Source organism: Streptomyces sp. LZ34, from assembly GCF_053890475.1.
In genome coordinates, this window is sequence record NZ_CM132680.1 from 10,661,578 (window position 1) to 10,719,248 (window position 57,671).

The 57,671-nt window shown below is 68.9% G+C and carries 36 protein-coding genes, 1 tRNA gene and 10 pseudogenes (2 of these 47 only partly in view); 20 read left to right on the forward strand and 27 right to left on the reverse strand.

Features of this window, described 5'->3' with window-relative positions; genetic code table 11:
• The 6 genes in view from ACWY4P_RS45715 to fabG are tightly spaced (at most 44 nt apart) and all read left to right on the forward strand, a layout consistent with a single transcriptional unit that may run on beyond the window.
• Window positions 1-4,644 carry the 3' portion of an SDR family NAD(P)-dependent oxidoreductase gene (locus ACWY4P_RS45715; protein WP_456206739.1) on the forward strand. 3,627 nt of this gene lie to the left of the window's left edge, so the window shows 4,644 of its 8,271 coding nt (coding positions 3,628-8,271); the start codon falls outside the window, past its left edge; the stop codon is at window positions 4,642-4,644.
• Window positions 4,641-9,572: a beta-ketoacyl synthase N-terminal-like domain-containing protein gene (locus ACWY4P_RS45720; RefSeq protein WP_456206740.1), complete on the forward strand. Its 4,932-nt coding sequence runs from the start codon at window positions 4,641-4,643 to the stop codon at window positions 9,570-9,572. Before ACWY4P_RS45715 ends, ACWY4P_RS45720 begins: the two co-directional genes overlap by 4 nt.
• Before the next feature lie 41 nt (window positions 9,573-9,613).
• The gene (locus ACWY4P_RS45725) at window positions 9,614-10,879 is read left to right on the forward strand and encodes a hydroxymethylglutaryl-CoA synthase family protein (protein WP_456206741.1); all 1,266 of its coding nucleotides are present in this window, start codon (window positions 9,614-9,616) and stop codon (window positions 10,877-10,879) included.
• Window positions 10,870-11,631, forward strand: coding sequence for a polyketide synthase (locus tag ACWY4P_RS45730; RefSeq protein WP_456206742.1), 762 nt, complete (start codon window positions 10,870-10,872; stop codon window positions 11,629-11,631). Before ACWY4P_RS45725 ends, ACWY4P_RS45730 begins: the two co-directional genes overlap by 10 nt.
• A gap of 44 nt (window positions 11,632-11,675) precedes the next feature.
• Window positions 11,676-11,924: a phosphopantetheine-binding protein gene (locus ACWY4P_RS45735; RefSeq protein WP_456206743.1), complete on the forward strand. Its 249-nt coding sequence runs from the start codon at window positions 11,676-11,678 to the stop codon at window positions 11,922-11,924.
• A complete protein-coding gene (gene fabG, locus ACWY4P_RS45740; protein WP_456206744.1) occupies window positions 11,921-12,664 on the forward strand; it encodes a 3-oxoacyl-[acyl-carrier-protein] reductase in 744 nt (247 codons plus the stop codon). Before ACWY4P_RS45735 ends, fabG begins: the two co-directional genes overlap by 4 nt.
• A 96-nt stretch (window positions 12,665-12,760) precedes the next feature.
• Here the strand turns inward: fabG and ACWY4P_RS45745 are convergent, their stop codons facing one another.
• From ACWY4P_RS45745 to ACWY4P_RS45755, 3 genes are read right to left on the reverse strand one after another with little or no spacing between them, the layout of a single operon-like run.
• Window positions 12,761-13,507, reverse strand: a complete 747-nt coding sequence (locus ACWY4P_RS45745) for an ABC transporter permease (RefSeq protein ID WP_456206745.1) — start codon at window positions 13,505-13,507, stop codon at window positions 12,761-12,763.
• Window positions 13,504-14,430 (reverse strand): ABC transporter ATP-binding protein, encoded by a 927-nt coding sequence (locus tag ACWY4P_RS45750; RefSeq protein ID WP_456206746.1) that lies wholly within the window; start codon window positions 14,428-14,430, stop codon window positions 13,504-13,506. The genes ACWY4P_RS45745 and ACWY4P_RS45750 overlap by 4 nt, the downstream gene beginning before the upstream one ends.
• A 7-nt stretch (window positions 14,431-14,437) precedes the next feature.
• A complete protein-coding gene (locus ACWY4P_RS45755) occupies window positions 14,438-14,752 on the reverse strand; it encodes an AbrB/MazE/SpoVT family DNA-binding domain-containing protein (protein WP_456206747.1) in 315 nt (104 codons plus the stop codon).
• Window positions 14,753-15,413: 661 nt separating this feature from the next.
• On the opposite strand from ACWY4P_RS45755, the pseudogene ACWY4P_RS45760 reads away from it, so the two are divergent.
• Window positions 15,414-15,818: pseudogene (locus ACWY4P_RS45760) on the forward strand (IS110 family transposase); the annotation flags it as partial.
• Between the two features lie 56 nt (window positions 15,819-15,874).
• On the opposite strand, the gene ACWY4P_RS45765 reads toward ACWY4P_RS45760, so the two are convergent.
• Together ACWY4P_RS45765 and ACWY4P_RS45770 are read right to left on the reverse strand one after the other, a co-directional pair.
• Window positions 15,875-16,303, reverse strand: a complete 429-nt coding sequence (locus tag ACWY4P_RS45765; RefSeq protein WP_456206748.1) for a hypothetical protein — start codon at window positions 16,301-16,303, stop codon at window positions 15,875-15,877.
• Between the two features lie 418 nt (window positions 16,304-16,721).
• Window positions 16,722-17,462: a recombinase family protein gene (locus tag ACWY4P_RS45770; protein ID WP_456206749.1), complete on the reverse strand. Its 741-nt coding sequence runs from the start codon at window positions 17,460-17,462 to the stop codon at window positions 16,722-16,724.
• Between the two features lie 772 nt (window positions 17,463-18,234).
• On the opposite strand from ACWY4P_RS45770, the gene ACWY4P_RS45775 reads away from it, so the two are divergent.
• On the forward strand, window positions 18,235-20,262 hold the full coding sequence (locus tag ACWY4P_RS45775) for a HelD family protein (protein ID WP_456206750.1): 2,028 nt from the start codon (window positions 18,235-18,237) through the stop codon (window positions 20,260-20,262).
• A gap of 114 nt (window positions 20,263-20,376) precedes the next feature.
• Here the strand turns inward: ACWY4P_RS45775 and ACWY4P_RS45780 are convergent.
• Window positions 20,377-21,309, reverse strand: a pseudogene (locus ACWY4P_RS45780) (integrase core domain-containing protein).
• 158 nt (window positions 21,310-21,467) lie between these two features.
• Between ACWY4P_RS45780 and ACWY4P_RS45785 the strand changes: the two are divergent.
• Window positions 21,468-23,006 carry an ATP-binding protein gene (locus ACWY4P_RS45785; RefSeq protein ID WP_456206751.1) on the forward strand — a complete coding sequence of 513 codons (1,539 nt, stop codon included), beginning with the start codon at window positions 21,468-21,470 and terminating at the stop codon, window positions 23,004-23,006.
• Window positions 23,007-23,039: 33 nt separating this feature from the next.
• On the opposite strand, the gene ACWY4P_RS45790 is transcribed toward ACWY4P_RS45785, so the two are convergent.
• Together ACWY4P_RS45790 and ACWY4P_RS45795 are read right to left on the reverse strand one after the other, a co-directional pair.
• Complete coding sequence (locus ACWY4P_RS45790; protein WP_456206689.1) at window positions 23,040-24,281, reverse strand: IS110 family RNA-guided transposase; 1,242 nt, start codon at window positions 24,279-24,281, stop codon at window positions 23,040-23,042.
• A gap of 398 nt (window positions 24,282-24,679) precedes the next feature.
• Window positions 24,680-26,122: a tyrosine-type recombinase/integrase gene (locus ACWY4P_RS45795; RefSeq protein ID WP_456206752.1), complete on the reverse strand. Its 1,443-nt coding sequence runs from the start codon at window positions 26,120-26,122 to the stop codon at window positions 24,680-24,682.
• Between the two features lie 569 nt (window positions 26,123-26,691).
• Between ACWY4P_RS45795 and ACWY4P_RS45800 the strand changes: the two genes are divergently transcribed.
• Window positions 26,692-28,035, forward strand: a complete 1,344-nt coding sequence (locus ACWY4P_RS45800) for an endonuclease domain-containing protein (protein ID WP_456206753.1) — start codon at window positions 26,692-26,694, stop codon at window positions 28,033-28,035.
• Window positions 28,036-28,213: 178 nt separating this feature from the next.
• On the opposite strand, the pseudogene ACWY4P_RS45805 reads toward ACWY4P_RS45800, so the two are convergent.
• A pseudogene (locus ACWY4P_RS45805) lies at window positions 28,214-28,460 on the reverse strand (aminoglycoside phosphotransferase family protein); the annotation flags it as partial.
• Window positions 28,461-28,705: 245 nt separating this feature from the next.
• On the opposite strand from ACWY4P_RS45805, the gene ACWY4P_RS45810 reads away from it, so the two are divergent.
• Window positions 28,706-28,776 (forward strand) — tRNA-Cys (locus tag ACWY4P_RS45810).
• A gap of 22 nt (window positions 28,777-28,798) precedes the next feature.
• Here the strand turns inward: ACWY4P_RS45810 and ACWY4P_RS45815 are convergent.
• From ACWY4P_RS45815 to ACWY4P_RS45830, 4 genes and pseudogenes are all read right to left on the reverse strand, one after another.
• On the reverse strand, window positions 28,799-29,629 hold the full coding sequence (locus ACWY4P_RS45815) for an oxidoreductase (protein ID WP_456213277.1): 831 nt from the start codon (window positions 29,627-29,629) through the stop codon (window positions 28,799-28,801).
• A 186-nt stretch (window positions 29,630-29,815) separates the two neighbouring features.
• Window positions 29,816-30,289, reverse strand: a pseudogene (locus tag ACWY4P_RS45820) (FHA domain-containing protein); the annotation flags it as partial.
• Window positions 30,222-30,545 carry a hypothetical protein gene (locus tag ACWY4P_RS45825; protein ID WP_456206754.1) on the reverse strand — a complete coding sequence of 108 codons (324 nt, stop codon included), beginning with the start codon at window positions 30,543-30,545 and terminating at the stop codon, window positions 30,222-30,224. The pseudogene ACWY4P_RS45820 and the gene ACWY4P_RS45825, both read right to left, overlap by 68 nt.
• Before the next feature lie 559 nt (window positions 30,546-31,104).
• Window positions 31,105-31,728: pseudogene (locus ACWY4P_RS45830) on the reverse strand (serine/threonine-protein kinase); the annotation flags it as partial.
• A gap of 133 nt (window positions 31,729-31,861) precedes the next feature.
• On the opposite strand from ACWY4P_RS45830, the gene ACWY4P_RS45835 reads away from it, so the two are divergent.
• Both ACWY4P_RS45835 and ACWY4P_RS45840 read left to right on the forward strand, forming a co-directional pair.
• A complete protein-coding gene (locus ACWY4P_RS45835) occupies window positions 31,862-33,724 on the forward strand; it encodes a DUF4158 domain-containing protein (RefSeq protein WP_456206755.1) in 1,863 nt (620 codons plus the stop codon).
• Between the two features lie 68 nt (window positions 33,725-33,792).
• Window positions 33,793-34,976: pseudogene (locus ACWY4P_RS45840) on the forward strand (transposase).
• Between the two features lie 94 nt (window positions 34,977-35,070).
• Here the strand turns inward: ACWY4P_RS45840 and ACWY4P_RS45845 are convergent.
• The 4 genes from ACWY4P_RS45845 to ACWY4P_RS45860 form a co-directional block, all read right to left on the reverse strand.
• Complete coding sequence (locus ACWY4P_RS45845) at window positions 35,071-35,364, reverse strand: DUF1330 domain-containing protein (protein ID WP_456206756.1); 294 nt, start codon at window positions 35,362-35,364, stop codon at window positions 35,071-35,073.
• 33 nt (window positions 35,365-35,397) lie between these two features.
• Window positions 35,398-36,831, reverse strand: coding sequence for an MFS transporter (locus tag ACWY4P_RS45850; RefSeq protein WP_456206757.1), 1,434 nt, complete (start codon window positions 36,829-36,831; stop codon window positions 35,398-35,400).
• On the reverse strand, window positions 36,828-37,190 hold the full coding sequence (locus tag ACWY4P_RS45855; RefSeq protein WP_014173936.1) for a MarR family winged helix-turn-helix transcriptional regulator: 363 nt from the start codon (window positions 37,188-37,190) through the stop codon (window positions 36,828-36,830). Before ACWY4P_RS45855 ends, ACWY4P_RS45850 begins: the two co-directional genes overlap by 4 nt.
• 127 nt (window positions 37,191-37,317) lie before the next feature.
• Window positions 37,318-37,767 carry a transposase gene (locus ACWY4P_RS45860; RefSeq protein ID WP_456206758.1) on the reverse strand — a complete coding sequence of 150 codons (450 nt, stop codon included), beginning with the start codon at window positions 37,765-37,767 and terminating at the stop codon, window positions 37,318-37,320.
• Between the two features lie 519 nt (window positions 37,768-38,286).
• On the opposite strand from ACWY4P_RS45860, the gene ACWY4P_RS45865 reads away from it, so the two are divergent.
• Window positions 38,287-39,054 carry a dienelactone hydrolase family protein gene (locus ACWY4P_RS45865; protein WP_365954547.1) on the forward strand — a complete coding sequence of 256 codons (768 nt, stop codon included), beginning with the start codon at window positions 38,287-38,289 and terminating at the stop codon, window positions 39,052-39,054.
• 298 nt (window positions 39,055-39,352) lie between these two features.
• Here the strand turns inward: ACWY4P_RS45865 and ACWY4P_RS45870 are convergent, their stop codons facing one another.
• The 5 genes from ACWY4P_RS45870 to ACWY4P_RS45890 all read right to left on the reverse strand — a co-directional run bounded on the left by ACWY4P_RS45870 (window position 39,353) and on the right by ACWY4P_RS45890 (window position 45,759).
• Window positions 39,353-40,933 (reverse strand): protein kinase domain-containing protein, encoded by a 1,581-nt coding sequence (locus ACWY4P_RS45870; protein WP_456213278.1) that lies wholly within the window; start codon window positions 40,931-40,933, stop codon window positions 39,353-39,355.
• Window positions 40,934-41,237: 304 nt separating this feature from the next.
• Window positions 41,238-41,867, reverse strand: a complete 630-nt coding sequence (locus ACWY4P_RS45875) for a recombinase family protein (protein ID WP_456206759.1) — start codon at window positions 41,865-41,867, stop codon at window positions 41,238-41,240.
• Window positions 41,868-42,026: 159 nt separating this feature from the next.
• Window positions 42,027-43,223 carry a TniQ family protein gene (locus tag ACWY4P_RS45880; protein WP_456206760.1) on the reverse strand — a complete coding sequence of 399 codons (1,197 nt, stop codon included), beginning with the start codon at window positions 43,221-43,223 and terminating at the stop codon, window positions 42,027-42,029.
• On the reverse strand, window positions 43,220-44,116 hold the full coding sequence (locus tag ACWY4P_RS45885; RefSeq protein ID WP_456206761.1) for a TniB family NTP-binding protein: 897 nt from the start codon (window positions 44,114-44,116) through the stop codon (window positions 43,220-43,222). Before ACWY4P_RS45885 ends, ACWY4P_RS45880 begins: the two co-directional genes overlap by 4 nt.
• The gene (locus tag ACWY4P_RS45890) at window positions 44,113-45,759 is read right to left on the reverse strand and encodes a Mu transposase C-terminal domain-containing protein (protein ID WP_456206762.1); all 1,647 of its coding nucleotides are present in this window, start codon (window positions 45,757-45,759) and stop codon (window positions 44,113-44,115) included. Before ACWY4P_RS45890 ends, ACWY4P_RS45885 begins: the two co-directional genes overlap by 4 nt.
• 171 nt (window positions 45,760-45,930) lie before the next feature.
• On the opposite strand from ACWY4P_RS45890, the gene ACWY4P_RS45895 reads away from it, so the two are divergent.
• Complete coding sequence (locus ACWY4P_RS45895; protein ID WP_456206763.1) at window positions 45,931-46,983, forward strand: tyrosine-type recombinase/integrase; 1,053 nt, start codon at window positions 45,931-45,933, stop codon at window positions 46,981-46,983.
• 68 nt (window positions 46,984-47,051) lie between these two features.
• Here ACWY4P_RS45895 and ACWY4P_RS45900 read toward each other — a convergent pair.
• Window positions 47,052-47,261, reverse strand: a pseudogene (locus ACWY4P_RS45900) (serine/threonine protein kinase); the annotation flags it as partial.
• A 131-nt stretch (window positions 47,262-47,392) separates the two neighbouring features.
• Window positions 47,393-48,355 carry a hypothetical protein gene (locus ACWY4P_RS45905; protein ID WP_456206764.1) on the reverse strand — a complete coding sequence of 321 codons (963 nt, stop codon included), beginning with the start codon at window positions 48,353-48,355 and terminating at the stop codon, window positions 47,393-47,395.
• Between the two features lie 1,458 nt (window positions 48,356-49,813).
• Between ACWY4P_RS45905 and ACWY4P_RS45910 the strand changes: the two genes are divergently transcribed.
• Together ACWY4P_RS45910 and ACWY4P_RS45915 are read left to right on the forward strand one after the other, a co-directional pair.
• A complete protein-coding gene (locus ACWY4P_RS45910; RefSeq protein ID WP_456206765.1) occupies window positions 49,814-50,494 on the forward strand; it encodes a response regulator transcription factor in 681 nt (226 codons plus the stop codon).
• A pseudogene (locus tag ACWY4P_RS45915) lies at window positions 50,481-51,955 on the forward strand (sensor histidine kinase). The gene ACWY4P_RS45910 and the pseudogene ACWY4P_RS45915 overlap by 14 nt, the downstream one beginning before the upstream one ends.
• A 227-nt stretch (window positions 51,956-52,182) precedes the next feature.
• On the opposite strand, the gene ACWY4P_RS45920 reads toward ACWY4P_RS45915, so the two are convergent.
• Window positions 52,183-53,886 carry an IS1182 family transposase gene (locus tag ACWY4P_RS45920; protein ID WP_456213279.1) on the reverse strand — a complete coding sequence of 568 codons (1,704 nt, stop codon included), beginning with the start codon at window positions 53,884-53,886 and terminating at the stop codon, window positions 52,183-52,185.
• A gap of 146 nt (window positions 53,887-54,032) precedes the next feature.
• Window positions 54,033-54,845, reverse strand: a pseudogene (locus ACWY4P_RS45925) (integrase core domain-containing protein); the annotation flags it as partial.
• A gap of 139 nt (window positions 54,846-54,984) precedes the next feature.
• Here ACWY4P_RS45925 and ACWY4P_RS45930 point away from each other — a divergent pair.
• Together ACWY4P_RS45930 and ACWY4P_RS45935 are read left to right on the forward strand one after the other, a co-directional pair.
• A complete protein-coding gene (locus ACWY4P_RS45930) occupies window positions 54,985-55,677 on the forward strand; it encodes a TetR/AcrR family transcriptional regulator (RefSeq protein ID WP_456206766.1) in 693 nt (230 codons plus the stop codon).
• 97 nt (window positions 55,678-55,774) lie between these two features.
• The gene (locus tag ACWY4P_RS45935; RefSeq protein WP_456206767.1) at window positions 55,775-56,833 is read left to right on the forward strand and encodes a threonine aldolase family protein; all 1,059 of its coding nucleotides are present in this window, start codon (window positions 55,775-55,777) and stop codon (window positions 56,831-56,833) included.
• A gap of 85 nt (window positions 56,834-56,918) precedes the next feature.
• On the opposite strand, the pseudogene ACWY4P_RS45940 reads toward ACWY4P_RS45935, so the two are convergent.
• Window positions 56,919-57,385: pseudogene (locus tag ACWY4P_RS45940) on the reverse strand (formylglycine-generating enzyme family protein); the annotation flags it as partial.
• Window positions 57,386-57,602: 217 nt separating this feature from the next.
• On the opposite strand from ACWY4P_RS45940, the gene ACWY4P_RS45945 reads away from it, so the two are divergent.
• Window positions 57,603-57,671, forward strand: partial view of an ArsR/SmtB family transcription factor gene (locus ACWY4P_RS45945; protein ID WP_456206768.1) — the 5' portion only. It continues 276 nt past the right edge of the window; the window shows 69 of its 345 coding nt (coding positions 1-69); the start codon lies at window positions 57,603-57,605; its stop codon lies off the right edge, out of view.

A 57,671-nucleotide genomic window follows, 5' to 3' on the forward strand; every position in this document is an offset into this window, starting at 1 on the left:
CCCGAGACCACTCCGCGACCCGCCGCCGCGGCACCGGCGCCGCCCCCGGCCGACCTGGCGTTCACCCTCCAGACCGGTCGGGAGGCGATGGCCGAACGCCTGGCCGTCCGCGCCGCCGACCTGGGCGGACTACGGCAGGGGCTGCGCGCCTACCTCGACCGACATGCGGACGCGCCCGGCGTGTGGTACGGCTCGGCCGACGACCACGACCGCAGGCTGCACTCGCTGCTGCGGCACGACCTGACCCATCAGTACACGCGGCAACTGCTCGCCGAAGAGCGGCTGGACGAAGCCGCCGAGATGTGGGTCATGGGCGCCGAGGTGGACTGGTCGGCCGCCTGGGACCACCGCCGGCCCCACCGGCTGCCCCTGCCGACCTACCCCTTCGCCCGCGAGGTCCACTGGATCCTCCCGGTCGGCCCGGACGAGCCCCTGGTCCCCGCCACGGCGCTGCCCGCGACGCCCGCCGGGCCGGCCGCCCCGGCGAAGCCGGCGGTCCGCGCCACGGCGTCTCCGACGCCCCCGGCGGCGCGGCCGGACGGTGACGGAGACCGCTACGCCGCTGTCCTCGACGACCTCAAGCGCTGCTTCTCGGAAGAGCTGAAGATTCCCGTCGGCAGGCTGAAGGCGCATACGCCGTTCGAGGACTACGGCATCGACTCCATCCGCGTCACCCGGCTCAACCGGGCCCTGGAGCGGAGCTACGGCTCGCTTCCCGCCTCCCTGCTCTTCACCTACAAGGACCTGGAGTCGCTGGCACGCCACCTGGCCGCCACCCGCCGCGAGCAGGTGCCGAGCGGCCGGGAGCGGGCCGGGCCCGCCGCCCCGGAACCCGGCGTACCGGTGTCCTCCGCCCAGGCTCCCGTGGACGCCGACGAGGCCACCGTCACCGGCGACATCGCCGTCATCGGCCTCAGCGGCCGCTACCCGCAGGCGCCGACCCTCGCGGAGTTCGCGGCCAACCTGGCCGCCGGGCGGGACTGCGTCACCGAGATCCCCGCCGAACGCTGGGACCACCGCGACTACCCGGACATAGCGTGCCGCCGGGGCGGATTTCTCGACGACGCGCTGGGCTTCGACCCCGCGTTCTTCAATCTCTCCCCCAACGCCGCCGCCTACATGGACCCGCAGGAGCGGCTGTTCGTCCAGGCCGTCTGGCACTGCCTGGAGGACGCGGGGCACACGCCGGAGACCCTCGCGGATCCGGACGCGGGCGACCGGCGCGGGAACGTCGCCGTCTACGCCGGTGTCACCTTCAACGAGTACGGGCTGTACGGCGCGGCGGACCTGGCCGCCGGGAAGGACGTGCCGATCGACTCGCAGCTGTACTCGGTGGCCAACCGCGTCTCCTACCTGCTGAACCTGCGCGGCCCCAGCCTCGTCGTCGACACGGCCTGCTCATCCTCCCTCTACGCCGTCCACCTGGCCTGCGAGGCGCTGCGCCACGGGGAGTGCGAGGTCGCCATCGCGGGAGGGGTGAACCTCAGCCTGCACCCCGCCAAGTACCTGACGCTCGGCATGTTCAACTTCCTCTCCCCGGAAGGCCACTGCAAGAGCTTCGGGGAGGGCGGCAACGGCTATGTGCCGGGCGAGGGCGTGGGCGCGGTGCTCCTCAAGCCGCTGCGGCAGGCCGAAGCGGACGGCGACCACATCTACGGCGTCATCAAAGGCACCGCCGTCAACCACGGCGGCAAGACCAACGGCTACACCGTACCCAACCCGGTCGCCCAGGCGGAGGTGGTCCGGGCCGCCCTGGCGAGGGCCGGTGTCGAACCGGGCGGTGTCAGCTACCTGGAGGCGCACGGCACCGGCACCTCCCTCGGGGACAGCATCGAGATCGAGGCGCTGACCACCGCGTTCGACGGCTTCCCCGACGACGGGCGGCACTGCGCGATCGGCTCGGTGAAGTCCAACATCGGTCATCTGGAGGCCGCAGCCGGCATCTCCCAGGTCACCAAGGTCATCCTCCAGATGCGACAGCGGCGGCTCTTCCCCAGCCGGCTGAACTCCGAACGACTCAATCCGCAGATCGACTTCGCGCGCACCCCCTTCCGGGTCCAGCTGGACAACGAGCCCTGGCAGCCGCCGCAGGGGCAGCCGCGGCGCGCCGGCGTCAGCTCCTTCGGAGTGGGCGGCGTCAACGTCCATGTGGTGCTGGAGGAGTACACCGCGCCGCCGCGCCTCCAGCCGGGCGCCCCGGGGCCGTGGCTGATCCCGTTGTCCGCCCGTAGCCCCGAAGCCCTGGTGCGCCACGCCGCCGGACTGCACGCATTTCTGGAGGGGAACGGCGGGCCCCAGGCGCTGCCGGACCTGTCCGACGTGGCGTTCACGCTTCAGACCGGCCGCCGGGCGCTGCCGTGCCGCGCCGCCTTCGTCGCCTCGGACCACGCCGAACTCGCCGGACAGCTCAAGGCGTTCGTGGCCGACGGGCGGACGGCCACCGCGGAGGACCGACTCGACGAGGTGGGCAGGCGGTGGGTCCGCGGGGAGGACGTGCGCTTCGACGCATGGTGGGAGGAGCACCCGGGCCACCGGGTCTCCCTGCCCGGCTATCCCTTCCAGAAGGACACCCACTGGCTGTATCAGGCCCCGGTCCGGGCCATCGGTCACGAGCGGGCCCCGGCGGCACCGGCCGGCGTGCCGCCCACTGGTGCCGACGCGGACACCGGTGGCGTGGACCGGGAGTTCCTGGGCCGGCTGGCAAAGGCGTTCCCCAACGAACGCCCGGGACTGATGACCGAGTACCTCCAGCACCGGGTCGCCGACCTGCTGGGCTTCGCCGAGGGCCGGCTGCCCGAGACGGACCGGGGCTTCTTCGAGCTGGGTATGGACTCCATCACCTCGACGCAGACGCACAACCTGCTGGAGCGGCTCTTCGGCCAGGACCTGGATCTGCAGCTCTTCTTCAACTATCCGACGATCCGGGAGGTCGCCGAGTACCTCCTGGGCCTGCCGAGCCTGGAGCGCGGCGCGCAGCCGGGGGCGGACGCGGGGGAGACCGGGACCACGGGGGACGACGACGTCGCGCCGGTCTGGCTCTTCACCCGGGACTGGGCCGAGACCGATGCCCCCGCCGCGGCCCCGGCCGGCGGCGCGGTCCTGCTGTTCGACACCGGCGACCGGCTGCGCTCGGCCCTGGCCGGCCTCCCCGCCGACCGGCGGCCGGAACACGTGGTGCTGGTGCGCCCCGGCGACCGCGGACTACGGGTCAGCGGCCAGGACGAGTTCACGCTCGACCCCCTGGACCGGGCCGGCTACGAGACCCTGCTGGAGACATTGGCCGACCGCGGTGTCACCGTGGACCGGATCATCCACTGCTGGTCGGCCACCGGCTCCGAGCCCGCCCCCGACCGGATCGAAGCCGGCCTGCGCCACGGGGTCTACTCCCTGACCGCCCTCACCCAGGCCGTGCTGGCCAGACTGCCCGGGCGGCGGGTCCGGCTGCTGTACGCCTCGGCGACCAGGAGCGGCGTGGCGGCGCCGGAGAACCGGGGCATCGGCGGCTTCATGCGGGCCGCCCGCATGGAGAACCCGCTGCTGGTCTACAAGACGGTCGAGTTCACCCGGTCCAACCTCAGCCGGGCACGGATGGCCGCCGCCCTGATGGCGGAGTTCGGCCGGCCGGACCAGGACGTGGAGCTGCGGCACGACGGCACGCGCCGCTGGACCCGGTGCTTCCGCCCCGTCCCGGCCGAGCGGATCGAGGCCTCCCGGTCCCGGTTCGGCACCGGCGGCGTCTACCTCGTCACCGGCGGCCCCGGGGGCCTGGCCGGCCTGTTCGCCCGCTATCTGTGCCGGGAACACCAGGCCAAGGTGGTCCTGGTCGGCCGGCGGGAGGCAGACCCTGAGCGGCTGGCGGAGCTGGCGTCCTGGAGCCGGGGCGGGGGCGAGGCGGTCTACCTGCGGGCCGACATCGGGGACCGGCAGGCGGTCATGGACCTGGTCGCCCGGGTGCGCTCCCGCTTCGGTCCCGTCACCGGCGTGATCCATTCGGCCGGGGCGGTGCGGGACGGGTCCATCGAGCACAAGCGCCCCGAGGAGATGGCGGAGGTCTTCCGGGCCAAGGTCTTCGGCACCCGGTACCTCGACGAGGCGCTGCGGGACGAGCCGCTGGAGTGCTTCGTGATGTTCTCCTCGCTGGCGGCGGTGCTGGGCAACTTCGGGCAGAGCGACTACTGCTTCGCCAACGGCTACCTGGACGCCTTCGCCGAGTACCGCGAGAAGCTGCGCGAGCGCGGCGAGCGCGCCGGGCACACGCTCTCGCTGAACTGGTCGTTCTGGCGCGGTGGCGGCATGGAGACCAGCGACGCGATCCTCACCTGGATGCGCAACAAGCTGGGCACCGTCGTGTTCGACGGCCCCGAGGGCTGGCTGGCCCTGCGCGCCGCCGCCGGCCTGGCGTATCCGCAGGCCATCACGGTCAAAGGCGACATCGTGAAGATCGCTCGCATGCTGGGCGTCCCCGAGAGCGACATCGGGGCGACCCTGCCCATCGAGCCGCCGGGCGAGCGGCGGGACGAGCGGCCCGCCGAGCCGTCGGCCGACGCGCGGCCCGGCATCGACGGCATGGGCGAGGAGGATCTCGTCGCCCTCCTGCGGAAGGAAATCGAGCTGAGTGAGAACGAGGGGGCTGACGTTTCATGAGTGAGCAGGCGAAGAACAACACCAGCGAGGTGCTGAAACAGTCGGTCCTGACGATCCAGAACCTGCGCCGCCAGCTGGAGGAGGCCCGTGGAGCGGCCCGGGAGCCCATCGCGGTGGTCGGCCTGGCCTGCCGCTTCCCCGGGGGCTGTGACACTCCCGAGCGGTTCTGGGATTTCCTGTGCGAGGGCGGCATCGGGGTCCGGGACATCCCCGAGGACCGCTGGCCGGTCCAGGACCACTACGACCCCACGCCCGGCCGGCCCGGGAAGATGTACGTACGGCAGAGCAACTTCCTGAAGAACGACGTAGCGGCCTTCGACGCACGGTTCTTCAAGATCTCCCCGCTGGAGGCCAACGCCATGGACCCCCAGCAGCGCCAGCTGCTGGAGGTCTGCTGGGAGGCGCTGGAGAACGCCGGCCAGCACCCGGAGGAGCTGCGCGGCAGCTCGACGGGCGTGTTCATCGGGATGTCCGGCAACTCCGAGTACGCACAGCTGGTCCGCGACTCCACCGGGGTGAACGAGTACATCGGCACCGGCACGACCTCCAGCATCGCCTCCGGGCGGGTGTCCTACGCGTTCGGCTGGACCGGTCCCGCCCTGTCCGTGGACACCGCCTGCTCCTCCTCCCTGGTCGCCCCCCAGCTGGCGGTGGACGCGCTGCGGCGCGGCGAGTGCGACATGGCACTGGCCGGCGGCGTGAGCATGATGCTGTCCCCGGGCGTGATGTCCTCGCTGTGCATGATGAACGCCCTCGCCCCGGACGGGCGGTCCAAGCCCTTCGACGCCACCGCGGACGGCTACGGCCGCGGCGAGGGCGTCGGAGTGGTGGTGCTCAAGCGCCTGTCGAACGCCCAGAGGGACGGCGACACCGTCTACGCCCTGATCCGCGGCGGCGCGGTCAACAACGACGGCGAGAGCAGCGGGCTGACGATGCCCAACGGCCGGGCCCAGAAGGCCGTGCTGACCAGGGCCCTGGAGAACGCCGGGGTGGCCCCCGAGGACGTCGACTACCTGGAGACCCACGGCACCGGTACCCTGCTGGGCGATCCGATCGAGATCGACGCCATCCACCAGGTCTACGGCCACGATTCCCGCCGGCTGACACTGGGTGCGCTGAAGGCGAACATCGGCCATCTGGAGGCCGGAGCCGGCATCGCCGGCCTGATCAAGACCGCGTTGTGCCTGCACCACGGCCGGATCCCAGCCATCGCCGGGCTGGGCGATCTCAACCCGCGGATCAAGCCGCTGAGCGGGTCCTTCGACTTCCCGAAGACCACCCGGCCCTGGCCTGCCACCCCCGACCGGCCGCGCCACGCCGCCATCAGCTCCTTCGGCTTCAGCGGCACCAACGCCCATCTGATCCTCTCCGAGGCGCCGCAGGCCGACCTCGGTGCCGGAGGGGGACCGGCCCGCCCGGCGCTCACCTCCTCGCTGCTCACGCTCAGCGCCACCGACGAGGAGAAGCTGGTCCGCCGGATCCGCCACTTCGACGCGTATCTCACGCGCCACCCCGAACTGCCGATCGAGGACGTGTGCTACACGGCCAACGCCTGCGGCGCCGCGTTCACCCACCGCGCGGCCTTTCTCGGCAGTGGCCCGGCGGAGCTGCGGGAGGGCCTCAACGCCGTGCTGGCGGCGTACGAGGAGAAGGGGAGCCTCTACTCCGACACCTCGGTGATCCTGGGCAGCAGCCACGGCCGGGACCGGTGGAACGCCAAGCGCACCCTGTTCACCACCCACGCCGGCGGCCGGGCGTACGCCGCGCACACGGACGAGAAGATCCGGCCCAAGCTCGCCTTCCTCTTCCACGGCGAGACCGGCGGCGACGCGGCGCGGACCTTCGCAACCGCCCGGAGCCTGGCCGGGACCTTTCCGGCCTGCCACGAGGCGCTGGCCGAGTGCCTGACCCGCTTCGAGGAGGTCTGCGGCCCGCAGCTCGAAGCGTTCACCACCGAGGGCGCCACGCCCGGGACCCCGCAGACGGCGCAGGCGTGGCTGTTCGCGGCCGAGTACGCCATGTGCCGGTTGCTGGAGTCCTACGGCGTGGTACCCGAGATCTCCTTCGGCGAGCGCACCGGCTCCCTGGTCGCCGCGGTGGTCTCCGGCGTGCTGAGCCTGGACGCCGCGGTCCGTCACCACCTGGCGCTCGATGCGGCGCGGCGCTCCGGTGAGCCGGTCGCCTTCGTCCGGGTGCTGCTGGAACGGGAGGCGTTCGAGGGGGTGATGCGGGACTGGCGGGGCCACGCACACCTGTCGGCCGTGTACGGACCCGGCGAGCGCGTGATCTCCGGTGCGCCCTCGGACCTGAAGCAGGTCACCGAGGCCCTCACCGCCGTCGGCGCCGAGACCGCCTGGGAGCGGGACACCACCTGGCCCTCGGCCGGCTACCAGGCCGGTGCGGCCTCCTGGCAGGAGGCCGTCCGCAGTGAGGTCTACCAGCAGCCCGGGAGCCGCTACCAGTCGTCCCACACCCTCCAGGCCGGCCACAACCCGGAGGCGCTGCGCGCCGACTTCCACGACCATGCTCTGACCGCGCCGATCCGCTACGACGAGGGACTGCGGGAGCTGTACGAGCAGGGCTACCGCTTCTTCGTCGAGCTGGGCGCCCCCCGCACCGCGGCGGTGCTGGAGCGCGACGACGTCGTGGTGCTGCGCCTGGGCGAGGACGGCCCCGCGCTGGACTCGCTGCTGCGCGCGCTGGCCCGACTGTCGTGCCTGGGCTCGGCGTTGACCTGGAAGAAACACTATGAGGGCCAGGGCCGGCGCAAGCTGATGCTGCCGACCCACCCCTTCGAACCGGCCCGCCACTGGCTGTCCCACGCCACCTCTGATCGGGCTGCCGAGGACCCGGCGGCCCGGACGGCCGGGCGGCTCAGCCGCAACGGGCTGCGGGGCGAGGAGATCGACCTGCCGATCCGGCAGAAGCAGTACCTCTACACCTTCGCCCATCGCAACTTCCCCGAGCTCGTCGACAACTCAGGCGTCGTCCACGTCGGCTACTACCTGGAGATGCTGCGGGCGGTGATGGCCGAGCGCCACGGCGACCGGCCCTGCCGCGTCCGCGACATGCGGTTCACGGCCCCCGTCATGGTCTTCGCCGAGAAGATCAAGGAGGTGCTGCTCGTCCTCGACCCGCGCGATGACGGCGACGGCTCGTTCGACTTCCAGTTCCACAGCAAGGACGCGGGCACGCAGTGGGTCCTGAACGTAAGGGGCACCATCGCCCCGGTGGACGAGGCCGCCGTCGCCGACCGGCTGGACGTGGCCGCCGCCCGGCGGGCCGCCGGGCGGCACGTGGCACGCGAGGAGTTCTACCGGCCGCTGGAGCACGACCGGGGCTTCTTCTTCGGCCCAGCCGTGCGTCTCGTCGACGGCGCCTGGTGGCGCGGGGACACCGAGGTGCTCGTCGGCTTCGCCGCGCCCGAGGGGGAGACCGCGCGGCGCGACCACGCCCTGGGCTTCCACCCCGGCGTCCTTGACGGCTGCGCCCAGACCTGCAACTACGTGGCGCTGGAGCGCACCCCGGACGGCCAGAAGTACATGGTGGCCGAGATGGACGAGGTCGTCGTGGGACCCCGCTCCGGTGCCGAGGGGCTCTTCGCGGCCGTGGCGATGCCCGAGTACGACGAGGAGCGGCGGGAGATCGCCGGCAGCATCCGGCTGGTCGACGGGGCCGGGGCCACCGTGGTCTCGGTCGGGCGCATCCGGCTCAAGGAGTTCGACGAGCAGAAGCTCGGCGAGCTCATGGCCGTGATGGACGCCGCCACCCTGGAGAAGGAGAACGAGGACCGGGACTTCCTCCAGCGCTACGGCTACGCCGGCGCCGAGCGCAAGCGGGAGATGCTGCTGGAGTACCTCGGCCGGCTGCTGGCCCACATCCTGGAGATGGCCCCCGACCAGGTGGACCCGGACCAGCCGATGCACGACTTCGGTCTGGACTCGATCACCGGTCTGCGCTTCTACAACAAGACCGGCACGCTGCTGTCGGTGGACATCTCTTTCGCCGACATGGTCCAGAGCGACACCCTGCGCGATCTGGCCGACCACCTGGCCGACCTGCTCCCCGGCGGCACCGGGCTGCCACGCGAGGCCCAGACCAGGCCGTACGACAACCACCTGACCCCGGGGCACTGGATCCACCGCTACCAGCCGCATCCGGAGGCGAAGGTCCGTCTGTTCTGTTTCCCCAACGGCTACCGCAACGCCGACCTGTTCGACGCCTGGCGGGAGCGGCTCGGCCCGGAGATCGACGTATGCGCGGTCATGCTGCCGGGAATGGACACCAAGCGGCTGGACGAGCGGCCGCCGGCCGACATCGACGCGTTCATGAAGACCATGGAACGGGTCGTGGATCCGGAGCTGCTCGACATCCCCTGCGCCACCTTCGGACACAGCTGGGGGGCGCTGTTCTCCTTCCGGCTGGCGCACCGTCTGGGCCGAAACCCCGACGCCCGGCTCGTCAAGGCGTTCGTCTCGGGCTTCGCCGCGCCCAGCGGCCCCAACCCGAGCATCCAGGACATCCTGGATGAGCTGGTCAAGCATGGCATGACGCGGATCCCCGGCTACGAGGAGATCCGGCAGGACCCGGAGGCCGTCGAGGTCGTCGTCCGGGCCTACCGGAACGCCTGGAGCTACGGCGAGACGGAGACCCGGGCGACACTGCCGCAGTTGCTGGCGGCGTGCCGTCTCATCGACCGGTACGCACACGACCCGGAGGAAACCTTCTCCGCCCCCGTCACGGCCTTCCACGGCGTCGACGACTGGGTGGCCGCGGAGGAGTCCAAACGATGGGAGGGGCTGACCACCGGTCCCTTCGTCCTGCACACCATGGCCGGTGACCACCAGTTCATCGACGCACACCAGTCCCAGGGGCGGCTGCTGACCCTCATCCGTCAGGAACTGCTGGGCGCGGTGGGCCAGGCGTGAAGCGGGAAACCGAGGGGAATGTGAAGACGAGGAGAGACGGTATGGAACGGCGCGTGGCCGGCATCGAAGCGATCAACTTCTACGGCGGCTCGGCCTGTCTCGACGTGCGGTCCCTGGCCCGGTACCGGGGGCTGGACAACGAGCGGTTCGAGAACCTGCTCATGAGCGAGAAGTCCGTGGCCCTGCCCTTCGAGGACCCGGTGTCGTTCGCGGTCAACGCCGCCAAGCCGGTCGTGGACGCGCTGAGCGAGGAGGAGCGGGACCGCATCGAAGTCCTGGTCACCTGTACCGAATCCGGCATCGACTTCGGGAAGTCGCTGAGCACCTATGTGCACGACTATCTGAAGCTGAATCGCAACTGCCGGCTGTTCGAGGTGAAGAACGCCTGCTACTCGGGCACCGCCGGCTTCCAGACCGCGGTGAACTTCGTGCTCTCACAGGTCTCCCCTGGGGCCAGAGGCCTGGTGGTGACCACGGACATGGCTCGCTTCAAGGCGACCGACGCCGGCGAGGCGTTGCAGGAGGACTGGTCCTTCGCCGAGCCCAGCGGGGGCGCGGGGGCGATGGCCATGCTGATCAGCGACACCCCGCACATCTTCAGCGTGGATGTCGGGGCGAACGGCACGTACGGCTACGAGGTGATGGACACCTGCCGACCCGTGCCGGACAGCGAGGCCGGCAACGCCGACCTGTCGCTGATGTCCTACCTGGACTGCTGTGAGGCGGCGTACCGGGCGTACGAGCGGAAGGTCGAGGGGGCCGAGTACGCCACGACGTTCGACTACCTCTCCTTCCACACCCCCTTCGGCGGCATGGTCAAGGGCGCCCACCGCACGATGATGCGCCGGATGTGCAAGGCGAAGCCCCCCGCCATCGAGGCGGACTTCGAGCGGCGAGTGCTGCCCGGGCTGGAGTACTGCAGGCGGGTCGGCAACATCTTCGGCGGCACGGTCTTTCTCAACATCCTCTCCACCATCGCCCACGGCGACTTCTCCACGCCCCGGCGGCTGGGGGTTTTCTCCTACGGTTCCGGATGCTGCTCGGAGTTCTACAGCGGCGTGGCCACCCGGGAAGGCCAGGAACGTGTGCGGGCGCTGGGCATCGACCGGCTTCTCGACGACCGATACGAGCTCAGCGTCGAGCAGTACCTGCGGCTGATGAAGGAGAACGAGGTCATCGAGTTCGGTACCCGGAACGCCGAGTTGCAGCACGACGTCGTCCCCGAGGTACTGGACACCATCAGGGGCACGAACCGCCTGCTCCTCGGGCGCGTCACCGAATTCCACCGGGAGTACGTGTGGGTCTGAGCGACGTCGTCACACTGACGGAACCCCGCCCGGGTGTCGCCCTGGTCGTCATGGCGGACCGGGAGCACAAGAACACCTTCACCGATGACCTGCTCACCGGGCTGGGGAAGGCATTCGAGCAGGTCCGGTCCGACGAGCGGTACCGGGCGCTGATCCTGACCGGCTACGACAACTACTTCTGCTCGGGCGGGACCCGTGAGGCGCTGCTGGACATCCAGGCGGGGGCGTCCACCTTCCAGGCCGAGGGGCGCCCCAACGCGTACTCCCTGCCCCTGGACTGCCCGATTCCGGTCATCTCCGCCATGCAGGGGCATGCCATCGGGGGCGGTCTGTCCATGGGGCTGTTCGCCGACTTCGTGATCCTCTCCCGGGAGAGCATCTACACCGCGAATTTCATGAAGTACGGCTTCACTCCGGGGTTCGGGTCGACACGTGTCTTCCCGGCGAAACTGGGTCTGGCGCTGGCCGAGGAGTTCCTGCTCACCGGCCGTACCTTCCGCGGGGCCGAACTGGCCGAGCGGGGCGTTCCGTATCCGGTGCGCCCCCGCAAGGACGTCCTGCCCGCGGCGCTGGAGCTGGCCGGGAATCTGGCCGAGAAGCCGCGCCGTTCGCTCGTGATGCTCAAGGAGCACCTCGTCGGGGAACTGCGCCGGCAGCTCCCGGAGGTGATCGAGAAGGAACTGGCGATGCACGAGGTCACCTTCCACCAGCCCGAGGTCAGGGAACTTCTCCTGAGCCGCTACGGCGCATAGCCGCGGAAGCGGCACCCGACACGAGAGCAGGAAGAAAGAGGAGCATGACCCAGGAAGAGATTTTCACGACTCTGACATCCGTCCTGGCGGAGATCGTCCCGGGTGTCGACGTGAGCCGGATCGTTCCGGAGGACAGGCTGCGGGATCTGGGGGCCAACTCCATCGACATCGCCGAGATCATCACCGAGACCATGGAGCGGGCCGGCGTCTCGCTGCCCATGGTGAGCTTCGGCGACGCCAAGAACATCGGCGACATCGTCGGCATCGTCGCCGCGGGGGAGAACCGCTCGTGAGCGGCCCCTTGAGCGGCAAAGTGGCTGTCGTCACCGGTGGCTCCCGGGGCCTGGGAAGGGCCATGGTGCTCCGGCTGGCCCAGGAGGGTGCGACGGTTGCCGTCGTCTACCTCGGCGACGAGGCCGCCGCCAAGCAGACCAGGCAGGAGGCCGAGAGACTGGGCGGCTCCGGGCAGATGTACCGCTGCGACGTGTCCGACCCCGACCGGGTCGCCCAGACCGTCAAGGCGGTCACGGCCGAACTGGGCCCGGTCGACATCCTGGTCAACAACGCCGGCATCGTCCGGGACGGCCTGGTGGCGTCCATCAAGAACGAGGACTTCGACACGGTCCTGAACACCAATCTCAAGGGTGCCTTCAACTTCATCAAGAGCTGCTACTTCGGCTTCATCCGCCAGCGCAGCGGCTCGATCATCAACATCTCCTCCGTCGCCGGGGTCTTCGGCAGCGCGGGCCAGGCCAACTATGCCTCGGCCAAGGCCGGGCTGATCGGCCTGACCAAGTCGATCGCCAAGGAACTGGCCGAGCGGAACATCCGCTGCAACGCCGTCGCTCCGGGACTCATCGCCACCGACATGACCCAGCACATGATGGACGACCCCGCCCGACTGGCTCCGGTACCCATGCGCCGCTTCGGCCGCCCGGAGGAGGTCGCCGGCCTCGTCGCCTTCCTGGCAGGCGACGAGAGCTCCTACATCACCGGCCAGGTCATCTGCGTCGACGGCGGCATGGCGATGTGACCGCCTCCATGAGACGGACATGAGTGTGGCCCGCCGCCGTGGAGGCCGCGGGCCACACTCATGTCCGTACGCACGTCTGTCACGAGCGCCGCCGGGTCACTCCCAGCGGAAGAACCGCGCCGCCAGCGCGGTCGCCACGACGAGCAGTCCTCCCAGCACGGCGATCGGCACCCAGTTCTCCGACCAGCTCTCGCCCCGCCACAGGCTCCCCAGGCACTCCGTCAGCTGCGTCAGCGGGGAGATCTGCGCAATGTCCCGCACCCCGTCGGGCAGCGTGTCGAAGGGGACCGCGCCGCCGGAGAGCATGATCAGCGGGTAGGTGAGCGTATTGCCCACTGCCTGGGCGGCGCCGGGGGAGGGGAGGGCGGCGGCCAGGGCGTAGCCCACCGCGAGGAAGGAGAGGATGCCGAGCACGAGCACCACCATCACGCTCGTGATGCTGCCCTGAGCGTCGGAGTCGAAGACCGCGATGCCCAGAACGAGCATGACGGTCAGGCTCAGCAGCAGGACAGCGAACCGCACTACCACGTCGGCCGCGATGTAGGTGGCCGGACGCAGGGGCGTGGCGCGGAAGCGGCGTAGGGCGCCGTTGTCCCGCTGGGTGACGAGGTCGACCGGAATGATCACGAAGCTGGCGATGGCGATCACGATCGACGAGAAGTTGACCAGGTTGGCCTCGATGAAGCCGCGGTCGTCGAATTCAGGCCGCGGATCGTTGCCGAAGATCGCGCCCATGATGAGCACGAACAGCGGGGCGAAGGCAACCATGAAGAACACGCTCGCGGGCTCGCGCAGCGTCCGCTTCGTCTGGACGCTGACGAGGCGCTGGAAGGCAGTGCTCACTTCGCCGCCTCCTCTCGCATGCGACGGCCGGTCAGGGAGAGGAAGACGTCCTCCAGATCGGGCTGTTCGGAACGGAAGTCCTGCACGGACAGATCGGCGGTGGCCAGCACGCCCATGACCTCCTCGGCGAAGCGGCGGCCGCCGCCGCGGACCACCACCCGCCCCCCGGTGTGCTCGACGTGAGAGACCGCTGCAAGCGCCTCCAGCCTTTCGACCGGCGGTTCGCCGTCGACCGTGAACATCAGGCTGCTCTCCTCATCGAGCGAGGCGATGAGCCGGGGCACGGTGTCCAGCGCGATGATCTTGCCGTGGTCCACGATCGCCACGCGGTCGCAGAGGCGCTCGGCCTCCTCCATGAAGTGCGTGGTGAGGAACACGGTGGTGCCGCTGTCGCGGATGTCGCGGATCACGTCCCACACGGCGAGGCGGGCCTGCGGGTCCAGTCCGGTGGTGATCTCGTCGACGAAGACGATCTCCGGGTCGTTGACGAGTGCCAGCGCGATGAAAACCCGCTGCCGCTGACCGCCCGACAACTTCTCGACGTACGAGTCGGCCTTGTCCTCCAGCCCCAGCCGCGACAGCACCTGCTGCCAGTTGCCCGGCTTGCGGTAGAAGGACGAGAAGAGCTCCAGTGCCTCCCGGACCTTGATGCGGGGCGGCAGCGCGGATGTCTGGAGCTGCAGGCCGGTGCGCTCGCGAACCTCATGGGCGTCGCGCTCAGGATCCAGACCGAGGACCTCGACGGAGCCGCTGTCGCGGGTGCGCAGGCCCTCGACGCACTCCATGAGGGTGGTCTTGCCGGCGCCGTTGGGGCCGATCATCCCGAAGATCTCGCCTTGCAGTACCTCAAGGGAGACGCCGTCGATGGCACGTAACTCGCCGTATCGCTTGGTGAGGTCCTGGCAGCGAATGACGGCGTTCATGTCTCGTTCATTCCTTGTCCCCCGAGTCATCTGACGTGGTGTTGTCCCGCTGAAGCTGCTCGATGAGGGGAGTGAAGCCCTGTCGCATCACCAGTTCGAGCTTCATGAGCGCGATGCCGTGTTCGGGGTCGCCGAGCACCAGGAGCTTGTCGCCCGCTTTGATGCCGAGATCACGCCTCGCCAGCGCCGGCACCACGATCTGGCCCCGCTCGCTCACGGTCACCGCACCGTAGAACCCCCGTCCTCCCGGACCGTACGAGGCTTTGCGCTCGCTGTCCTCAGCCGAGGCCATCCGCCCGTCCCCCTCCTGGTGCACGTACATGATTTATCATGTATATCATGCGCGCCACAAGCACCTGGCTGGGCTGTCGCGCGATCGGCGCCCGGGGGCCGTCCGCCGGACTTGGCTGGCGGACGGCGGGAACACTTCAGTCGCCTTCCGGCGTCTCCGTGCCCTGCCGGGCAGGGGCGGCGGGGCACTGTTTCCCGCTCGGCTCCACAGGCCCCTGAGATCACCCGATCGATTCGGATGCTCTCTGCATCGAGAGGTACAAGAACCCCTTGTCGGCTCTCGCCCCCCTTTCGGGGTGGGAGCACGATCTCGTGCTCCCCATGCGACAGGGGGGAAGCTGAGGGCCTCGGTCGGCGTGTTTCCGCAGGCAGCCGGTGCTCGGGTGTCCCGGCCGCAAGGTGCCTGCCGCGTCAAGACGAGGTAATGCCCCTTGGCGTCCGCCGGCAGACGGGGCACTCCCAGGGCGTGAGCGCCCTATCGGGCTCTGTGGCGCTGTAGCGAGACAGTCGGCAGGTGTGTGGGTGCCGATTATTACATCCGAGCTGGTCAGGCGGCTCTACCTTCTTGATCGGGTTGATCGAGCCATTCGTAGGGTTGGGTCGCCCAGGGGTACTGGGTGTGGCTATGAGGCTGCTGCCGTTCCATGGCTCTGGAGGCTTGGCCGCCCAGCACCCCACGACGACTCGGCCGCCGATTAGTCGGCGACGTCCTCGACCTGGCCGACGGCCGTCCAGTCACCTGGGCCATCGACATGACCGGCGGCGAGCCCGCACTGCTGCTGGCCCTGCTGGTCAACCACGGCCAGGAGGTCCTCTACATCCCCGGCCGCCTGGTCAACCGGGCCTCCGACGGCTACCGCGGCGAGGGCAAGACCATCCGGCCCGGCGAAGAAGCCACCATCGAACTCAAACTGCTGACCGGACGCCGGACCGACCTGGTCGAAGACCGCACCCGCGTCGTCAACCGCCTGCGCGGCACCCTGCTGAGCATGTTCCCGGCCCTGGAGAGGGCCCTGGACGTGACCAACACCGGCCCGCTCAGACTGCTGACGGGCTACCAGACCCCGGCCGCGATCCGCCGGGCCGGTGTCACGCGGCCGCCACAGCAAAAACGGCCCGCCGAAAACCGACGGACCGTCATGCAAGATCGAGGCTAGCTCGCGCTCGGAGGGGTCTGAGCCGCCTTCTTGGCGGGGCGGCCACGCTTCTTGGCGGGGGGCTCCTCCGCGGGCCGGGACGCCGCGGCGAAGGGCTTCAGCGCCTTTTGCAGGGCCTTCAGTCCGTCCGGGCCCAGGTCCACGGTCCGGCGCTCATTCCTCAGGGCCTGCCGCACGGCAATGGTGTTGCTGCCGTCCTCGTTCTGCTCCCCGGTTTCGTATTCCTCTTCGACCCAGGTGGGCACGGAGATATCCACCGAATGCACGTCCGCGGTGATAGCGGGTTCGAGATCGCAGTGAATAACTGTACGTCCGTAGATTCGCGTTTCCACCGTCTGTCCGTTGACGACGACGGGCGTGACGGTTTCCTGAACCCCTTCCTCGTCCTTCTCTGTTTCCGCAACCTGCACAAAGCGAACTGCCACTGCTTCCCCTTTTCTTGGAACCGCCCAAATTCTAGCGGGACAGCGGCTGTTGGCGCCAATCCAGAAATGCCGAAAGCCCCTTCCGGCCGGAAGGGGCTTTTCCGGGGCGCACGGCGGGAAATGCGTGCGCGGGGCCTCAGGTGCAGCCGTTGCGGGCGGTGCCCACGGCCACGTCGTGGTACGGGGTAGCGCCGAGGTAAGCCCAAAAGCCGCCAGTTCTTGATCTTGGCGGGTGTGGTGGTCGGTCAGCTCAACGCAGGCTGGCAGCCGGGAGTGCGTTGACGCGGTTCTCGTACTCGCGGCGGGCCTTGCGCTGGGCCGGGAGCGCCGCGGTGCCGTCGAGGACCTGGCAGAGGTCGAGGAGTCGCCGGTGGACCGCGAGGACGGCGGTGACGCGCAGGGTGTAGCCCTGGCCGCGTCATACGGTGATGCCCTGGTCGAGTGTGGCGCGCTCGGCGGGCTCCAGTTCGGCGGCGCGGAGGAAGTCGGCGACCTTGCCCGGCATGTCGAGGGCGACCGCCAGTTCCGGGGCCGGGGCGCCCGGATCGACGGCCGTGTACTCGGGCAGGAGGTCCGCGACGGCGGTACGGATGGCGCCGCGGCTGACGTCATGGTCGCGGGCGAGGGCGGCGATGGAGCGGCCTTCCAGGTACGCGGTGCGCACGTCGTCGGCCTTCGTGGCTGGGACGGCGGGGCGACGCCCGCCCTTGTTGCCCTTCGCCTCGGCGGCCCGCAGCCCGTCGTAGGTCAGTTCGCGCTGGAGTTCGCCGGCGGCGGCGAGGGTCTGCACCATGAATTTCACGGTGGACAGCAGCTCGCCGGTACGCGGGTGGCGGGCGGTGAGGTCCATCGCGGAGAACGCGCCATCGTGGATGCGCAGGGCGAGGCGGTCGCGGTGCAGGACGTCGAGCACGTCGAGGATGTGCCCGGTGCCGCGCACCAGGCGGAACATCTCGGAGATGTGCACAGCGTCGCCCGGCCGCGCGTACGCGAGCAGCTCGCCGAACTTCGGCCGCTCCAGCGGGTGAAGGCGGCTGGAGGTCCCGGCCTGCTCCTCGAAGACAACCGGGGCCTCGATCCCGGCCTCGTCCAGCACCAGGTTCTGGCGGTCGGTCGACTGCTGGTCGGTCGACGCCCGCTTGTAGACCAGGTTGGCCATGCCGCTCCCCGTTGTGGTGGTCGTATTCGACCCTAGCTGTCAGCAAACCCTGTCATCAGCCGTCATCGGGTCTGATTGGATCGGCGCCGCCGCCGGGCCCCGGAAAGCCCGGGTTCATTGGACGCCCGCCGCGCCTGTCGTCATTCGTTCCTTTGACGACATCAAAGACGCGGAGGCCGAAGATCGGCGGATCCAGGTTGGGCGGGGCCGGGTCGGATGGTCCGGGCACGGACGGGCCTGCCGCCGGGCGTCGCGGCGGCGAACGGGGTGAGAGTTCACCGATCCGTTCTCTGGGTCGGCCGCGACCGACGGCGGCGTGGTGCTGCGGTCCTGAGATGGGGCCGTCGGCACGGGTCGGGCAGTGGTGGACCGGTCGAGGGCTTAACCCATTCTGTGCTCGTCTCCTCGGTCGGGTCTCCAGACGAAGCGACCAGATGCCTCCTGGCAGTGAGCTCGATGGCGCCGGTCGCCTCGCCGGATCTTCCCCCTTTTCCCGAGCGCGGCAAAACATCGGCGGCATCCAAGGGCGGGCTCGCCCATAAGACAGGCGGGCATCGGGAGCGCAATTGGCGATATACGGAACGGCGGAATGCATGATACGCCATACGGTCAGCCGTCATGGATTCAGTCGTAGGGCCATGGCTTCACCAAGTAAGTCAAGACTTATCTTTAGGGAACTTTGACCGTATGGTGTGGCTCGAATCGAAGGAGCCCCCTGTTGTCGAAAATGAATGATCCCGCTGTGCGTGCGGTTGAATCGGAGCGGGATTATGTGTCCTCCTTGTATGAGTTGCTCACCGAGCGGCTTTCCGAGGCGCGAGCACACCGAGCGAGTGTGCTGAAGGCCCCGGCGGAAAGCGCCGGTGAGGCATACGAGAGAGAAATCGCCGCCGAGCGTCTGGCCAAGGAAATCGGCCGGCTGGAGGGCGCCGAAAAGGGGCTGGTCTTCGGGCGCATCGACTGGACGGATGGCACGGCCCTGCGCATCGGGCGGATCGGACTGCATACGGAGGAGGATGACCTGCCTCTGCTCGTGGACTGGCGCGCGAACGCGGCGCGGCCCTTCTACGAGGCGACACCGGTCCACCCGATGGACCTGCGGCGGCGCCGGCACCTGCGCCTCGAGGAGCGCACGGTCATCTCGGTGAGCGACGAACTGCTGGACGGGACCGCCCCGACCGACGAGGACGTCGTGGGGGACGGCCCGTTGACCGAGGCTCTGTCGGCACGGCGTACGGGCAGGATGCACGCGGCCGTCGCGACGCTGCAGGCCGAGCAGGACGAGATCGTCCGCTCCGCCCACCGCGGGGTGACCGTGGTGCAGGGCGGGCCCGGCACCGGCAAGACGGTAGTCGCCCTGCACCGGGCGGCCTATGTCTTGTACGCGTTCCCGCGCGCCGCGGAGGAGGGTGTCCTGGTGGTGGGCCCGAACGCCCGGTTCCTCGACTACATCTCCCAGGTCCTTCCCTCGCTCGGAGAGAACGACGTCGTTCTGGCGACCTGCCGGGAACTGGCCGGAGTGTCCACGGACACGGTGGACCCGTTCGATACGGCGCGTCTCAAGGGCAGCTCCGACCTCGCCGACGCCTTGGCCGGCCTGCTGCGCGTCCACCAAGCCCCCGCCGGTGACTTCACCGTGCGGGTCGGACAGGAACTGGTTCACCTGTCCGGCGAGGAAGTCGCCACGGCACGCGACGCCGCCGTGGCAGCCGCACCGGGGCACAACCCCGCGCGCCAGGTGTTCAGGGAGCTCTTGGTCGACGCCGTCACCGACGCGATGCAACGAGACATGGGCGACCTCCTGGAGCAGATCGACGCCGATGCCACCAGGATGACGGGCATGAACCTCGACCGGTTCACGGGAGCCGCCCAGCGCCGTGCCGAAGGTGCGGCCGACTCGGGTCCGGTCCACGAGCTGGACCTGGACGCCATCCGAGCCGATCTCCTCGACGACGCCGGCGTCGACCGAGCGGTCGAGGTGTTGTGGCCGCGGCTGGTACCCGGTGACCTCGTGAAGGCGCTCCTGACGAACGCCGGCGCTCTCGCCGAGCGCCTGCCCCGCCTGACGGCGCAGGAGCGGTCCCTTCTGCTGCGCGGTCCGGACGACCCGTGGACCGATGCCGATGTGCCGTTGCTGGACGAGGCGGCGAGCCTGGTCGACGGCCCCCCCGAGCGGACGTACGGGCACGTCGTCGTCGACGAGGCGCAGGAACTGACCGCCATGCAGTGGCGGATGATCGTCCGCCGCTGCCCGGCAAGGGCGATGACGCTGGTGGGTGACTTCGCCCAGGCAGGCCCGGTCGCGACAGCACGCGACTGGAAGGAAGCACTGAGCCCCCACGTCGGACCGCGGTTCAAACTGCACAACCTGACCGTCAGCTACCGCACCACGCAGGAGATCCTGGAGAGCGTCCGGGACCTGCTCACGCGGATCGCTCCGGACCAGAAGCCCACACGGTCACTGCGAAGCGGTGAGAGCCCTCGCACCGTGACCACACCTCCGGACGGGTTGGTCACCGCCGTCGTTCAGGAACTCCGCGCCCAGAGCACCGCGCACCCGGGCGAGCTTCTGGGAGTGATCTGCGCGGACACCAGGGTGAGCGAGCTGACGGCCCAGGGCATCGCTCACCACGCACGCATCGTGCCGGCGTCCGAAGCACGCGGCCTGGAATTCGACGGGGTCGTCGTCATGAACCCCGAGGAAATCATCACGGCCCGCCCCGGTGGGGAAAGGGACTTGTACGTAGCCCTGACCCGGGCCACCAAGCGCCTCTGCACAATCACCGTCCAGCCCGCCTGACGACTCGGCGCCCGCGTCGTCGCCGCGGGCGCACCCGGCGCGGTACAGACACCGGCCCGCGCGCACGGGGCTGCTCGCCGCCTCTGCCCTTGCCGGAAATCTCATCCGTGCAGGTCACGCTGCATGTCGGTATTCGTGGAGGATACCGCCGAGGCGATCGTGCCGGCGTATGTCGAGGCGGGCTAACGTGTCCGGGTCGTCGATGGGTGGGGGCAAGGGGTGTAGCGGTCTGGCGTTCGCGATGCCTTGGTGTGGTCGGTGTCCGTTGTAGAACTGCTCGAACTCGCGTAGGGCGTGGAGGAGGTTTCGCTGGTTCCAGATCAACGTCCGGTCCAGAAGCTCGCGGCGACAGGTCTGTATCCACCTTTCTATGATCGAGTTCATTCTTGGGATCTGGATGCCGCTGAGGACGACGTCGATTCCTGCGTCCTTGAGGACGGCATCGAAGAGGGCGGGGAACTTCCCGTCTCGGATCAGGAACTTCGTCTTGCTGTCTGCGTCTTCGAGGTCCATGAGGAGGTTGCGTCCGAGCTGCACGATCCAGTCCGCGGTGGGGTGTGCGGTGGCGCCGAGGATCCGGATGCGCCGGGTGGTGTGCTCGATGGCGGCGAAGACGTATAGGCGCGCTCCGGTCAGTGTGCGGACTTCGAAGCGATCGCAGGCGAGTAGAGCTTTGGCCTGGCTGCGGAGGAAGTCGGCCCAGGTGGTGTTCTGTCGTTCGGGTGCGGGTGGGATGCCGTGCTCGCGGAGTATCTCCCAGACGGTGGAGGCGGCGACCGTGATCCCCAGTGCTGCGAGTTCGCCGTGGATCCGGTGGTACCCCTACGCGGCGTTCTCCCTGGCCAGGCGCAGGATCAGGGCTCGGATCGACCGGAGGGTGCGGGGGCGTCCGCGTCACCTGGGTGCGCAGGTCGCGGCATGGCGTCGCCTGAGTAGTTCACGATGCCAGCGCAACACCGTCGCGGGGCGGACCAGCAGTAGAAGGTGCCGCAGTCTGTCTTTGGGGAGGTGGTGGAGCAGGCCGGCGAGGATGGTTCTGTCGCTCATCGGCAGCAGACGCAGCAGCGCGAACGCGTTGGTCACTCCCAGGTAGGCCAGTCGCAGCAGCGGCGTCCAGGACGGTATAGCCGTGCCTCATCGAGTTTCGTATAAACCAAGCTATACTGATTCCCGTAGGGTTCGTGTGGGCCTATCTGGAGACGAGCATGGAGAAACCAGGGCATGTGCTCGACCGCGACGCGCAGTGGGCGGCGCTGGTGCGTTTCCTTGAGCGGGGAGGGCAGCCGCTGCGCATCGGGTTGGTCTCCGGGCGCCGCCGTCACGGCAAGTCCTTCCTGCTGCGTGCCCTGTGCGATGTTGCGGGTGGCCTGTACATCACGGCGGTCCAGGAAGAGGGAACGCGCGCGGCGCAGCGCCGGTTCTGCGCCGCCATCGCGCGGCACGCCGGCTTGCCCGAGAGTGCCGTCCGACTCGATGACTGGGAGCAGATCCTTGCCACGGCGCTTCAGGTGGTGGCCCGGCGCGCCGAAGCCGGCGGCGCCCCGCTGCTCGTGATCGACGAATTCCCGTACCTGCTCACCCACAGCCCGCAGCTGCCCTCGCTGCTCCAGCACCTGTACGACAGCTCGCAGGCCGACAGGGCACCCGGCGGACGCCTCATTCTGTGCGGGTCGGCGATGTCGGTGATGCACGAGCTGCTCTCGGGCACCAAACCGCTGCGCGGCCGTGCCGTACTGGACATGCGGCTGGGCCCCTTCAGCTACCGGCAGGCCGCCGCGCTGTGGGGCATCGACGACCCGCAGCTGGCCTTCCAGCTGCACGCGGTCCTCGGCGGGGCCCCGGGCTACCGGCAGTTGGTCCAAGACGATCCGCCAGCCGGTATCGACGGTTTCGGCGACTGGGTCGTGGACAACCTCTTCGACATCGACCTCGGCCTGTTCACCCGCAACGAGACGGAGTACCTGCTCCGCGAGGACCCGCGTATCACCAACCGCGTCGTCTACTACGAGGTCCTCTCCGCCGTCGCGGCCGGAGCCACCACCCCCAGCAAGATCGGCGGACTCATCGGACGCGAACGCACCGCCCTCGCCCACATCCTCGACGTCCTCCTCTCCTCCGGTTACCTGCGCCGCGAGGACGACCTGCTGCGCCAGCGCAAGCCCACCATCACCGTGGCCGACCCGATCATCCGCTTCAACCAGCTGATCACCGTCCCCTACACCGACCTGCTGGAGCGCCGCGAAGGCCAGCAGGTGTGGCAGGCGGCTGGCCCCACCTTCGCCTCGCAGATCCTCGGTCCCCACTTCGAAGAACTCGCCCGCGACTGGGTGCGGCTCTATGCCGCCGACGAAGCCGGCATCACCGCCGGAGCGGTCGGCACCACCGACATCCACGACACCGAGGGACGCGCCAAGCACGAACTCGACGTCGTCGCCCTCACCCCCGGCGACAAGCCGCGCACCCCCAAGGCGCGCATCGCTCTGCTCGGCGAGGCCAAGGCGACCGTCCGACGCCGCGGCGTGGAAGACCTGGAACGCCTGGAGCACATCCGCACCGTTCTGGATTCTCAAGGCCATGACAGTGCCGATGCCGCTCTGGCCTTGTTCTCCCAGCACGGCTTCACCCCGCCGCTCCGCGAGATGGCCGCTCGCCGCGATGACGTCCACTTGATTGACCTTGTCACGTTGTATGGGCGCAATAACCATCAGCTGGGATCGCGTGATGCGCTCCGGCATGGCACTTGACTGGGGGTCAAGACATCCGATGCGGATGATCTGTCAAGCGGCGGCTTCGAGACGGGGGCTTGTGGGTGTGGGAAATGCGGTTGTTTCGTCGTAGTGGATGCCGTGGGTCAGGCAGTGGTGGAGGCACCCGAGCAGTCGGTTGAAGAGGTTGCGCTGGGCGGCGGTGTGGCGGTCTTTGGCCTCGCGTCGCCGGTCGTAGTGGGCTCGGGCGCCGGGTGAGGCGGTGAGGGCGGAGAAGGCCCAGAGGTAGCCGGCGGAGGCCAGGCGCTGGTTCTTGACCCGGCGGGCGAGGACGGCGACGCTTCTTCCGGACGCCCGGGTGACCGGTGCGGCCCCGGCGAAGGCTTTGAGGCCTTTCGCGTCGGTGAAGCGGGATCGGTCGTCGCCGATCTCGGCTAGCACTCGGGCGCCGGTGAGTGAGCCGAGCCCTGGGAAGCTGGTGATGATCTCGGCGTCCGGGTGTGTGTTAAAAGATTCCACCGCTGCTTGGGCGAGGTCGTCTGCGCTGGTGCAGGCGGCTTCCAGCTGTCGTAGCAGGGCGGTGGTCTGGTGTCCCATGGCCTGCTCGACCTGGGGGAGTTGTCGCATCTGCGGGGCGTGGAGAGCGGTGTGGAGGCGGTCGGCTTCGGTGTCGATGCCGCGCTTGCGACCGGCCTTGGCAAGGAGCGTGCGCAGCTGGGCGCGGGTGAGCATGGCTGCTTGGGCGGGGGTGGGTGCGGCGGCCAGAAGTGTGCGGGCGATGGGGGAGCTGAGGCCGTCGCGCAGTGGTTGGACGGCCGTGAGGAAGCCGGGGAAGTAGGCGCGCAGGTGGGAGCGGAGTTTGTTGCCGGCTTGGGTGCGGTCCCAGACGGCGTCCTGCTGGGCTCGGGCCAGGACGGCGATGGCCTGGGCGAGCTCGCTGTCGTGGGGCAGGGGGCGGTGGGTTGCGGCGTCGGTGCGCAGGATGTTGGCCAGGACCATGGCGTCGAGGTGGTCTGACTTCTTACGGGTGACCGTGTGCCGGTCGCGGTAGCGGGCGGCGGCCATCGGGTTGATCGCGTAGACGGGGCGATGTGTCGCGCGGAGGCAGGCCACGAGCAGGCCGCGGGAGGTCTCGATCGCCACCGGGATCGGAGCGTCTTCGGTGTCTCCGTGCGTGGTGAGCAGGTCGAGGAGTTGGTGCAGGCCGGCGGCGTCGTCGCTGATCCGGGCCCGGGCTAACAGGGTTCCGTCCTGGTCGACCAGGGCGACGTCATGATGGTCGCTGGCCCAGTCGATCCCACAGAACACACTCATCGTGTTGTTGTGTCCTCTCGATCGAGTTATGAGTTGTTGCTGGTCATAGCCGTGCGGGGGCACGCGTCTCCCTAATGGAAGGGCTCGATGGCCCGGCATCCGATCAGTCGTTCGTGACCCCAGCTGCCCGCGGGGCCCTCGGTCTGGGCTGGAACTCACAGGTTCCAGGCGTCGTGAGAGGTGGTCCCCGCGAGGGGCTCGGACCATGAACACCAACGATCGGATCATCGGACTGGATGCGGTGTCGCCACGTGGTGGTGGCGGACGGGGCCGGGGGCCGACTCTTGACCAAGGGATCTGGTTGTCCCTGGGATCGCATACGGCTTCCCCGGCCTCGACCGCCACCACCACGCGCACCAGGAAGTGGGGCTCGTAGTGCCCCATTAGGGGTCGCAGGTTCAAATCTTGTCGTCCCGACCAGCATCATCGCAGGTCGGAGGCCGTTTCCACAGAGATGCGGGGGCGGCCTTTTTCCGTGTGTTTCGGTGTGGTGGTCGCGTGGTGGTCGCATGCGTCCCCTGGGGTTGGGACGAGCTCGGTGAAGTGAACGCCAGGGCGGGGGAGTAGAGCGCTCTGAGCGGGTTGTGGTGGTGGTTGGGGTGGTCGCGGTGTGGTCGCAGCCAGGTGGGCCAGTGCCAGCGGCTGTTGGTGGGGTTGGCTTGGGTGAGGGTGGTGTCGATGGCGTTGACGGCGTCGTGGGCGGCTTGGTGGGTGAGGTGGCTGTAGATGTTGGCGGTGGTGGAGAGGGTGGCGTGGCGCGGGGTCTTGGAGACGATGGGGAGGGGGACTCCTGCGGTGAGGGTGAGGGTGGCGGCGAGGCGGCGCAGGTCGTGCAGGGTGATGCGGGACACGCCGGCTTCCTTGGCGCGTTTGCGGAATCGGTCCAGGACGGTCTGGGGCCGTAGCGGTCGTCCGTCGGGTCGGCAGAAGACCAGGCCGGTGAACAGATCTGATGGGTCGTTGATGTGTGCGCGGGTTTCTGTGGCGCGCTGTTCGAGGATCCTGATGACGCGGGGCGAGAGGGCGACCCAGTTCTTGCTGGCGCGGGTCTTGGGGGTGGTGATGACCAGGCGGGCGTTGTTGAGGGCGTAGCGGACGTAGAGCACTTCTTCGTCGGGGTGGACGTCGGCCCAGTGCTGTCCGAGGGCCTCTCCCTTGCGCATGCCCGTGCCGATGAGGAGCTCGCACAGGTTGGCGATGAGGGGGTCGGCGTCGTGGCAGTAGTCGAGGAACCGGACCGTCTCCTGGGGTGTCCACACGTGGCGTTCGGGTGCGGCGGGGCGGGGGATGACGGCGGGGCGTGCGGGGTTGTGGGCGAGGCGGTGTTGTGGGACGGCGTCGCCCAGGGCGCTGGACAGGGTGGCCAGGCAGCGGTACACGGTGACCCGGCCGCGGCCGGCGTCGAGTTGAGAGTGGGTGAATCCTGCGATGTGGCGGTGACCGAGCTCGTCCAGCTTCAGTGCGCCGAGTGCGGGGATGAGGTCGTGGGTGACGTAGTCCCGGTAGCGGGCCACGGTGGTTGGCTTGAGAACGTACGTCTTCGCCTTGAGCCAGGTGGTGAGGTAGTCGGCCACAGTCTGGTTGGGGTCGGCGCTGAACCCGCCGGCCTCGCCTTCGAGCATGCGACGCAGCGCCGCCCTTGCGGCGTCCTGGGTGGGGAAGCCGCCGCGGCGGACGGTGGTGCGCTTGCGGTCGGGGGAGGGGAGGTCGACGGCGAAGGTCCAGCTTCCGTGGATACTGTCGGTGGTCAGTCGTGGGCAGTGGGTTCCGAGCTGGTGGCGGTTGGTGTCGCGGCAGCCGCAGCGGCGGTAGACGCGTCCACGGTCGGCGGAGGAACGCATGGTGATCGCCTCCTGGGAGTGATACGAGGTGTCGACGCTCCTAGTCTCCGCCCAGGGACACACCACGCGACCACCTCACGCCCCACAACTGACCTGGGGATTCCCCTTGTCGTGGCGACAAGTGCGGAGATCTGCCGGGAGTGCAGTGACGCGGAAATAATGTGCCAAGCGCGCCAGAGCACGGCTCGGCCTGGTCGTGTACCGCTGGGTCGTGGAAGGAGCGATCGCGCTGCTGCACTGGCCTGCCGTCTGCGCATCCGCTGGGAGATCCGCGACGACATTCACCACGCGTTCGTCGCCCTCGGCTGCGCCGTCATCTGCTGGCGACGACTGCGCACCGTACTTTGTTGGGAGTAAGGACTCTGTTGCTCAATTCGTCTGGGCTCGGGGACCGTTGATACACAAGGGTGACTTGCCCGATTTTTGACGTTCTGGTGGTGAGGCTGCGGGCACGGGACTGATGAACCAGATGCTCAGGAATCAGGAGTTGCGGGCGGCGGATGCGGCGTGGGCGGCGGCCCGGCTGACTGGGAACCCGTTGCCGCGTTGCAAGCGGTTAGCCTGTCGGTATGTCAGAGCGTGTCATGCCCGGTTGCACGGACGGCCTGATCACCCTGGGTGCCGCGGACGCTCTGTGGGTCGATTTGACGGCCGACAGTGCTGTGCCGACGGCTTTTGGGGCATTCACCTGCTCTCCTGCCCATGCCCGGGTGGGGTACGTCTTGCTCGGCGGCCATGTGGTGGCGACGGTGAGGGCGAGCGGCGGTCAGTGGAGTGTTCCGGAGGTTGAGGTGCGCCGGGCGGCCGCGGAACTGAACGCGGTTGGGATGGATCGGCAGGACCTGGTCCGCATCGGTCCGTTTCGTGGGGCGCCGAGGCAGGAGTCCGACGAGGAAACGCCGCTGCGTTGGCGCCAGCGCATCACGAGGGAACTGCAGGAGCTGGGCGGCCCCGAGCGGGCAGCACGACGTGAAGTCGGCCGGCCGTACCATCTGGCGGGGATCGACTGGCGACAGATACTCGTGGAGCGGACCCGCGACGGGACGCAGCGGACGTGGTGGCTGCCGCGCGCTGTGGTCAGGCTGCTCGACGCGGCCGAGCACACCGAAACGCAGTGGGTGCAAGCCGCGCGGACCCGCCAGGCAAGCGCAGCCGTCACCGAGCCGCCCTCCCACCCCCGGCAGGCCCGAGACGCCGACGGTCGGCAGACGACGAGCCCCGAGGGCCCCACCGCCTCACCGCGCCCGTACAACGGAGAGCTGGAAGGCCAGCTGTACTCGGTGCTCAGCAGGAAGCCCGGTACCTCCCGCAAGGTGGCCGGGTGGGCGTGCGCCGTCTGCCGCACCGCGCTCGCCGCCGTCCTCGACCACTGCCACGAACACGGCTACGTCCGCGCCCCTGTCTGCCAGTCCTGCAACACACAGGAACGCCCCGACCACCTGTACAGCAACGACATCCGCGTGGCGAACCGCTACACACGCCTCTTCCACACCGACACCGACCACTGGCTTCGCCACTGGCACCGCTGCCCCGGCTGCCGCGCACGCACCACCCTGCCCCTGCCGCACCTCGCCGCATGGACCGCCCACATAGCCTGCCGATCGCTGCGCCCGACGCACCGCGCCCCCGGCGGGCGCGAGCCCTGCGGTGTCCTGCGCGTGTCCTGGACGGGCAGTCAGAAGGCGCCCCGTTCCTGCCTGCTCACTGTCGCAGTCGATTTCTGCCCCTCCGGCGAGCACCGTGTCCTGGCGCGAGTCCCCTACCGCGAAGCCGCCGAGGGGTTTGGTGTCTGGTTGGCCGAGACGGCTCCTGCTGTGGCCGCCGCGGCCGGTCCTGACCGCTTGGACGGCCTCCCTGCCCAGTTCCGGCCGGTCATCGCGGACACCAGCGGCGAGGGCCTGGCACTGTTCTGAGCGGGTACCGGGAGACCTGACACCCCAACGTCACCTCGCAGGTGTCGGCTCCCGACACGGTCACCCCGCACGCCCAGTGAAATGCGCAGCAGAGTGAGTAAGGGCAAGCGATGCGCCCCAAGGAGCTGGCCTGTTCGATGCGTCAGAACGCACTCGTAGCAGTCGGGCCCGCGCAGGTTCACAGCCGGGATCTCAACACGTCGACCACAGCCCGGCGCGTACGGGTCGAAGCCGCGCTCGACCAGCCAGCGAATCGCCAGCAGGCTTCGCAACGACCACCACGCGCGGATCATGTCGAGGTCGATGTCGGTTCCATAGCCGGCGACGATGTCGCCGACGTGCTCCTCGTGCCGAGCGTCAAGTATCTGAGTCCGTCCGTCTTCTCTGGCATCGGTACCAGCAGCACGGCCCCGGCCTGGGACACCACCCCACAGCCCCCACCCTCGACGCGGACGCGTGGATGGTACCCGATACGCTTCTTCACTCGGGAAGTGCCTCCGACGGTGGCAGGAACAAGGACCTCGACAATCCTCACCCTTACTGGTCAGAGGCGCTTTTCGCTTACCTGGCCACCTGTCGGACAGCCCGCTTCATGAAAGCGCGAGGTTAACCGTCCGGGTCCCGGTGCGAGTCCGGGCATCGGAGCTCCGCCCGTCGTCCCGGGCGGCCCGGTCGTATGCCCGAGTGGTCAGGGAACCGCCTGCAAAGCGGTGCACGCGGGTTCGAATCCGGTTGCGGCCTCAGGAATCCCTCCGCTGTGGAGTCACCGTTGAGAATGTGTCACCCCGGTGAGTTCCTCGGAGACGGTCCACAGGCACTGCTGGGTGGCCTGGTCGTGGGAGTCGGGGCTGGAGGTGACCAGCTTCGGGTAGCCGCGGATCTCGCCGCGGTTGCCGGGGCCGTAGTACTGGCCGCCGGTGACGGCCGGATCGGTGGCGGCGCGCAGGGTGGGCAGGGCGCCCATCTCGGCCTTCTGGGTGAGCAGCGGCGCGAGCCAGGTGATGGGCACGCGAACCGCGGCGGGCGTGTTGCGGACGAGCTCGGTGTTGGACACGCCGGGATGGGCGGCCACCGCGACCGTGGTGCCGTGCGGTGCGAGCCGGCGCTGCAGTTCGTATGTGAACATCAGGTTGGCGAGTTTGGCCTGGCCGTAGGCGGCGGCACGGCTGTATGAGCGCTCCCACTGCAGGTCGTCGAAGTGGATGGCGGCCCGGATGCGGTGACCGGTGCTGCTGACCGTCACGACGCGGGAGCCGGGGACGGGCAGGAGCCGGTCCAGCAGCAGGCCGGTCAGGGCGAAGTGGCCGAGGTGGTTGGTGCCGAACTGCAGCTCGAAGCCGTCGGCGGTGGTCTGCCGCGGGGTGTACATCACGCCCGCGTTGTTGATCAGAAGGTCGATGCGCGGGTGGACCGCGCGCAGGTCGGCCGCCGCGGACCGGATCGACCACGTCCTGCAGGTGTTCGCCGTCGAGGGAGTACGCCGGCGGACGTTACCGTGCGACTCGTCCTTCCACACCACAGTCGAGCCGGACGTCAGCCAACGCCCGTCGTGGACGGTGATGCTCACACACCCCTCCAGCGCGCTCTCCAGCATCAGGGCGAAGGCCAGGCCGACAGGGCCGCCGCCGACGACCGTGACACGCAGGTCATCTGGGTTCGCCGGGGCGCTCGACCGGGGCAGGTCGATCTGGGAGATGTCGAAGACCGTCTCCATGGCCTCCTGTGTCTCGAACCGGAAGGTCTCGTCCCCGATTCGGATGACGTCGCCCGGGCTCAGGACATGCCGTGCGACGCGCCGTTCGTTGACGTAGGTACCGTTTCTGCTGTCGCGGTCGTGCAGGACGCGTGCGTCACCCTCCGCCACGATCTCGGCGTGCAGACGGGAGGCGCTGGTGCTGACGATGATCACATCGTTGTCGCTCTTGCGTCCGAACCGCAGAGGTGCGGTGCCCAGCACCACACTCTGACCGGTGAAGGGACCTGTGCGTCCCACGATGACCGACGTCACTCGTACTCCTTGGGTACATGCTGTGGTGCCTGGGTGGGGCCCCGCGCGACGCGGCCGCCCCGGCGTAGGACGAGATGACCCGCCGGCCGAACGCCCCCGAGGCGCGTTCGGTTCAACGGGTCCTGGCTTCCAGGACTGAATGGACCTGCCGGTCCGGGAGCGCGCTGCTCCCGGACGGTCACTGGCAACTGATGGAGAACGGGACCGTGTCGGACACGGTCTGCGCTGATGCCTTGAACTCCACACCCATGGCAGTCGACAGCGTCCCCGCCTCCGCGTAGGTCGCCACGCGCACCGTCTCCTGATGGGTGCGAGGACCGCCCTCCACGAACGACAGCGCACGCCAGGTGTGATCGACCACCGTCCCTCCCGTCGACACCCATCGGTAGGTGAACCGCGCGGGCAGTTCCGTCACCTCGAAGGTGGCGGTGAAGGAGGGGGCCTGCCCCTGGGGCGGCGGGCAACTGCCCGCGTACGTCAAGTTCTCTCCGGTGACCGACACCTTGACCGGCAGATCGGCCGCCGTGTCCGCTTCATCGTTTCCCGCGGTGGCGTCCGGATCCTGCGGTGAGGGGGAGCCGGAACCCGCCGTGGGCGACCCGTTGTCCCCTGATCCGTGTCCCCGCTCGTCAGGACGTACCCGAGTCCGCCCAGCAGCAGGGCGAGGGCGCTTCCCGCCGCCACCAGGGCGTACATGGTGCGCCGGCTGCGTTGCGGCTTACCGGAGGGCTGGAGGCCGCAGTCGCGGGCGCGGGCGCCGCGGCGGTGGAGGCCGTGGGTATGGCGACGGGGTGGGGCGGCGGCCCTTGCGGCGCGACCGGGGGCGGGGGGACGGCTGCCGTGGGAGATGCGACCGTGGGCGTGTCAGCGACGGTGGCCGGAGTGGTTTCGGCCGATGTCTCGCCGGTCCCAGCCGATGTCTCGGCCGGCGCGTCGGCCCGTGTCTCGGTGGTGACGGTGGGTACGTCCATGATGGCCGTCTCCACGTCGTCGTGGGACTGCGTGGGTGCGTCGGTGCCCACGCCGTCCGTCGGCAGATCGACGGTGTCCGTCGCCGTGAGGTCGGCCCCCGGCGTACCGCCCGCGGCCACGAGCCGCAGGTCCTCCGCCGTCCGCGCGAGCGAGGTCCGTTCGTCCGGGTCCTTGCGCAACAGGCCCTCGATGACGGGGACGAGTGCTCCGGCCCGGTGCGGGACGGACGGTTCGTCGTCGACGACGGCGCGCAGGGTGGTCAGGGCGCTGCTGTGCCGGGAGGGCGAACAGCCCTGGACGGCGGCGTAGAGCAGCACGCCGAGGGACCACAGGTCCGAGGCAGGGCCCGGCATGCGGCCCAGCGCCCGTTCCGGGGCGAGGTACTCGGGGGAGCCGACGACCTCACCGGTCATCGTCAGGGCCGAGTCCCCCTGGATCACGGCGATCCCGAAGTCGCTGAGAATGACCCGGCCGTCGTCGGCGAGCAGGACATTGGCCGGCTTTGCGTCACGGTGCAGCACCCCGGCCTCGTGCGCGGCCTGGAGCGCGGCCAGGACCTCCGCGCCGATCCGCGCGGCCTCCCGCGGTGCCAACGAGCCCTCCGCCTTCAACTGGTCGGCGAGCGACCGGCCGCGAACCAGCTCCATCACGATCCACGGGCGGTCCTCGTCGGTGACCACGTCGTGGACGGTGATCACGTTGCGGGCGGTGACGGGGTGTGACCGAGATACGCGCCAAAGGGGCAACGGGATGATCTTGAAGCCCTGAGCACCCGTCGGCCGTCACTCATTCGGCTCAGTGTCGTTGGTGGTGATGTTGAGCGTCGTCTGGGGCCTGGGGTGGGTTGTGACATCGATTGAACGGACCGCGTATCCGCGGTTCAAGCGGCTGATCACCGCGCATGAGCTGCATCTGTTCTTCTCCCCGAGTCGCGATGAGCTGGAGTGGGCGGCCGATGCCACGGACTGCGATGAGCATCTGCTGGCGCTGCTGCTGATGCTGAAGTCGTACCGGCGTATGGGGTGTTTCCCGGCGCTGGAGGACGTCCCGGAGATGGTGGTGGACTTCGTCCGGCGTGCGATGGAGCTGCCGGAGGGCACGCTGCCGGCGTACCGGGCGGAGCGGATCGCCAAGCACCACCGGGGCCTGGTCCGCAAGCAGGCCGGAGTGACGTACGACCAGGCCAAGGCCCGCGGGATCGTCGAGCAGTCGATCCGCAAGGAGGCCGCGGCGAAGAACCGCCCGGCGGACCTCATTAACATCGCGCTGGAGAAGGTGGTGGAGGCCGGGCTGGAGCTGCCGGGGTTCTCGACCTTCGACAAGATGGCCTCGAAAATCCGTACCGAGGTGAACGCCTCGATCTGTACGGGCATCCACGACCGCATGAGCGCTGCTCAGCGGGCAGGGCTCATGCGGCTGTTGGAGGACCGTGACAGCGACGGGACGACGCTGTTCAACCGGCTGAAGAAGCCCGCCAAGGGCCCGACCTGGTCGCACTTCAAGAACCTGACCAAGCGTCTGGAATGGCTGGACGAGCTCGGCGACACCGACGTGTGGATGGACGGAGTCGCCGCGGGGAAGGTCACCGACTTCGCTGGGGAGGCGGACGCGTCGGACGCCTCGGAGCTGCGGGACTTCGTCCCCGTCAAGCGCATCGCGCTGGTCGCGGCCTTGACGCACAAGGCGCGGATGCGGGTGCGGGACGACCTGGCGACGATGTTCTGCAAGCGCGTGGCGATGAAGATCAAGAAGGCCAAGGCGGAGCTGGAGGAGATCCGGCTCGCGGAGCGGGAGATCGTCGAGGCCCTGATCGGGAACTACCGCACGGTGCTCAAGCACATCGACGAGGGCGGCCCGGCCCAGGAGGCGCTCGCGAAGGCCGCGGCCATGACCGCCGAGGTCCGCCAGACCCTGGAGGGTCTGGACGAGGAGGCGTCGGTTGACGAGGTCGCGACGTGGCTGGAGGGCAGGGTCTCCCCGGCGGTCCTCGCCCTGGTGAAGGCCCAGGTGGTGCAGGCCGGCGGGTTCGGCGCGGTCACCCGCGCGGTGGACGGCATCGGCGGGTTCGCGAAGCAGTACGAGCAGATCGAGAAGGTCTCTGCCCATCACGGCAACTTCTGGGAGGTGCTGCTGTACGGGCAGATCGGCCGGGACCGGGCGGTGATGTTCGACCTGGCCGAGAACGGCAAGCTGAAGTTCACCGCGACCAGCGAGGACAGCCGGGTGCTGGACGCCCTCGCACACGCCCAGCGGCACCAGGCGGCCCGCGGCGAGTACATCACCGCCTTCAACGAGGAGGGCAAGGAGGTCGACATCTCCTTCGCCACCCAGAACTGGCGCAAGGCGGTGGTCGACAACCCGGACCGGGCAGTTCGTGCGCAAGCACTTCGAGGCGATGGTCTTCACCGCGCTCGCCGAGGAACTGCGCACCGGCGACGTCGCGGTGGTCGGCTCGGAGGAGTACGCCGACTGGTCCGAGCAGCTGCTGACCTGGGAGGTCGTCCAGGAGACGCTGGGGTCCTACCTGGTGGAGGTCGGCCTCGCCGAGCAGGGCGAGAGTGCCGAGTTCGACGCCCAGTTCTTCCGCCGGCAGCTGGAGGACAAGCTGCGGGGCGCGGCCGCCGCGGCGGATGCCGGGTACCCGGAGAACGATGGCTTGGTGATCGATCCGGAGACGGGTATCCCGTCGCTGAAGGCGTTCAGGGCTGACGGTCAGCGGCCCTCGGCGAGGCGGCTGGAGCAGGAGATCAAGGCGAGGATGCCGGAAGCGTTCCCTGATGGGGATCGTGGCCCGGACCGCGTACTGGGTGGAGTGGTGGCGCCGTTTCGGCCCGCCGTCCGGCAACGAGCCCAAGCTCACCGACCCCCTGGGCCGCTACGTGATCGTCACGTTCGTCAAGGGCACCAACATGGGCCCGTACGAGGCCGCCCGGCACATCCCCGGCGTGAGCGGGCACGAGCTGTCGTACGTCGCCAACAAGCACTTCTCGATCGTGCTGCTGAACGAGGCGGTCGCCGACCTGGTGAACGCACACGCCCGCCTCGACATCTCGCAGGCGTGGGGCGACGGAACCGCGGTGGCGGCGGACGGCACCCACATGGACACCTATCTCGACAACCTGCTCTCCGAGACGAGCGTGCGGTACGGCAAGCCGGGCGGGATCGCCTACCACCACGTCTCGGACACCTACATCGCGCTGTTCACGCACTTCATCCCGTGCGGGGTGTGGGAGGCCGTGTACATCATCGAGGGACTGCTGAAGAACACCAGCGAGGTGCAGCCGACCACGGTGCACGCGGATACGCAGGGCCAGAGCTTCCCTGTCTTTGCGCTCGCCCACCTGCTGGGCTTCGACTTGATGCCCAGGATCAGGAACTGGGCCAGTTCCGCCACCTGATGCGCGTGGCCGTCTCCGTACGCGAGGGCACCATCTCCTCCTCCACACTGCTCAAGCGCCTGCACTCGGGGTCGAGGAAGAACGCCACCTACGCCGCCTTCCGCGAGGTCGGCCGCGTGATCCGCACCGTCCAGCTCCTGCGCTACCTCTCGGACGCGCCGCTTCGCCGACGGGTGACCGCGGCGACCAACAAGGTCGAGTCGTTCAACCGGTTCTCCCAGTGGATTGGCTTCGGCAACCGCGGTGTCATTGCCGACAACGACCCCATCGAGCAGGAAAAGGCGATGAAGTTCAACGCCCTGCTCACGAACGCGGTGATCTTCCACAATGCCCTGGACATCGCGGAGATCGTCCGCCAGCTGCTGGAAGAGGGATGGGAGATCGACCCGGAAGACCTGGCGCACATCTCGCCGTACCTGACCGAACACATCAACCGGTTCGGCGAGTACAGCACCCACGAACTCGGCATCCAGCCCGAGGCGTACGACCCGAAACTCGACGTCGACTTCACCCCGCTGCGCGAGCAGGACCTGACCGCCGCCGGCCTCGGCCAGGCTGCCTGAGCCGTGAGGGAACTAGCTGGTGACACCCTTCACGGGAGCGGGCCGGTATACCCCAGAATCCTGCTGCTTCAGTGAAGATCCGACTGGACCTCGGTCAGTCGATGCCTTCGACGATGCGGAAGTCGCGCTCGACGCCGTCGGAGAGGGCGACCAGCGCCTCCTGGTAGGCCGCACTCTCGTGCGCCGCGACGGCCTGCTCGAAGCTGTCGAACTCGATCAGGACGGTGCGCCCGGCGATTCCGGCGTCATGCGCCACGACCCGACTGCCACGGGCGAGGATCCGACCGCCCCCGGCCTCGACGGCCGGACCGGCCAGCTTGTTGTAAGCAGCCAGCTTCTCAGGGTCTGAAATGGTGCGGTAGGCGCTGACCCAGTAGCCCTTGGGCATGGAACCTCCAGTGTTGGGATGAGTGCATCTGACTTACGGGTTGGTCTCGGACGAGCGTCGGCGGGCGAGAGCGAGGCTTGTCAGCGTCGTGATCGCCATGGCGCCGATGCCGACCAGCGCCGCGGTGGTGTAGGCGCTGTCGTCGGGGAAGAGGTGGCCGGGGCCGGTGCCCGCGGCGAGGATCAGGCCGCCGATGGCGCTGCCCAGGGAGTACCCGACGCTGCGGACGACGTAGTTGAAGCTCATGGCGCTCGACGTCTCGCTCTTGGGGGTGACGGCCAGGATGACGCCGGGCATCGCGGCCGAGAAGCCGCCGACGCCGAAGCCGAGCACGCCCATCGCCGCGAACAGTTCGGCCAGGTCCGACCGGGCCGCCGCGAACAGGGCGAACCCGCCGCCGACCACGACGGCGCTGCCGGCCAGGAGCAGGGGGTCGGCGATCCGCGTCCGGACCCGCGGCGTGAGCTTGCCGGCGACGAACCCCAGCACCGAGAACGGGATGAGGACCAGCCCGGCGACGAAGGTCGTCAGCCCGAAGCCGTAGCCGGCGCCGTGCGGCGTCTGCGCGTACCGGGTGATGAGCGTGAGCAGGAGGTACATGCCGATCCCGCCGACGAACATGGCGAGGTTCGCCCCGGCGACCGCCGGGTGCCGCACCGCCCGCACATCGACCAGGGGCGTCGTGCTGCGCAGCTCGATGACGGCCCAGACGCAGAGCAGCACCACCGCGACGACGGCGAGGCCCGCCGCCACGGCGAGGTGCCGGCTCCACAGATTCCGTTCGCCGGCGAGGAACAGCACCAGGAGCAGCGCAGCGGCCAGGACGACCGAGCCTGCCACGTCCACGTGGGCGGAGCGGCCTTCGGGGGCTTCGGGCATGGAGCGCCACGCGGTCAGGAGGGCGGCGGCGGTGACGACCAGGCCGAGGCCGTAGGCGGCCCGTACCCCGCCGAGCTCGGCGAGCAGTGCGGCCAGCGGGTAGCCGACGCCGGCCCCGATGATCGAGACCACCGAGATCAGGGCGATCACGGCCGCGCTGCGCTCCTCGGGGAGGTGGTCCCGGGCCACGCCCATCATCAGCGCCGTCAGCCCGAGCCCGACGCCCTGGGCCGCCCTGCCGGCCAGCAGCCACGCGAACGGCAGCGGCAGCACGGTGAGCGCGCTGCCGGCGACGACGACCGCCAGCGTGGCGAGGATCGTGGCCCGCCGGTGCCGGCCGGCTCCGAGCCGGCCCAGGACCGGCGTGGCGACGGCGCCGCTGAGCAGCGCGACGGTCAGCGTCCACTGCGCGCTGCCGAGCGAGACGTGGAACGAGGTCGCCACGCTGGTGATGAGCGGTGTCCCGAGGCTGGCGACCGCCGCCACGACCAGAGCGATGAACATCAGGGCGGGGACCAGCAGCCGCGCCTCGGAACGCGCCACCGGGAACGCCTTCACCGCGACCCCGCCGACCGGCTGCCCGGTCACTGCTTCGGCCCTTCGCGGTCCTGGCTTTCGAGCTCTGCCAGATGCTTCAGCGCCGGAAGGGCCGCCACCAGCGCCTCGACCTCGTCGCCGGTGAGCTCGCCGATCAACCGCTCGAACGCGTGGACGCCCGCCTGGCGCCGCGTCCGGACATAGGAGGCGCCGGCCTCGGTCAGGCACACCAGCGTGACCCGCTTGTCGGACGCGTCGCCCCGCCGCTCGACCAGGCCGGACTCCTCCATCACCCGGACCAGGGCGGTCATCGCGGGCTGGGTGACGCCCTCGACCGCGGCCAGATCGGTGATGCGCCGCGGGCCGGTCCGGTCCAGGGTGGCCAGGGTGGCGGCGGACGTCAGGCTCATGTCCCGGGGCAGGCGTCTCGCGGCCCTGGTGGCCAGGCCGTAGAGGGCTGCCCCGATGGCGGCGGACGCGCCAGGAGCGGTGTCTTGACGACTCATGCTCGAAGCATAGCATTTTTATATTCATAGTTTATGGAAATGGTCGACTGGTGCGGGCGGCGCGCCCCTTGAGCAGGCCGGCCCGCCGGATCCGGGTCAGTGTCAGGCCCAGCAGCCGGTCGGCGCGGTCGCCCTCGGCGAGCCGGTCGCGGAAGTCGGACAGCACGCTGTGGTGGAAGCCGGGGTCTTCCAGCTCCAGGCCGAGGGCGTACTTGAAGTCGATGCGGCAGCGCACCGCCTCGGCGGCCTGGCGGTCCGACAGGTTCAGCGCGTACTGCAGCACGCAGACGGTGGCCAGCTGCGCGGGCGAGAGCCCGGGGCGGCCGTCGCGCGGGTACCAGGCGGTGAAGTCCTCGTCGCTGAACAGGCCGTCGAGGCGGTCGCGGATCCACATCGCAGTGGTGCCGTGGGGGTTGCTGGCCCGGGCGACCCGCACGGTCAGCGCCGGGATCTCGGCTCCGGGACGGGGCTGGAGGGACATGTCAGGCTCCTGGGAGACATGGGCAGAACGCCCCCACAAGCCTGACGCAACGTCACGATCGTTGACTGTCCGTCCTCAAGATTCCCGACAGAGTCCGACCCGGAAGACCTGGCGCACATCTCGCCGTACCTGACCGAACACATCAACCGGTTCGGCGAGTACAGCACCCACGAACTCGGCATCCAGCCCGAGGCGTACGACCCGAAACTCGACGTCGACTTCACCCCGCTGCGCGAGCAGGACCTGACCGCCGCCGGTCTCGGCCAGGCTGCCTGAGCCGTGAGGGAACTAGCTGGTGACGCCCTTCACGGGAGCGGGCCGGTATACCCCAGAATCCTGCTGCGAGGGTCAGCCTCCAACACCGTGGCCCGGGCAGGTGATCCGATAGCGCTGCCGTGGGGGCGGGGTTTGTGACGGTTCTTGTGGGCCCTCGCCGTATTTCAGAGGGATACCCGCGCTGTTCTGCCAGCGGCAGAACACCGGCCGGACCGGGCTCGACGATCACTACAGTCCAGTCTCATGACGACGATTACGACGCGTACGGTCGAGTATCCGGCCGACGGTTTGACGATGATCGGGCACCTCGCGCTCCCGGCCGGTGTCGACCGCCGGCCCGCGGTGCTGCTCGGACCAGAGGGCATGGGGCTCAGCGACGTCGAGCGCCGCCGGGCCGATGCTCTTGCCGAGCTGGGATATATAGCGCTGGCCTTCGACCTTCATGGCGGGCGCTATTTGGGCGACCCCGAGGAGATGCTGGCCCGTTGCCTGCCGCTGCTCGCTGATCCCGAGCGGATGCGAGGCATCGGCCATGCGGCGCTCGATGTGTTGTGCACCGAACCGCGGACCGACCCCGACCGGATCGCCGCCGTCGGCTATGGCACGGGGGGTGCCGTCGGGCTGGAACTCGGGCGCGGCGGCGTCAGCCTGCGCGCGATCGGGACAGTCAACGCACTGACCACGGGCCGACCGGGCGAGGCGGCGCGCATTCGCTGCCCGGTGTGGGCCGGGGTCGGGTCGGAAGACCCGATCATGCCGCCCGCGCAACGGAACGCGTTCACCGCTGAGATGCAGGCCGCGGGCGTCGACTGGCGCCTCGCGGTCTACGGCGGCGCCTTGCACGCCTTCCACCACCCGCCGGTCGGCCACCCCGTGGTCCCCGGCGTCGGCTACCACCCACGGCACGCGCAGCGAGCCTGGCGCGACGTCGTCGACCTGCTCGCCGAGTGCCTGCCCGTGACGGAGGATCTGGGGCATGACCCAGGTAAGCATGCTGGCCCCGGGCACTGACAGTCCACTCTCCTCAAGTCCGCACAGCAGAAACGCATTCGGGCGTTTACTCGATCGCGGAGACGTATTCACAACTACCGCAGTAAATACCGGATTTACTGCGGCAGGGCCCCTACCGTGATCACCGCGACCTGCGGCGGACCAATCCGGCCGCCGGGGCGAGGTGTACGCATTTACTGCGGCAGTGCCGGAAGGGCGGGACGGCGTGGCGATCGATGTCAGCTTCCGGAGTCGTCTGCGCGGGTGTCCGAAGTGGCCTGCGCTCCGGCTGGCGGGCGGCCGAACCTTGGCGTGGGTCTCACCGTGCGGTGGGAGGTTCCTCGCCCGCCTCTTGGTCGACCTGCTCCAGGGCCGCCTCGATATGGCCCAGCACCCGCTCCGCGAGCCCTGCCCTGACCTCTGTACACTGGGCGAGGGCTTTTGTCAGTTCAGTCCGCTGACGGTTAGTCATCGGTCCGAGTACACAGACGGGGATGAGCCCGCTCTTGCGGACGGCGATCTTTCCTGGGTGCGACGGGGGCCACCCTGCCGGATGGGCTGGGGCCGAGCGCGCTGCGTCGATGGTGAACTGGGCGTAGAGGCCGGTGTACCTATAGGGGCGCGCGCTGCGAGACCCGCTTCCATCGAGCCAGTTGAATTCTATGGGGGCGTCGATCTCTTCGATCGTGACCCCGTTTACCTGGTTCCACCGGTATTCACGCCTGCCAGTGGTGCTGGTGGTCGCGATGCCCTGCGGCCCAACGAGCAGGGACCAGCCCGATGTCCTGAGCCGGTAGGTCACTGTAGAGAGCCACAGAAGAGTCCCGAGCGCGAATAGCCCGAAGACGATCGACACACTGAACCACCCTATCCAACCCTCACCGCTCTGCCTTTCTAACTTGTGCAGCAGCAGCGGCACGACGACGCCTGGCGTCGTCAGTGCCAGCCCTACCTTGGACAAACCGGCCAGGCAGCCCTTGCCCGAAGAATCGGTGTAGGTGGACAGGGGTTCCTTTCCCGTCCACGCAATGGTGAACGGGCGGTCTGACGCTGGTGGCGGTGGCGGTGGCGGTGGCGGTGGCGGTGGCTCGGGGGCGCGGTCGAGTTGTCGCAGCGCCTGGGAGAGGTCGGCTGCGTTCGGGTATCGCTGGGCGGGGTCCTTGTGCAACAGCCTCAGCACGAGGTCGTCCCAGGCGGGTGGGACGCCGGCGGAGACCGAGCTGGGGGCGGGCGGCTCCTGGGTGAGGTGGGCCGTGAGGTATCCCACGGTGTCGGGGGCCTGGAACGGCAGTCGTCCTGTGATCAGCTCGAAGAGGAGGCAGCCGAGTGCGTACAGGTCGCTGCTCGGTTCCGGGAAGCCCCGCGCTTGTTCGGGTGCCATGTAGGGGGGTGTGCCCACGATGAAGCCGGTCTGGGTGAGGCGGTCTGCGGTCGCGTAGGGGTCGGCTGCCCTCGCGATGCCGAAGTCGAAGACCTTCACGGTGCCGGAGGGCGTGATGAGGATGTTGGAGGGCTTGATGTCCCGGTGCATGATTCCGGCGTCATGCGCGTCAGCAAGGGCGTCACCTATCTGCGCGCCCCATCGGGCAGCGTCCGGCAGGGTGACGATGCCTCGGCGCAGCATTGCGTCCAGGCCCTCGCCGCGGACCAGCTCCATCACGAGGAACGGAGCTCTGTTGCCCTCGGTGCCGGTCTCGCCGAGATCGTGGATGGTCACGATGTTCGGGTGCTGCAGTTGGGCGGTGATCCGTGCCTCGCGCAGGAACCTGGCGCGTGCCTCTCCGCCGCGACTTCCGCCACCGGCGAGCAGGGAGATCACCTTGACCGCGACGGGTCGACCCAGCGTCTCGTCCTGCGCCTCCCATACTTGCCCCATACCGCCCTCACCGAGCTGCCGCACCAACCGGTAACGGCCCCCGAGAAGCTGGTCTCGCACTGCTACGCCTCCCCCGTTTCGAACATTCCTGTTCTTCCGGCCGGCGAACCAGCGCGATGGGGATCATGACGCGACCGCGAAGGCGACACGCCCGTTACCCAGAAACCCGCCAGACGGCGGGGGTATTCGCCAAGACGGCCACCCTGATCCGGATCAGCTTTCCATCCCCGGCGCGTCCCCGGCTTCGGAGCGGGGCCGTCGACTGCTGCGCGCGCAGGGCTTCCGCTCCGTCCGATGACCTCGACCTGTTGTGGGTCAGGAGCCAAGGTCATTGCGCGTCTCCGGACGGTGCGGCGGCGGAGGCTGCCTCGGCGAGATAGCGGTGAAGCGAGGTCTTGGGGATTCCGGTCTTCGCGGCGATCTGCCCGAGGCTGATGCCCTGCTGCTTGAGGAGCCTGGCGTACTCGATCTTGTCGGCGGGGTGGGCGACGGGGCGGCCGATGCGGCGGCCGGCGGCTTCGGCGACGGCGCGGGCGTGGGCGGCTCGCTCGGCGGTGAACGTGCGCTCCATCTCAGCGAACAAGGCCAGCAGCAGGAAGGCGATGCGGCCCATGCCCTCGTCGGCGGTGTTGATCGGCAGCGGATCGGCCAACGAGCGCACACCGACCTGCCTGTCGCTCAGATCGTGGACGAGGTTGAGGACTTCACGCAGGTTGCGGCCGAGCCGGTCGAGGGTGTGCACCACGATGGTGTCGCCGGGACGGGCGTAGGCGAGGAGATTGGTCAGGCCGGGGCGTTCGACAGTGGCGCCACTCTTCTTGTCGACGTAGATCCGTTCATCCGGGATGCCCGCTGCCCCGAGGGCGTCGAGTTGGCGTTCCAGGCTCTGTTTGGTGGTGGAAACCCGGGCGTAGGCGAGTTCGAGTCCCTGGGCGGGGCGCCGCTGGTCGGTTGCCATCGCCACACCGTACCGGAAGTTAGCTTCGTACGACCCTTTCGGAACACTTGTTGTGGAACGGCTTACGGAACGATCCGCCCGGCGATCGCCCCAGGATGTCAGCGTCCTGACGGGGCGTCGAGCATCCCGTTCCACTTCCAAGGATGTGGAACACGGATGTCAGGTGAGATCGATGCGGCCGAGTTCGCGGGCGCTGGGCAGGAAGTCAGCGGGGACGCCGGCACCGAACAGGAAGGCGCGTTCTTCTTCGAACCGGTTGATGGTGCGACAGCCGAGGGTGAGCAGGATCAGAAGCTGGCGGGCGGCGTCGCGGTCGGTGCGGGCCAGGGCGAGCGCCGTCTCTATCTGATCCATGGCCTCCTGCCAGGAGCTGCGGTGCGGTGCGGGCCGGTCGCCGTCGTAGACGTGACGTTGCTCCGGACGCAGGGTCGAGGCGAGACGGCCGCAGGCGATCACGGTCCCTTTGGCGGCCAGGTTCAGTGCGGTGCCGGCGGCGTGCAGCATCGCCTCCTGGACCTCGGGCGCCAGGTATTCGTAGGGCCGCCAGGTGGTCAGTCCGGCACGTTGTTCTCGGCCGGTGGCCTCCCAGACGTGTTCCAGCATGGCCCGGCCGTGACTGCTGCGGCCGGTCAGGGAGAGGCTGACCTCGTCCAGCAGCGAGCGCAGCAGCCGGAACCACACCCCGGCGTGCACGGTGCGGCCGGGGAGGGTGACCCGTCCGGTGGTGAGTCCTTCGTAGGTGTAGCGGTCCACGGTGGCCAGTGGTTCGGCCAACTGCGTCGGTCCCGGCCCCTCATGGCCGAGGGCGAGGGCGGCATCGACTGCGGCGGCTTCTTCGAGGCGGCACCCGTGCTCGATGCAGCCGGTCATCAGCGGCAGCCGCCAGATCAGGGCCCGCCCGCGGTCGGGGTCGGCGGCGCACACCGGGCAGGCCCGGTGCAGCGACCGTCCGAGCCACGGGCCCGGCCAGCGCTTCCAGCGGTTGACCTGGTTGGTGCCGGCCTCGCCCGGGGCCAGGAGCACGGAGTGGTCCCGCACGTAGGCGTCGAACATCGGCTGTGTCTGATCGATCGGCACGGTGAGTGTGTCGAACAGCCAGGGCTCCCAGCCCGCCAGCGTCATCGCCCGCAGCCGGGCGAGTTCGACGCCGGTGCGTTCGGCCAGCGCGGCGAGCATCGGCGCCGGCGGGTCGTAGTCCAGGTCGGCCGGAACGGCCAGGCCGACCAGGCCGAGGTTGCGGGTGAGCAGGTCGGTCACCGGCATCTCGTACAACCGGGCCAGTCGGCCCAGCCACGACGAGAGGGCTTCCAGCGGGCCGGGCTGCGGGTGCAGTGGCCACCGCCGAACGCCGCTCACGTCAGCTCGCGTTCGAACAGCCGGCGCCGCTCGCTCGGCCCGGCATACGGGGCCAGCAGCAGGGTGCGCTGGTTGATGGCCTCCTCACCAGATTCGATCGCGGCCACCGCGGCGTCGGTGAGCAGGTGGGCCAGCTCTCCGATCGTGCCTTCGCTGCGGGTGAGCAGGTAGCCGGCCATCTCGGTGGTGGCGATGGGCGAGGGCCTGCGCAGCGGGAACGCCGCGGCGAAGCTGGCCAACAGGGAGCAGGCATCGGCGCCGGTCTCCCAGCGCGGCAGCGTCAGTGGCGCGAACCGGTTCTCCAGCTGGTCATCGGCCCGGATAGCCAGATAGGCGTCCCGGGTGCCGACGCCGACCAGCGGGATGCGCAATTCGTTGCCCAGAAACCGCAGCAGGTTCAAGAACTCCCGGCGCTTGTCGCCGCGCCCGCCGAGGACGTTGTGCAGCTCGTCGATGACCAGCATGCGCACCCCGGCCGACCGCAGCATCCGCAGCGCCAACTGTTCGACGTCGGCCAGCCGGTAACGGGCCCGCAGCGGGGCGCCGAGCGCGGCCAGCAGCGCGGTGTAGAAGCGGATCACCGTCGGGTCGGAAGGCATCTGCATCACCAGCACCGGGATCTCCTCGCGGTCCGGGTGCGAGACCGGCGCGTGTGCGCGGCGGAACTTCTCCACGATCATCGACTTGCCGTTGTTGGTCGGCCCGATCAGCAGCAGGTTCGGCATCCGCTGCTTGGACGGCCAGGCCAGCAGCGTCTCCAGCCGCTGAACCGCCTCGGCGGCCCGCGGGTAGCCGATCCACCGGTCCGCTCGTACGTACCGCAGCCGCTCGGCAACCGGCAGCCGCGCGATCTGCTGCGCGGCCGGGTGCAGGTGCGACAAGTCCTCGTTCACCACTGTTCGATGACCTCGAACGGCTTGACCGCCGCCTCCCCGTCCTGCCCGGCCGACGGGGCAGGCGGCTTCGGCGGCAGCGAGGGCCCCGTCCCGGGCTGCGCCTCGCTTCGGCGCTGGCGGTCACGGCGAGCCTTGCGGGTGACCGCACTCGCGGTTTCGGTGATCTGGCGCATCTGCGCCACCATGGCGAACAGCGCGTCCTCATCGACCTCGGCGCGGCCCAGCTCGCGCAGCCGCGCGACAGCCGCCTTCTGTTCCCACGCGCTGATCGGGGGCCGCGACAGCGTCCGGTAGGGCACCTCCAGATAGTCGGTGCCCTCCGGGTCCAGGACCCAGATCCGGCTGATGTCACGCGGATCACGGCGCAGGACGAACCGGCCCAGCTCGTCGCGGCGGGCGATCCACGGCCTGAGCGCGTCGCTGTAGTACTGCACGTAGTCGATCACGAACCCCGACCGGGACAAGGTCCGGCGGACCACAGGCAGGAAGTCCACCAAGAACGCGGTCTCGTTGGTCACGGTCACCAACTCGGCCCCCGCGGCCTTCTCCGCCCAGACCCCGGCCGGAGTACGGCTCAGGGTCTCGTGCACCTGGCCGTGGTAGCAGGCCACCGCCAGCGCCAGCCACCGCTGAAGCTCCAGCAGCGTCAGCACTGCCTTGCCGTCGCTGTCATAGGTGCCGCGGTCGGCGATGCTGGAGAACGTCGTGCCCGGCAATTCGTGGACCAGCTCCATCATCGTGCCGATCAGCCGCTCAACGATCCCGCCGAAGTGCGGCAGGCCCGGCGGCCGGTACCGCAAGCCGATGCCGTGCTGGTCGCAACCGCGGCGAAGCGCCTCGCTCTTGAACTCGGAGGCGTTGTCCAGGTACAGCTCGCGTGGCTTGCCGCTCATCGGCCAGGCGGCCTCCACCCCCAGCCGCTCCAGCCACGGCCGCTTGTCGGTGACCGCATGCGCCAGGCACAGCCCGACCGAGGTCGCCGACGGCGCCTCCAGTGTCACCACCAGGCCCACCACGCACCGGCTGATCACATCGATCGCCGCCGTCAAATACGGGCGGCCGATCGGCATCCGGTGCTGCTCGTCGACCACGATCACGTCCACCGGCGTGTGGTCGACCTGGACCTGCTCCAGCAAATCGACCATCGCAGGCGGCACACCCCCAGCTGGCCGCAACCGGCGGGCCGCCTCGCTCCCCTCCCGCGCGACCGTGGAAGAGATCGGCTCCAGCCGCGCGATCCGCCGCACCACCGACCCCCGCGACGGAGCCCGCAGCCCACCAAGGCGGCACTGGCGTGCGATCTCCCGGTGGACGGCCGCCACGCTCCGGCGCTGCCGCGTCAGGTACCGCCTGCGGAGCACCTCCGCAACGATCGCCTCGACCTCGTCCGGCAGCCGCCCACTCCCGCGGCCACCACCGGAACGGCCCGGCAGCAGGTCCGAGACCACCCCCACACCCGCGCGCCACCGCCCCACCAGCACATACACCTGACGCCGGGATATCCCCCGCATTGCGGCGGCCTCATCCGCGTCCGCCAGCCCCACCCTGGCCTTCTCGGCGAGCGGCCCGATCACCTCGGCCTGCCGTACCGCGGCATCCCCCACACCGGCCGGAGCGGTCAGCACCCCACGCTCGGCCACCGGTCCCTCCACCACTCGGCCCCCTCCGCAAAACGCGCACACGACTACGGCCAACTTGACCGTAGTGCAGGCGACTTCGTGACGCGGGAGAGTTCACAGTTCCCTGCACTGCGCGACGAAACCCCAGCTCATCCGTGCACGCGAGTACGGACATTCACAACGATCGAACCGGTGACCGAACTCGGGAGCGGGGGCGCACTTCGGTTGCCGCGCGCTCGGGTCGTACCTCTGTCCGCCCCGCCGTCGTCGTACACCGCGGCGGTCGAGCGGTACCTCACCGGCGCGGGCATCGCGAAGTCCTCCGCGCGGATCTACCGGATCTCCCTCACGACGTGGGGATGGATGCTCGCCGGCGAACCGCCGCCGACCGGACCCGCCCGCCGAGGCGCGAAACCGCCCGTCTTCCCCGTCGCCGCGATCGACGACCCGGCACTACCGGAGGTCTTGGCCGAGCTGGCGGCGGCGCGGGCGGACGAGATGGACGCCGACACCGTCAACCGGGAGCTGTCCATCGCGCGCAAGGCGATCGGCTGGTGGCAGCGCCAAGGCTGGATCGAGTGCGATCCGACGATCGGCATCGAGCGGCGGCCGGCGCCGCCGGACCGCACCAAGGCTCTCGCGGAGAACCAGATCGCCGCCCTGTGGCGCCTCGACGTCGCGCTGCGGGAGAAGACGCAGTGGAAGATGCTCTACGAGTCCGCCGCACGGGCCGACGAGGTGCTGTGCCTCAACGTGGAAGACCTCTACCCGCAGGACAAGCGCGGCAGGATCACCGCCAAGGGCGGGGCGACCGAGTGGATCCACTGGCAGTCCGGCACCGCCCAGCTCCTGCCCCGCCTCATCGCCCGCCGTACCCGCGGCCCGCTGTTCCTCACCGACCGCAAGGCCCCGGCCGGAACACCCACGCTCGACGTGTGCCCGGAGACCGGCCGGGCCCGGCTCTCCTACCGCCGCGCTGAGGAGATCTTCGAGGAGAACACCCGGCTGCTGGCAAACCCCCTCGCCTCGCCCGACGACATCGAGGACCTGGACGGCTGGACGCTTCACCGGCTACGTCACAGTGCCCTGACGCACGACGCGGAGGACGGCACCTCCACCCCGATGCTGCTGGCCCGCTCCCGCCACGCCTCCGTCCGCTCCCTGGAGCGCTACGCCCGCCCCGGCGTCGACTCGGTCGCCCGGCACGTCGCCGAACGCGACCCCGCTGCACGTCGCCGCAGGTAAATCCGAGCGGATCAGTGCTTCAAGATCATCCCGTTGCCCCTTTGGCGCGTATCTCGGTCACATCCCGTGACGCGCGCCGCGGCCCACGCCTCGCGCTCCAGCCGTGTGTACAGACGCTCCACCTTGGCGCTGGGCAGCCCGGCCGGAGCCCGGACCTCCTTGACGGCGACCTCCCGGTGCAGCACCTCGTCGTGGGCGCGCCACACGGTGCCCATGCCGCCTTCTCCGAGAGGGGCGAGCAGACGGTAGCGGCCGGCCACGACTCGGTTAGGGCTCATGCCCGAGGATGCGATGTCCTCGCGCTGAGCCGGGACTTCCCGCCCCTGATCCTCGGGAACGGGCGGATCCGCCCGGACGTCTCCTGCGATCGGATGTCATTGCTCCGCCACCCCTGTTCTCCCCTCTCACGTCAGCAGTTCCCTTGCCAAGGCACCGCATAGGAGCTGCCGATTTCATACAGCCCTGGTGTGGAAACTTTGAAACGGATCCAGTCACCATCACGCTCGATACAACCAGCGCTGGTGCGTAGCCAGGGGGAATAGGGGATACGCAACCTAACCATGCCGGGCTTGGGAACTTGTACTGCAATTTTTGCATTGTCGCTGCTGACGACTGACGCATCTGCACCTGAGATAATTGGCCTGGCACCCTTCACCCGATAAATCTGCCACTGGGAGTCGTGCCATACCGGCTCCAGCCAGCTTGGTCTGCTGCGGACGAGCTTGGCTTCGTCTTTTGCCGCCCAGTCAGGCTCACCCCCCGGCAAGACGACATAACCTACCGCCCACTTGTCGAGCCATGCGCGATATTTCCCAATCGTGAACTGGTTTTCATAGAACAGGCCCCCACGTTCTACATCGAGCTGACGATTCCACCCCCGTGCCAGATTCACGTGAGGACCGAGTACGGTGGTTTCACGATGATTGACAGCAGGCACTACCTCCACACGCGTGCGGTCCGCGTGCAAACGGTCGAGTGCTTTCAGTACACCTTGCGTGTGGGACGCCCATGACGGCACAGGTGTCGACATATTGAGCACATGGATAGTGTGTGCCGTCACCCACTGCACAGAAAGAGCGAGGGAAAGCCCGATAGCTACCCTTGACGCTATTTGAACGCCGCGCTCGAGTAGCACGCAGAGAAGCACCGGAGGCCCGAATAGTTCAGCGAGACGGATTACGTTGGAACCGACAGGCGAAGAAATCAGTCCGGTCAAAACCACACCTGACGCATAAACCGCGGAGCTGAAACGTAGAGTCCTCCACTCTCGCGGTGCCAGCAGCGCCAGAACGATTCCGAAGAGGGCTGGCTTCCAAATATCGCCCATTGCCATGGGCATTACGCCGCTAAAAGGAAAGAGCAAGATTGCCAAAGCGACCACTGCGACAGGCGGTGCACAAACAGCGATAGCTCTTCCAATATCCCGGTTCAAGAGCCACCCTGCCCCAAGAACCAGGAGGAACAGCCCTGCGACGGGACTAGCCAGAGTTGCCAGGGCGCTGAACGCCGATGCCAGGACCAAGCGCCGGCTGGAACCTGCCAGGCTAAGACAGGACACTAGTGCCAGAGTCACGCCCAGTGCGAAAGTCGAGCGCCCCGATGCGACATTCGCCCAGAGAGACAGGGCCGCCAGGAGTGTAGGCCACAGCGGACGACTTACTCCGCTACGTACGAACACACGCCCCATGAACCAGGTGGCAATGATTCCCGCCCCCGCAGTGACAGTCCGCACACCAAGAAAAGCCATCAACTGCGGCGCAATTACACTATAGTTGCCGACGTGGATGCCCCCGTACCAGCCCAGGTTGTAGGGGGATCCGCGGTTTCGGGAGACGAAATCCGCCCATGAAAATTGCGCGGCAAGATCACCGCCACCTGTTGCCAGATAGGCGGCCCATACTGCATAAAGCGGCAGGGCTAGGGCGGTAGCCGAAATCGGGACGTAGTGTTGGCGCCAGCGTGTACGCGCCCATGCGAATCTGCCGGCATGAACACCATCTACAGGCAGTTGGACCGCCGAGACGGAGAGAGGCAATGGTCGTCCGTTCAGTATTTCCCGCGGAACTCTTGTGGAGCTAACGAACGTCCCACTGGGCAATTTGATTGATTTCTGGCTCGATGATCGGCCAGAATTGCTCGAACATTTTGCTGGCGACGGGTGTTCGCCGTCTCGATCTCGTCGAATTAGTCCATCCGTCTTCAGCTAGCCACGGTGCTGGATAGTCGAATCCCGCCGAGCTCATTTACTCACTCCAGTGGGCTACAGAATCTTGCGTGGCCGAGGTGCTCTTCGCGTCATCGGACGCGTTCCACTTCAGTTCATTGAACTTAGCGAGGGAGACTTTCGGGCCGCGGCTCAAGATCCTCTCCGCTTCAGACCGACACGACACAGCATCCGCTGTCGTACGTCCTTGAAAGTTTTTGGCGCGCCGGTTGCGACCAGACCCAACTCGCCGCCGAGACACGCAGATTCTTCCACCGGCGTCAACGTCAGCCACACGTCGTCCGCGGCTACTTCGGGGGCCCGCACGTCCGCTACATCCCCGAATAGAACCGATTGAGTTTCGGATCAATAGAGCGCTGGTCAGCGACAAGGGCGCGATGACGACAACGGCTTTGGCCGGGCTCGGTGATTGTCGACGGGCGAGTATGGGAGGGGAAACCGTTCTGGCCACGGCGGGGCCACGTTCATCACAGGACATCGGTGGCAGGGCCTTTCAGCAGTGGCGAAGACACTCCGCCAGCGTGCCCGGACCTCGTTGACCGGTTGCTGATCCAACCTGACCGGCCGATCAGGAAGGCGGGCCGGCGCTGTGCGAGGCTGAACCGCATGCGCATCCTGGTGGTCGAAGACGAGGTGGACCTTGCCCACACCCTGCACACCGGTCTGACCGCCGAGGGCTACAGCGTCGACCTCGCCCATGACGGCCGGCAGGGACTGTGGATGGCCCGGACCGGCGAATACGCCCTTGTCGTACTGGACTTGATGCTGCCCGGACTCAACGGCTACAAGGTCTGCGCCCAGTTGCGCCGGGAGGGCAACGCGACCCCCATCCTGGTCCTCACCGCCAAGGACGGGGAGTGGGATCAGGCGGAGGCCCTGGACACGGGGGCTGATGACTACCTGGCCAAGCCCTTCTCCTACGTGGTGCTCGTCGCACGGCTGCGGGCCCTGGTCAGACGAGCCGCCACGGTCGCCCCGCCCGTCCTTGCCGTGGGCGACCTCTCGTTGGATGTCGCCGGCCGGGTCTGCCGCCGGGCCGGGGCCCGGGTGGAACTCACACCCCGGGAGTTCGCCGTGCTGGAGCTGCTGGCCCGCCGGGCGGGCCAGGCGGTCTCCAAAACGGATCTGCTCTATCACGCGTGGCCCGACGAAGCCCGGGATCCCAACCTGGTGGAGGCGCGCGTCAGCGCCCTCCGCAAGAAGGTGGACGCCGCGTTCCACCGGCAGTCCCTGCAGACCGTACGGGGTACCGGCTACCGGCTGGTGGACGACCGTGAACGCGACTGAGCCGCGACGCCGCTGGTGGCCGCGTTCGGTACGGGCCCGCGCGGCCCTGGCCGCCGCCTCGACCGCCGCCGTCATCCTGGTGGGCATCGGCTGGTGGGTACACCACGACGTCTACCGCCAGGGCACGCAGATCGCCGAAGAACAAGCCCAGATGCAGCTCTGGTCTCTCATCGATCAGCTGAACGAGGGTGTGGTTCCCGTTCGCAGAAGCGCCGTGCCGTACGAGGTCGTCGCGAGCGGCCGGCGCTCCGCTGTCGCCTACGGCGGAGGCATGGACGACCTCGATCCCGGCACCCGCCATGTGCTGCCCGCCCCATCGGAGGCCAAGGGGTCCGCGTTCTTGACGATCCGTCCCATCCGCATACCGGTGCGCCGCGACTACAACCCCAGGGACAGATTCGAACTGGCCGGCGGGACCTACCTGGTCATGTCCGCCGATATCAGCGCCGATGAACTGAGCAGCGACAAAGTCGCCGCTCTGGGCGTCGCCGCCGACGCCAAGCTGCGGGTCTATGTGGTGGTGCTCCCGCACACAGCCGAGGCAATCACCAAGACCACCGACCGCCTGCTGCTGCGGGCCGGGCTCGTCAGCCTCGTACTGATCGCCGCCGTCGCCTACTTCGCCGTCCGAATCGCGCTGCGGCCGGTCGAAGCCATCCGCGTCCTCACCGCCTCGGTCACCGCGAGCGACCCCCGCGAACGCGTCACCGTCCCCGCCACGGGACACGAGATCACCGCCCTGGCCACCACCATCAACACCACCCTCCAACGCCTCGACAACGCCGCCGCCCAGCAACGCCGCTTCGTCGCGGACGCCGCCCACGAACTGCGCAGCCCCCTCACCACACTGCTGGCCAGACTGGAAGTCGCGCTCGCCTACCCGGAACGCACCGACTGGCCCGCCGCGGCCACCACCGCCGCACGACAGACCCGCCGCCTCCACGCCCTCGCCGAAGACCTGCTGCTCCTCGCCCGCCTCGACACCCGCACCCCATAGCCAGCCCTGAAACCGTTGACCTGACAGCCCTCGCCTCCCGGCTGACCGAGCAATACCCCCTCACCGAACGACCGTTGACCCTCACCTGCGACAGCACCGCCCCCGCACACGCACACGGAAACCCCGACGAATACGAACGGCTGCTGCGCAACCTCATCGACAACGCCGCCCGCCACGCCGCACACCGCATCCAGATCACCGTCCGGAACCAGGACGCCTGGGTCGTCCTCACGGTGCACGACGACGGACCGGGCGTGCCCACCGAGGACGCCGAGCGCATCTTCGAACGCTTCGTCCGGCTCGACGACGCCCGCTCCCGCGACCAAGGCGGCACCGGCCTGGGCCTCGCCATCGCCCGTGACCTGGCCCACCGCCACCGAGGCACCCTCACCCTCACCCCCCGGACCCTCGGAGCATGCTTCCAACTACGCCTCCCCCGAGCCCCCACCCCAGCCGAGAAATGACGCGCTTCACCGCGGCCGCACCGGCCACCCGATGAGACGCCGCTGGTCGGCCAAGCACAAACGGCACGGGCTGCTGGTCATCGCCCTGACCGATGCAAGGGGCGGCTGCTGTGGACCTCCACCGCCCGACCCGCGCGCGGCTCGGTGATCACCGCCTGCCCGCCACGACAACCTGGTCGGCCGACTCCGCGCGGCCGGCCTCTGCCCGATCCTGTTGCCCATTGTGGTTATGCGGTGAGGGTGTGCTCGAGTCGGGTGAGGTGGCTGGTGCGGGTGCGGTCCAGGGGGCGGTCGTTCCACCAGGCGTTCAGGCGGATCAGGTTGAGTGCGACGGCGGAGTAGATGTGTTCGAGATGGGTCTTGGCCAGGCCTCGGTAGCGTGTGCGGCGTGTGCCGGTGACTGCGGTGGCCTGCCGGATGGTGCCCTCGATGCCGGCGCGTAAGGCGTAGTCGGTGTTCCAGTCCTTGGTCTTCTGCCGGGTTCGGGTGTGCCGGAGTGCCTCGGTCATCTGTCTGGGGTGGAGGGAGAGTTGGCGGCGGTTCTTCTTCGCGGTGGTGCACTGGGGTTTGAAGGGGCAGGGGATGCAGTCGAGGGCGGCGAAGCTGACCACGGTCTTGGGGATACCTTCGCTTACGACGGGGTTCCAGGTGGCGCTGGTATGTCCGGCGGGGCAGGTGGCCTTCTTGGCTTCCCAGTCGATGGTGAAGTCGGTGGCGGCGAAGCCTGCCTGGGCTTTGGCCTGGCGGGAGGTGTCCAGCAGGACCGGCGTGATCAGTGCGATGCCGTAGGTCTTGATCGAGCCGTGGATGAGTTCGGCGGTGGCGTATCCGGAGTCGAGATAGTGCTCATCGGGCAGCAGCCCGCGTTGCTGGAGCGCGTGGTGGACTGCGGGGAGAGTCTTGCTGTCCGGCACTGTGGAGTGGGTGGTGGCGATGTTCGTGATCAGGTTCGGGTGTGTGCGTGCCTTCTCGGGGGCGGAGGTGCAGGTTTCGCTGATGTGGAGTTTGTAGCCGTTCCAGAACATGTCGCGTTTGGCGGACCAGCGAGCATCGGTGTCATAAGGCGAGGTCAGACGTAGGTGGCCGGGCGGGCGGCCGTCACCGCCTTCATCGGTCTTTTCCCGCCGCTTGACGACCTGGCGGCTGCCTCGGGTGGTGGTGCGGGTGTAGTTCTGCAGCAGCACGCACCGCAGGACCTGCACCGTGGGCAGTTCGCGTAGCCAGTCCGGAGAGCTGGAGTGGTAGACCGCGCCCAGCAGGGCGAAGCCGTCCCGGGCGAAGTCCACGGCCAGTTTCTGCTGCTTGGTCCGGGAGGTGGGCAGGCGCCAGCTGTCCACCCGTGGTCCGTACCGCCTGCTCCATGAGGTCACGTCCACGCTCTGTGCGACCCAGTCCGGATCCGCGCAGGTCAGCGTTTCAAGTGCGGCGCGAACCGCTTCCCCGGCCAGTTCCAGCCGGTTCAGGTCGCGCACCGCCGCGATCACGTGGGTGGAGTCCGTGCGCTGCTTGCCTCCTGCGGCCAGCAGGCCTTGTTCGACCAGCCTGGCCACCAGCAAGTCCAGTACCTTCTCTTCCAGGCCATGGGCGGCAACCCGGGTACGGAACTGGGAGAGGACACTGAAGTCGAAGCCGGGATCCTCCAGGCCCAGTCCGAGCGCGTAGGACCACGAGAGTTTGTCCCGCGCCGCCTCGGCAGCCTGCCGGTCGGTCAGGTTCTCGGCCATCTGCAGCACCGTGACCAATGCCAAGCGGCCCGGTGACCAGCCACGCGGCCCCGTAACCGCGAACGCTTCCGCGAACTCGGCATCCGCGAACAACTCACCGAGCCGATCACGCACCACGACCGGCAGCGGCACCTGACGTCCCCGGTACTTTGCCCGCACCGCCCGAGCCACCTCCGGCGCCGGCTCCGGCCACGACCGCGGCTCCATCGACACAGACACCCTCCCGCTCCATGACCGGGAACGAGAAGGACCGGCCACCAGACCAGCCTGCCGCAACAATCAACACCCCGACCAGCACAAACAGCAAATGGGCAACAGGATCTTGCCCTTGCCGGAAATCTCATCCGTGCAGGTCACGCTGCATGTCGGTATTCGTGGAGGATACCGCCGAGGCGATCGTGCCGGCGTATGTCGAGGCGGGCTAACGTGTCCGGATCGTCGATGGGTGGGGGCAAGGGGTGCAGCGGTCTGCCGTTCGCGATGGCCTGGTGTGGTCGGTGTCCGTTGTAGAACTGCTCGAACTCGCGCAGGGTGTGGAGGAGGTTTCGCTGGTTCCAGATCAACGTCCGGTCCAGAAGCTCGCGGCGACAGGTCTGTATCCACCTTTCCATGATCGAGTTCATCCTCGGCATCTGGACGCCGGTGAGCACGACGTCGATCCCCGCGTCCTTGAGGACGGCATCGAACAGTTCGGGGAACTTCCCGTCCCTGTCCCGGATCATGAACCGTGCCCGGCAGCCGAGGTCTTCGAGGTCCATGACCAGGTTCTTCGCCGCTTGCGCCATCCAGGAGGCGGTCGGATGTGTGGTGGCGCCCAGGATGCGGATCCGGCGACTGCTGTGTTCGATCACTACGAGCACGTACATCCGTGTCCCCGAGAGGGTGACTGTTTCCATGAAGTCGCAGGCCAGCAGGGCATCAGCCTGGGTGCGAAGGAAGTTGGCCCAGGTGCTGGAGTTCCGCTCGGGTGCTGGGTCGATGCCGGCCTCCTTCAGGATTTCCCAGACGGTGGACGCGCCCACCTTCACCCCCAGTACGAGGAGCTCGCCGTGCAGGCGTCGGTACCCCCAGCTCGGGTTCTCCTTCGCCAGGCGCAGCACCAGGATGCGGATCGAGCGCACTTGTTGGTCGACGCGCCGCCGCCTCCTTCCGGGGCGATCCTTGCGCTGCTGTCTTCGGCCGTCGGGCGGGAGAAGCGGGCGTCCGACAGGAACCCCAAGGAGATCTTTCTTCAAGGCCGCCGTGGTGATGTGGCCGAATGAGGCTCCTGGGACATTCGATACGTTGTACCGTACGATGACTCGCATGCCCCGGCACTCTCCCTCACTGGACCGCGCGACCCCGGACCGCATCGCCGAAGCCGCTCTCCTCCTGATCGATGGGGGCGGTCCTGAGGCTTTGACCTTCCGTGCGCTGGCCGCGCGGCTGCAGATCTCTCTCGCTTCGCTGCAACGTCGCTGCACCGACCTGGCCGGACTGCTGGACTTGTGCGTCGACCACCTGGCCGCCCAGTTGCCCGAGACCGAACCGGACGCCGACTGGGCCGCCGCCACCGAGACCCGGTTCACCGCCCTCTACCAGTTGCTGGCCGCTCATCCGGGGCTGCTCGCCCTGCGCGGCACGCGGCCCTGGCTCGGACCCCACCTGCTTGCCCGCCTGGTCGAGCCGCAACTCGCCGACAGTCTCGCCGCCGGATTGACTCCCGAGGACGCGATCACCGCGTACCGGCGGATGTACCTGCTGACCCTCGGGAGCGCCGGCTTCGTGGACCACCGCGACGCCAAGGCTGCCCAGGCCGCCACCCGCACCGCGCTGGCCGCGCTCGATCCGGAGGAGTTCCCGGCGCTGACCGGCAACCTGGCCGCGATCGTGCCCGCCGTGACCGACCACGAGGTCTATTACGGCGCGCTGTGCCAGCTCATCGCGGCGGTGGATCCGGCGCGGGCCCTCCTCCCGCCGGGGGACTGCTCCGCGCCACGGCACCGCCGCGACAGCTGACCCGGCAGCGGCGCAGCGCCGGGTTCCTCTGTCGGCTCAGAAACCAGAACCCGCTGCACAAGAACAGCCCGTCCAATAACAGCAAGGACCTCCGACCATGAGCACCACCACAACCAACCCGACGTCACGCATCTTCAGCAGCGACAACGTCGCCGGCACCTCACCGGAGATCATCGAAGCGGTGACCGGGGCGATCTCCGGCCCGGCCCTGCCCTACGGAGCAGACGACAGCACGGCCACGGTCAGGCGCAGACTGAGCGAGATATTCGAACGTGACGTCGACGTCCTGCTGGTCTCCACCGGGACCGCCGCGAACGCCCTGAGCCTGGCCGCGCTGACCCCGCCCTGGGGCAGCGTGCTGTGCCACCGCGACAGCCACATCAACAACGACGAGTGCGGTGCGCCCGAGTTCTACACGGCGGGCGCGAAGCTGGTCCCGCTGGGCGGGGACGATGCCAAGATCGACCCGGAGGAGCTGCGGGCTGCCGCACGGCACAAGGCCGGGGACGTGCACAGTGTGGAGCCCTCCGTGGTGAGCGTCACCCAGGCCACGGAGACCGGAGCCGTGTACACCCTCGATGAGATCCGCGGGCTCGGGGCGATCGCCAAGGAGGCGGGTCTGCGCCTGCACATGGATGGTGCGCGTTTCGCCGGAGCCGTGTCCTCCCTCGGCTGCACTCCCGCCGAGCTGACCTGGCGGGCCGGGGTCGACCTGCTGTCCTTCGGGGCCACCAAGAACGGCACGATGACGGCCGACGCGATCGTCGTCTTCGACCGACCCCTCACTTCCGAACTCGCCTTCCGCGCCAAGCGGGCCGGCCAGCTCACTTCCAAGATGCGCTTCCAGGCGGCCCAGATGGACGCCTACCTCAGCGACGACCTGTGGCTGCGCAACGCGGCCCACGCGGGCGCTATGGCGGCCCGTCTCCGGGAGGGCCTGAAAGCGGTGCCCGGCGTGGGGCTGCTCGGTGCCGCCGACGCCAACGTTGTCTTCTGCCGTCTGCCCCAGAAGGTGATCGAAGAACTCCTGGCCGAGGGCTACGCCTTCTACCACGACCGCTGGGAGCCCGGTGTCGTCCGCTTCGTGACCTCCTTCGCCACCACGGAGCAGGACGTCGACCACCTCGTCCAGGCCGTCAGCCGTCACGCCACCTGACCGAACGGCCGCACCGGGCCCCTCGGCCTGCCCGCCCGCCCTGCCGTAAGCTCCTCCGCGAGCACCCGCAGTCGGTCGCGGGTGTTCAGGCGTCTCGGGCGCAGCGGAATGCAGTGTGGCCGCTGGCGCCGTCGGGTGTGTTGGCGGTACGGGCGGCGACGCGGTACCGGTTGCAGTAGGACTTGTGGCACAGGTGCGATCCACCGCGGATGACCTTCTCCTGCCCGGTGGCGGGGCCCTGCGGGTCGATCGCCTTCCCGGACGGGTGGTGCGTGCTCCACCAGTCCGTGCACCACTCCCACACGTTGCCCGAGGTGTTGAAGAACCCGAATCCGTTGGGCTCGAAGGCGTCGGCGGGTGCCGGGCCCTCGGGCTGGTCCCAGCGGGCGGCGGTGACCCGCACCATCAAGGGGTGCCGACCGGGCGGGGTGCCTTGCGTCGCAGTGCGGCCGACAGGAAACAGGCGAACACGTAGGACCAACCGATGCGTTCGGCCTCGGTGACATAGCCCGTGGCGTCGACGAACTTCGCGAACTTCCCGTTGGGGACCGCCCCGCTGCTCCGGGGTCCTGGGAGTGCCGGTCACGTGAGCTGTCACAACCCCAACCGTTAAGTTTTATGGGCGATAGATTTTTGGTTCGTGGATCCCCGGTGGGTGTCAATGGAGAGCGAACACCAGCGCTGTAAGATGTTCATCGAACACTAAGCAAGCGACCGGGACTCTCACGGGGTGTTCCCGGCGAGGATGCGTACGGCGGGGGAGAGGGACATGTCGAACCAGGCCGCCGGAGGTGGTCACCGCGCGGCGCCGGTCCACGTGGATCCCGAGGACGTGTCC

What these genes read in the sequence shown, in the direction of transcription:
- ACWY4P_RS45720 (WP_456206740.1), top strand. Translation starts at nt 4,641, where the DNA reads ATGAGTGAGCAGGCGAAGAACAACACCAGCGAGGTGCTGAAACAGTCG.
- ACWY4P_RS45725 (WP_456206741.1), top strand. Translation starts at nt 9,614, where the DNA reads ATGGAACGGCGCGTGGCCGGCATCGAAGCGATCAACTTCTACGGCGGC.
- ACWY4P_RS45735 (WP_456206743.1), top strand. Translation starts at nt 11,676, where the DNA reads ATGACCCAGGAAGAGATTTTCACGACTCTGACATCCGTCCTGGCGGAG.
- ACWY4P_RS45750 (WP_456206746.1), bottom strand. Translation starts at nt 14,430, where the DNA reads ATGAACGCCGTCATTCGCTGCCAGGACCTCACCAAGCGATACGGCGAG.
- ACWY4P_RS45755 (WP_456206747.1), bottom strand. Translation starts at nt 14,752, where the DNA reads ATGTACGTGCACCAGGAGGGGGACGGGCGGATGGCCTCGGCTGAGGAC.
- ACWY4P_RS45770 (WP_456206749.1), bottom strand. Translation starts at nt 17,462, where the DNA reads ATGGCCAACCTGGTCTACAAGCGGGCGTCGACCGACCAGCAGTCGACC.
- ACWY4P_RS45785 (WP_456206751.1), top strand. Translation starts at nt 21,468, where the DNA reads ATGGAGAAACCAGGGCATGTGCTCGACCGCGACGCGCAGTGGGCGGCG.
- ACWY4P_RS45790 (WP_456206689.1), bottom strand. Translation starts at nt 24,281, where the DNA reads ATGAGTGTGTTCTGTGGGATCGACTGGGCCAGCGACCATCATGACGTC.
- ACWY4P_RS45795 (WP_456206752.1), bottom strand. Translation starts at nt 26,122, where the DNA reads ATGCGTTCCTCCGCCGACCGTGGACGCGTCTACCGCCGCTGCGGCTGC.
- ACWY4P_RS45800 (WP_456206753.1), top strand. Translation starts at nt 26,692, where the DNA reads ATGTCAGAGCGTGTCATGCCCGGTTGCACGGACGGCCTGATCACCCTG.
- ACWY4P_RS45815 (WP_456213277.1), bottom strand. Translation starts at nt 29,629, where the DNA reads ATGCTGGAGAGCGCGCTGGAGGGGTGTGTGAGCATCACCGTCCACGAC.
- ACWY4P_RS45845 (WP_456206756.1), bottom strand. Translation starts at nt 35,364, where the DNA reads ATGCCCAAGGGCTACTGGGTCAGCGCCTACCGCACCATTTCAGACCCT.
- ACWY4P_RS45855 (WP_014173936.1), bottom strand. Translation starts at nt 37,190, where the DNA reads ATGAGCCTGACGTCCGCCGCCACCCTGGCCACCCTGGACCGGACCGGC.
- ACWY4P_RS45860 (WP_456206758.1), bottom strand. Translation starts at nt 37,767, where the DNA reads ATGTCCCTCCAGCCCCGTCCCGGAGCCGAGATCCCGGCGCTGACCGTG.
- ACWY4P_RS45865 (WP_365954547.1), top strand. Translation starts at nt 38,287, where the DNA reads ATGACGACGATTACGACGCGTACGGTCGAGTATCCGGCCGACGGTTTG.
- ACWY4P_RS45875 (WP_456206759.1), bottom strand. Translation starts at nt 41,867, where the DNA reads ATGGCAACCGACCAGCGGCGCCCCGCCCAGGGACTCGAACTCGCCTAC.
- ACWY4P_RS45910 (WP_456206765.1), top strand. Translation starts at nt 49,814, where the DNA reads ATGCGCATCCTGGTGGTCGAAGACGAGGTGGACCTTGCCCACACCCTG.
- ACWY4P_RS45920 (WP_456213279.1), bottom strand. Translation starts at nt 53,886, where the DNA reads ATGGAGCCGCGGTCGTGGCCGGAGCCGGCGCCGGAGGTGGCTCGGGCG.
- ACWY4P_RS45930 (WP_456206766.1), top strand. Translation starts at nt 54,985, where the DNA reads ATGCCCCGGCACTCTCCCTCACTGGACCGCGCGACCCCGGACCGCATC.
- ACWY4P_RS45935 (WP_456206767.1), top strand. Translation starts at nt 55,775, where the DNA reads ATGAGCACCACCACAACCAACCCGACGTCACGCATCTTCAGCAGCGAC.